Source organism: Stenotrophomonas sp. YJH_SMC_12-1, from assembly GCF_059370935.1.
Genome location: NZ_JCAFUD010000001.1, coordinates 224,684 through 280,559, shown reverse-complemented (window position 1 = coordinate 280,559; position 55,876 = coordinate 224,684). Strand labels below are relative to the sequence as shown.

Below are 55,876 nucleotides of genomic sequence, written 5' to 3'. Positions count from 1 at the left end.
CCGGGTAGGCGCGCTTGAGTTCCTTGACGATGACCTTTTCCGCGTCCGCATCCACTTCGCTGGCGTAGTCCATCCGGCCCTTCTGCACCACGTTCAGTGCCTCGAGCTTGTTGATGTTGCGCAACAGGACGTTGCCGGCGAGGCGGGCGGCCTTGACCATGACGGTGACGGCGGGTTTCTGCATGGCGTGGGCTCCCGGAAAGGCAGAAGAGATGGACTGGCGGGGGAAAAGAGCGGGTCCGGCGCAGTGGCCGGCCGCACAGTTTACCATTGGTCATCGTCCAGCTCGACCTTTTCCCTGTTCATGTCCCAGTTTCCCGCCGCCACCCGCCTCCGATTCGTCCTGGTCGGTACCCAGCACCCCGGCAACATGGGGGCTGCCGCCCGCGCCCTGAAGACCATGGGCCTGGCCCGCCTGGTGCTGGTCGCCCCCGAAAAGCCGCTGGACGAGGAGGCCTTCCGCCGCTCGGCCGGTGCCGAAGACGTGCTGGGGGACGCTCCGGTGGTGGCCACCCTGGCCGAGGCCGTGGCTGACTGCCGCCTGGTACTGGGTTGCACGGCCCGTGCCCGCCGCGTCCAGCTGGAGGAATACCTGCCGGCCGACGCTGCCGCCCGTGCGGTGGCCAAGGCGAGCGAAGGTGCCGAGGTCGCACTGGTATTCGGCCGCGAGCGCACCGGCCTGACCAACGAGGAGCTGCAGCTCTGCCACGCCGCAGTGCACATCCCGTCAGACCCGGAGTTCAGCTCGCTCAACCTGGCCGCCGCCGTGCAGGTGCTGGCGTACGAAATGCGCATGCAGCTGCTGGGCGCGCAGCCGGCCGCCGACGCCGAGCCGGGCTTCCGCGAACAGGCCGCCAGCCATGAGCAGATGGAGAGCTTCTTCGCCCAGCTCGGCGACACTCTGGACGAGATCGATTTCCACAAGGGCCGCGCGCCGGAATCGGCGATGCGCAAGCTGCGCCGCCTGTTCCTGCGCAGCGAGCCGAGCGAGCAGGAAGTGCGCCTGTTGCGCGGCATCCTCGCCGACACCCAGCGCATGGCGCGTCTGGCCCAGGCCGGCAGCAAGGACAGCTGACGACGTTCTCATTTTTTCGGGTAGTCTGTCTGGATACCCAGGGGGGGATGACGTCTGTGTCGGCTCTGCGAAAGGCAATGCAGGGGGGACTGCTGAGCCTGGCCATGGTCCTGCTGGCCGGAGCCGTGCATGCAGCACCGGATCCGGTGCTGGTGCTGGGCCGGATCAGCGATGACCCCCAGGCTCACTACGAGCAGCTGCAACCCCTGCTGGACTACGTGGTGGCGCGCATGCATGACGTTGGCATCCAGGAGGGGCGGGTACTGATGGCCCGCGACCCGCAGCAGATGGCCAGCTATCTGCGGCGGGGACGGGTCGACTGGGTCACGGAAACCTCCGGTACGGCGGTGGCACTGGGCCAGCGCAGTGGTGCGCGGCCGCTGCTGTTGACCGAGCGCAACGGGGTGCGCGAATACCAGACGGTGTTCTTCGTGCGCAGCGACAGTCCCATCCAGCGGGTGCAGGATCTGCGCGGCCATCGCCTGGCCCTGCAGAACACGGCATCCACCAGCGCCTACCTGGTGCCGGTGATGACTCTGCTGAACCATGGCCTGTCGCCGCAGATCCTGGCCGGGGTCTGGGACGTGCCAGGGCGTGACAGCGTGGGGTATGTGTTCGCGCGCAGCGAGTTGAACATCGCGACGTACGTGCACAAGGGGATGGCGGATGTGGGGGCGGTGAGCAGCGTGGACTGGAACGACGAGCGGCGGGTGCCGGCTGCATTCCGGCGCGATTTCCGCGAACTGCTGCGCACCGAACCCTACCCGCGTGCGGTGGAGATGGTCCGCGCCGACCTCGATGCCCGGGTGCGCGACCGCCTGCAGGAAGTCCTGCTACAGGCCGCCAGCGACCCGCAGGCACAGGGTGCGTTGCATCGGTTTTTTGGCACTTCCGGTTTCCACCGTGTCGATGCGCATGCGCAGCAGCGGTTGGATGAATTGAAACAAGGATTGACGCGCGTGCGGATGGAAGTGGAATGAAGTGGCTCGGCTCGGGGATGCAGGCCCGGTTCCTGCTGGCGATGGGCGGAGCGATGGTCGTGGTGGTCGCCATCCTGGCCGTGCTGCTGGGGCGCCAGACGGCGATGCAGAGCGAGGTGCGCACCCTCAGCGGTGGCGTCATCCATGAATTGTTCGACCGCAGCGTGCGCAGCCGCGGCGAGGCGATGGCACGCGAGTTGTCCGATGCGCTGGCCAACCCGCTGTATTACCGCGACCTGGACCAGGTCGGCGTGCTGGTGCGCAGCACGGCGCGACAGCCGGTGGTGCGCTATGTACTGGTGTTCGACGAGCGCGGCCGGCTGGTGCACGACGGCTCGGTCGAGGTCCCGGGATTCGGCCAGCCGATGGCCGATCCCCTGGCGCCCAAGGCTGCGGCGGCGCAGGCCTTGCTGGTGCAGGAATCGCCGAAGGTGCTGGACAACACGATGCCGATCATGGTCGGCAACCAGCGCATCGGCGGCGTCCGCGTCGGCATGGCGCTGGACGAAGTGCAGCAACGCGAACAGGCGGCCAACGCCACCCTTGGCGAGCGCCTGCAACTGGTCGGCAGCCGCCACCTGGGTTGGTTGTTGCTGATGCTGGGGTTGCTGGTGGTGATCGGCGTGGTGGTGATCCTGTACGTGCAGCGCACGCTGGTCGCGCCGATCCGCGATCTGGCCGCGGCCGCGCGCCGCATCGAGGCCGGTGACTACCAGACGCCCCTGGCCGAGAACACCCGTGACGACGAAGTGGGTGAGCTGGTGCGCGGCTTCGCCCGCATGCGCGATGCGATCGCCCGCCATGACCGTGAAGTGCGGCGCATGGCCTATACCGATGCGCTGACCGGGCTGACCAACCGGCTGGCATTCCGCGAAGCGCTGGACCATCGGCTGATGGCGGCGCGTGCCGCCAATCACCGGTTGGGCCTGCTGTTCGCCGACATCGACGATTTCAAGCGGGTCAACGACACGCTTGGCCATGAGGCCGGTGACGAGGCGTTGCTGCAGTTCGCACAGCGCATCGGCCGCGCCGTTGCGGAGGCAGGCGGCGACGAGGCCCTGCTGGCCCGCTTCGGCGGTGACGAGTTCGTGATCCTGGTGGGCGACGGTGATGTGGCCGCCAACGCGCGGCTGCTGGCCGAAGTGCTGGTGCGCGAGCTGGGCAGGCCGCTGGTGGTGCAGGGCAGGGAGCTGTTCCTGGGCACCTCGATCGGCGTGACCCTGTTCCCCGACGATGCGGCCGATGCGACCACCCTGTTGAAAAACGGCGACATCGCCATGTACCAGGCGAAGATGGCCGGCAAGAACTGCTATCGCTACTACAGCCGGGCGATGGACCACGCGGTCGAACGTCGCGTGCATATGGAACAGGAGCTGCGCGGGGCCTGGGAGCGCGGCGAACTGCGCCTGGCCTACCAGCCGATCTTCCGCATGCGCGACCGCCGCATGGTCGGCGTCGAAGTGCTGCTGCGCTGGCAGCATCCGACCCTGGGCACGATTCCGCCATCGGTGTTCATCGAGGTGGCCGAGCAGAGCGGCCTGATCGAGATCATCGGGCCGAAAGTACTGCGTGCGGCCTGCATGGAGGCCTCGCAATGGCCACGTGGCGTGGCAGGCGACGACCTGTTCGTATCGGTCAACGTGTCACCGCGGCAGCTGCGCGGCGGCGAACTGCCGGCGCTGGTCGCGCAATGCCTGCATGAGTCCGGGCTGCCTGCGTCGCGCCTGCATCTGGAGCTGACCGAGACCGCGGTGATCGGTGACGAGATGGTCGCGGCGCAGCTGCTGGACAAGCTGCACCGCACCGGCGTGAAGGTCTGGCTGGATGATTTCGGGACCGGCTTCTCTGGGCTCAGTCATCTGCGCCAGGTGCCGGTGGACGGCGTGAAGATCGACAAGAGCTTCGTGGCCGACATGCAGCGTGATCCCGACGACCTCGCATTGACCACGGCGATCATCGCCATGGCCCACGCGCTGGGCATCACGGTGGTGGCCGAGGGCATCGAGCAGCAGGCGCAGTTCGAACTGCTGGCGCAGCGCGGCTGCGATCTGGGGCAGGGCTACTGGCTGAGCCACCCGGTCACCGCCACCGAAGTGGTGCGGATGATCGAATCGGGCGTTTGACCGATTGACGTTGTAGCGGGGTCAGATCCCTTTTCCGCAGGAAAAGGGATCTGACCCCGCTACGGAATTACACCGGGCGCTTGCTCGGGTCGCCGGGCAGTTCGCGCACCAGCTTCGGGACCAGATAGCCGGACAGGCGCGCGGTCAACCCGGCAATCAATGCCTTGGCCTGGGTGTCGTCCACTTCGAAGTGGGCCACGCCCTCGACCCGGTCCAGCTGGTGCAGGTAGTAGGGCAGCACGCCGGCGGCGAAGCTGCGCTCGCTCAGGTCCTGCAGGGCCTGCACGCTGTCGTTGACCCCGCGCAGCAGCACCGCCTGGTTCAACAGCTGGGCGCCGATGCCGCGCAGGCGGGCCATCGCCGTGTCCACGCTGGCATCGAATTCATTGGCATGGTTGGCGTGGACCACGACCGCCAGCGGCCACGGCAGGCTGCCCAGCCAGGAGACCAGTTCATCGTCCACGCGCTCGGGCAGCACGATCGGCAGGCGGCTGTGGATGCGCAGGCGGCGGATATGCGGGATCGCGCGCAGGGCGTCGGTCAGCTCGACCAGCTTGTGCGTGGCCAGCGACAGCGGGTCACCGCCGGACAGGATCACCTCGTCGATGTCCGGGTCGGCGGCGATGGCGGCTACGGCCTCCTGCCAGCCACCCTTGGCGGCGTTCTCCGCGCCATAGTCGAAGTGGCGGCGGAAGCAGTAGCGACAGTTGATCGCGCAGCTGCCGGTGGCGACCAGCAGGGCGCGGCCACGGTACTTCTGGATGACGCCGGTGGCCTTCTTGGCCGCACCATCACCCACCGCATCGAAGCTGAACCCGGGCGCCGGGCGCATTTCCTCGTCGATCGGCAGCACCTGCCGCAGCAGCGGATCGGCCGGATCGCCCTTGCGCATGCGGGCCACGAACCCCTCCGGCACGCGCAGCGCGAACTGGGCCATGGCCGCTTCAGAGACGCCCAGTGCCGCCGGATCCAGCTGCAGCCGGGCCAGCAGCGCCTGCGGGTCGCGCAGTGCCTGGCGCCAGAGCTGCTGCCAGCGCGCGGGCGCGCCTGGCGACTGGGGCCGGGGGAAGGCGGAAAGCTGCATGGAGAGGGGGCCTGCGGTTATCATGGGGGCAGAAAAACAGTCGCCCACCGGCACCCGGTGGGCTTTCCATTCTAACGGCTCGCCGCACCCGCGGCGTTTTTGCCACTCAGGAGTTTACGCATGGCCAGCTACGGCATGAACGACGTCAAGAACGGGATGAAGATCCTGGTCAACAACCAACCGGCCGTCATCATCGACACCGAATACGTCAAGCCGGGCAAGGGCCAGGCCTTCACCCGCGTGAAGTACCGCCTGATCAAGGACGGCCGTACCCAGGAAGTGACCATGAAGTCGACCGACTCGCTGGATGCAGCCGACGTCGTCGATACCGACATGAACTTCATGTACAGCGACGGCGAGTACTGGCACTTCATGGACCCGGAATCCTTCGAGCAGGTCCAGGCCACCAAGGCCGGCATGGGCGGCGCCGAGAAGTGGCTGAAGGGCGAGGAGTCCTGCGTGGTCACCCTGTGGAACGGTGAGCCGATCTTCGTGCAGCCGCCGAACTTCGTCGAGCTGAAGATCACCGAAACCGATCCGGGCGTCCGTGGCGACACCTCGGGCGGCGGCGGCAAGCCGGCCACCCTGGAAACCGGCGCCGTGGTCCGCGTGCCGCTGTTCGTGAACCAGGACGAAGTGATCCGCGTCGACACCCGTTCGGGCGAATACTCCGCACGCGTCAAGTAATCCGGCGCAGCCGGATTACGGTAGTGCCGGCCGCTGGCCGGATACGCGCCATCGCATTCGCGCTGGCGCTCCCATGATCTGCTTCGGCAGATCATGGGCCCCCGCTTCACGGGTTTCCAGACCCCGCCGCTTCGCGGCAGCCCCTGACTCAGGGGCGTGTCCCCCAGAAGTATCTCGCCGCCCCCCAGCCAGTGAGCCCGCATGAGCGATAGCCCGCACCTCCCCGAAGCCTGCGACCTGCTCATCGAAGCCGGTTACGTCGTTCCGATCGAGCCGCATGCGGTGGTGCTGGAAGACCATGCCGTTGCCGTGCGTGGCAGCGAGATCGTGGCCATCCTGCCGCGTGCCGAGGCGCGCGCACGGTTCCGTGCCACCCAGGTGGTCAGCCGCCCCGAGGCCGCGCTGATGCCGGGCCTGGTCAACGCGCACACGCACAACCCGATGACCCTGCTGCGCGGCGTCGCCGACGACCTGCCGTTGATGACCTGGCTGCAGCAGCACATCTGGCCGGTGGAAGCGGCGGTGATCGGCCCCGAATTCGTCGCCGACGGCACCACCCTGGCCATCGCCGAGATGCTGCGCGGCGGCACCACCTGCGCCAACGAGAACTACTTCTTCGGCGATGTGCAGGCCGCCGTCTACAAGAAGCATGGTTTCCGCGCGCTGGTCGGCGCGGTCATCATCGATTTCCCCACCGCCTGGGCCAAGACCGACGACGAGTACTTCGCCAAGGCCGGTGAACTGCATGACCAGTGGCGCACCGATCCGCTGATCGGCACCGCGTTCGCGCCGCATGCGCCGTATACGGTCAACGATGCCAACTTCGAGCGGGTGCGGATGCTGTCCGACCAGCTCGACATGCAGGTGCACCTGCACACCCACGAGACCGCGCAGGAGATCAACGATTCGATCAAGCTGCACGGCCAGCGCCCGCTGGCGCGGCTGGATCGCCTCGGCCTGGTCAACGACCGCCTGATCGCGGTGCACATGACCCAGCTGACCGATGCGGAAATCCACCTGTGCGCCGAGCGTGGCGTCAGCGTGGTGCATTGCCCGGAATCGAACCTGAAGCTCGCCTCCGGTTTCTGCCCGGCCTGCGCCCTGCAGCGCGCCGGCGTGAACCTGGCGATCGGCACCGACGGCTGCGCCAGCAACAACGACCTGGACATGTTCAGCGAGAACCGCACCGCGGCGATCCTGGCCAAGGCCGTGGCCGATGACGCCACCGCGCTGGACGCGGCGACCACGCTGCGCGCGTCCACCCTTGGCGGTGCCCGCGCGCTGGGCTTCGGCGAGCGCATCGGTTCGATCGAAGTTGGCAAGCAGGCCGACCTGGTCTGCGTCGACCTGTCCGCACTGGAAACCCAGCCGCTGCACAACGTGCTGTCGCAGCTGGTGTACGCCACCGGCCGCCAGCAGGTCAGCGACGTCTGGATCGCCGGCAAGCCGAAGCTGGTGCAGCGCGAGCTGGTCGGCATGGACCTGCCGGGCATCATCGCCAACGCGCGCCAGTGGCGCGAGCGCATCCGTCATATCCGCGCCTGAACCCCGGCGCCGCAAGGACTCCCTCATGACTGCCCCCCACGCTTCCTCCAATTTCGATCAGGCCGAGCTGGACAAGTTCGCCGCGCTGGCCAACCGCTGGTGGGACGCTGACGGCCCGCAGAAGCCGCTGCATGCGCTGAACCCGGTGCGCCTGAAATACGTGGCCGACCGCGTGCCACTGCGCGGCGCACGCGTACTCGACATCGGTTGCGGTGGCGGCCTGTTGAGCGAAGCGCTGGCCCAGGCCGGCGCCGACGTCACCGCCATCGACCTGGCCCCGGAGCTGGTCAAGGTCGCGCGCCTGCATGCGCTGGAAAGCGGCGCCAATGTCGATTACCGGGTGCAGGCCGCCGAGGACCTGGCCGCCGAGCAGCCGGGCAGCTTCGATGTGGTGACCTGCATGGAAATGCTGGAGCACGTGCCAGACCCGGGCGCGATCATCGAGGCCTGCAAGCGCCTGCTGAAGCCCGGCGGCCATCTGTTCCTGTCGACCATCAACCGCACCGCTGCCGCGTTCGCGGTGGCGATTGTCGGTGCCGAGTACGTGGCGCGGCTGCTGCCCAAGGGCACGCACCACTACCAGGAATTCATCAAGCCGGCCGAGCTGGCGCGCTGGTTGCGCGAGGCCGACATGCAGCTGGTGGACGTCAGCGGCATGGCCTACGAGCCGTGGCGCAACCACGCCCGCCTGAGCAGCCGCACCGACATCAACTACCTGGCCTACGCGGTCAAGCCGGCATGACCTCCGCCCGCTTCCCGCGTGCGGTGCTGTTCGACCTGGACGGCACGTTGCTGGACAGCGCGCCGGACTTCGTCGCCACCTGCAACGCGATGCTGGCCGAACGTGGTCGTGCACCCATCGATCCGGCCGCACTGCGCCCGGTGGTGTCGAAGGGCTCGCGGGCGATGGTCTCGGCCGCGTTCCCGGACCTGGATGCCGCTGCGCGCGATGCACTGATCCCGGAATTCCTGCAGCGCTATGAAGCGTTGATCGGCCAGCACGCAGTGCTGTTCGACGGCGTGGCCGGCATGCTCGCCGCGCTGGATGAGGCCGGTACGGTGTGGGGCATCGTCACCAACAAACCCGAGTACCTGGCGCGCCTGATCCTGCCGCAGCACGGCTGGCAGCAGCGCTGCGCGGTGCTGGTCGGCGGTGACAGCCTGGCCGAACGCAAGCCGCACCCGCTGCCGCTGCTGCACGCTGCGCAGGCCATTGGCATTGCCGCCGAAGACTGCGTGTACGTGGGTGACGACGAGCGCGACATCATCGCCGCACGCGCTGCCGCCATGCCGTCGGTGGCGGCGCTGTGGGGCTACCGCCTGCACAGCAACGACCCGCTGGCCTGGCAGGCCGACGTGCTGGTCGAGAACGCCGAACTTCTGCAACTGGCCAGTCTCTGGCCGACCCGGCCGGCAGCCCCGGCCCAGCCGTAAGGAATCACGTAGTGAGCAGTACCGCGCTGGACAGTTTCCTCGACAAGTGGCGCAGCCGTTGGCCGGAATGGTCGGTGGCCGCCCCGTTCGTGGCCGAATCGCAACGCGAGCTTGCCGTGGCGTGGTTTGCGCTGCTGCAGGAGTTCGACGACATGCTCAATACCGGCGGCGATCCGCTGCCGGCCGATGCCAAGCTGGCATGGTGGGGCGAGGAGCTGCGCAGCTGGGCCGGGCATCGTTCGCGCCATCCACTGGGCCGTCTGCTGGAGCCGGTGCGTGCGCCGTGGGTGCAGTTGGCCGAGGCGCTGCCGGATCTGGTTGAAGCACGCACCGTCGCGCTGGACGCCGCCAGTGCCGAGCGTGCGCTGGCCAACTACGCTGAAGCCGTGGCCGCGGTCGAGGCGGCCTTGTTCGCGGACAAGCCGCGCACCGGTGCCGGCCGTGCGGTGCAGCTGCAGACCCTGGCCCAGCGCCTGCAGGATGCCGGCGTGGCCGGTGTACCGCGCAGCCTGCTGGACGGTGATGCCAGCACGGCTGCACAGCGCTGGGCGCAGCATCTGTTGAAGGGTTGGGGCAGCCGCGTGCCCGGCCCGCGCCCGCGCCGTGTGTGGTCCAGCCTGGCGCGCGCCCGCGTTGCCGCGCAGGCCGCAGGCAAGCCGATTGAAGCGACCCCGGTGCGCACCTTGTTGCGCGTGTGGTGGGCCGCGCGCGGTTGATCGATCGGCGCTGTTGACTGCTTCTGGTGGGTGCGGACCTTGGTCCGCACGCTCTGTGAGGTTGTGCCGACCAAGGTTGGCACCCACCAAAGCGCATTGCGCGCGTTACTTGCGTTCCAGTACCAGTAGCGGATCGATACGGGTATCGAACCAGTTCATGCCCCAGTGCAGGTGCGGGCCGGTGGCGCGGCCGGTGGCGCCGACCGCGGCGATCACCTGGCCTTGTTCCACACGGTCGCCAACTTTTACGTCGATGCGCGACAGGTGCAGGAAGTTGGAGCTGACCCCGAAACCGTGGTCGAGCAGCAGCGTACCGCCGGTCAGGTACAGGTCCGGCCCGGCGAATGTGACGATGCCGGCGGCCGGTGCCTTCACCGGCGTGCCGGTCGGTACCGCGATGTCCATGCCGGAATGACCGGCACCGGGCTGCCCGTTGTAGACGCGCGCATTGCCGAAGCGGCCACTGATACGGCCCTGCACCGGCCAGATGAAGGTCTGGGTGAAGTCGGTGCGGTCGTCATCGCGGGCACGTGCCGCGGTCACCTGCGCCTGTTCGCGCTTGATCCGCTCGGCAATCGCCGGCGGCGGGTTCACCGTCTTCGGCGGCACGCCGTTGACCCGCTCGGTGGGCCAGTCGCGCGGGGTCACCGCAATGGTCGCGGTCTCGCTGCCACCATCAGGGCGTTGCACCTGCACGCGCAGCGGACCCTTCTCGTCGCGGCCGATGCCGAACACCACGCTGCCATAGCCGCTCACCCGCAGTTGGCGGCCGGCGTACTGCACGCGGCTGCCGGCGGGTACCTTGCCGATCACCAGTGCGCCCTGCGACGCGCTGGCCGGGAACACCACGCGGCTGTCGATCAGGCTGCCGATGGCATCCTGCGCGTGAGCCGACGGTACGCTGAGCATGGGCGCCGCCAGCAGCAGCGCCCCGGTAAATAGAGCCGCGCGCATCAGCGGTCGTAGGTCATGCGCTGGCCGGCGGGCTCGCCCACCAGTTTGCTGCCGTCCCACACCAGCTGACCATTGACCCAGGTGGAGGCCACGCGCGAACGGAAGGTCGTGCCTTCGAACGGCGACCAGCCGCACTTGGACAGCACGTCCTCGCGCTTGACGGTGAACGGCACGTCTTCCACCAGCACCAGATCGGCGAAGTAGCCTTCGCGCAGGAAGCCGCGCTCTTCCACGTCGAACAACTGTGCCGGCGCGTGTGCGAATTTCTGCACCACCTGCTCGCGGGTCAGCTTGCCTTCGTGCACGCGCTCCAGCGCGGCCACCAGCGCGTACTGCACCAGCGGCAGGCCCGACGGTGCCTGCGCGTACGGCTTCTGCTTCTCTTCCCAGGTGTGCGGCGCGTGGTCGGTGGCCAGCACGTCCAGCACGTCGTCGGCCAGCGCAGCGGTGATCGCCTCGCGGTCGGACACTTCCTTGATCGCCGGGTTGCACTTGATCAGGTTGCCCTTGGTCGCGTAATCCGGGCGCGCGAAGTGCAGGAAGTGCACGCAGGTCTCGGCAGTGATCTGCTTGCGGCTGCCGTCGGCGCGGATCAGCGGGCCCTTCTCGAACAGCGCCAGCTCATCGGCGGTGGAGATGTGCAGCACATGCAGGCGGGTGCCGTGCTTGCGCGCCAGCGACATCGCCAGGCGGGTCGACTTGATGCAGGCCTCGCGCGAACGGATGTCCGGATGCATGTCAGGGGTCAGCGCATCGCCGTACTTTTCCTGGAAGGCCTTCAGGTTGGCATCGATCATCGGCGTGTCTTCGCAGTGCGTGATGATCGGGGTCGGGCATTCGCGGAAGATCGCATCCAGCGTTTCCGGGTTGTCCACCAGCATGTTGCCGGTCGAAGCACCCATGAACACCTTCACGCCCGGGGCCTTCTTCGGGTCCAGCGCACGGATCGCGTCGAGGTTGTCATTGCTGGCGCCGTGGTAGAAGCCATAGTTGGCCCAAGCGCGGCCGCGCGCGAGCTCGTACTTGGCTTCGAGGATGGTCGAATCCAGCGTCGGCGGGTTGGTGTTGGGCATGTCCATGAAGCTGGTCAGGCCACCGGCCACGGCCGCGGCCGATTCGCTGGCGATGTCGCCCTTGTGGGTCAGGCCCGGTTCGCGGAAGTGCACCTGGTCATCGATCATGCCGGGCAGCAGCCAGCGTCCGGCCGCATCCACCACCTGCTCGCCGTCGCGCGGCGCCAGCCCGCTGCCGATCTGCGCGATGCGGCCGTTCTCGATGCGCAGGTCGCCGTCGAAGGTGCGGCCTTCGTTGACCATCCGGGCGTTGGTGATGAGGGTGGAGGACATGTCAGTGTTTTCCTGTGCAACGGCAAGAGGGGGCGTTGGGAGACTCGGGCACGGGGTCGAAGCCGCCGGGATGGAACGGGTGGCAGCGACCGAGCCGGCGTGCTGCCAGCCAGCTGCCGCGCAGCGGGCCGTGCCGCGAGATGGCTTGCATCGCGTATTCAGAACAGCTCGGCACGAAACGGCAGCGTGGCCCCAGCAAGGGGCTGATGAAGCGCTTGTAGAAGCGCAGCAGGGCAATGAGCAGGCGCGAGATCACCCAGTCATCTTATGCCAGTTGGCATGAAGGCCGCATTTGTGCAGGATGGGCCGTTGGTCGCATGTCGCCGATGGCCTGCGACCGGTACCAGCACCTGCGGGTGCTGGCCAGGTTCCGTACCGCGCAAGGCGGTCCGTGTTCGTCGGACTGCCTCCAAGGGCGCCTTGACTCCAGGACTGAATGGAGCAGGGTGCCGAGGTTGCTGCTGCGGGTCGGGTAGGCTATAAAGGCCCGCTTTCCCGGGCCCCGGGGAATCCAAGGAAGAGCGTTTCGTGGCTGCTAAAAAAACTGCAAAGAAGGCCGCAACGGCCGCCAAGAAAACCGCCAAGCCTGTTGTGAAGAAGTTGGCGGCAAAGCCCGTTGCCAGGAAACCGGCCAGCAAGCCGGCGACCAAGGCAGCGTCCTCGCAACCGGCGGCCAGGAAGGCCACCGCAAAGAAAACGCCGGTCAAGGCAACCAAGCCGGTGGCGAAGAAGGCTGCTGCGCCCGCCAAGGCCAAGCCTGCCGCTGCCAGCAAGAAGGCGCCGGTGGTGAAGAAGGCCGCCAGCAAGGCTGCGCCGGTGAAGAAGGCTGCCGCCAAGCCAGTGGCGAAGAAGGCAGCAACCAAGCCGGCGCCGAAGGCGGTGGTGAAGAAGGCTGCGGTCAAGCCGGTTGCCAAGCCCGCAGCAAAGAAGGTCGCTGCGGCCAAGCCGGTCGCCACACCTGCCGCTGTAAAGAAGGTTGCCAAGAATGTTGCCGCGCCGGCCGTAAAGCCGACCCCGGCCCCAGTAGTGAAGTCCGCACCGAAGCCTGCTGCCAAGCCGGCTCCGGCCAAGCCTGTCCCGGCCAAGACCGTGGCAGTGGCAGCAGCCCAACCGGCCTCCAAGCCGGCCCCGGCCGCCGCTCCTGCCGCCTCGAAGGCCCCGCAATCCAAGAATCCCGTGCCCGTTTCGAAATCGCCTGCCAAAACCGCCGTGAAATCCGATTCCGCCCCGAAGACCGTGTCGCGCCCTGTCGGCAAGGTTGCCGTGGCCGTCGCCGCCCGCTCGGCGGCACCGGCCCCGCGCAGCAAGTACAAGGTGGTCGAGTACAAGACCGACGAGGCCACCGGCCGCCCGATCCTGCCGGCTGGCTACAAGCCGTCCTCGGAAGAGGAATACATGAGCCCGCTGCAGCAGGAATACTTCCGCCAGCGCCTGCAGAACTGGCGCGCGGACCTGGTGGAAGAGTCCAAGCAGACCATCGAGAACCTGCGCGAGGAAGTGCGTGACATCGGCGACGAAGCCGAGCGTGCGACCCGCGAGACCGAGAACTCGCTGGAACTGCGTACCCGCGACCGCTATCGCAAGCTGATCGGCAAGATCGACAGCACCCTGAAGCGCCTGGAAGCGGGCGACTACGGTTACTGCGTCGACACCGGCGAGGAAATCGGCCTGGAACGCCTGGAAGCGCGCCTCACCGCCGAACGCACCATCGACGCCCAGGAGCGTTGGGAGCACCTGCAGAAGCAGCAGGGCGACTGATTCCCGCTCGTTGTATGGTCATGCAGAAAACCCGGCTTCGGCCGGGTTTTTTGTTGGGGTGGTTGACTGGGTAGAACGGCGCCTTCCGCGTATCAGAGGGAGCCTGCGGGTGGGTCCGGGCAGGACACGCTGCAAGTACATCCCTGTAAGCTCGGCCGCGGCATCCATGCCGCGGACGGTCCTGCCCGGACCCACCCGCAGGCTCTCAACGGTTTCCTGCGTGCGCGGCCGATGTAGGGCCGAGCCCACGTTCGGCTCAGGCCGAAGCTGGAGGGCAAGGAAGAGGAAAAGCAAAAGCAGAAAGCAAAAGCAGCCAAGCATGGCTTGACTCTACCAAGAGCGGTCATGCGTGCGCTCGCGGCTGTTGAGTCCGCCTTGTAGCGAGCCGAGCACCGCAGGGGAATCAGGGGCGAAGAGGCGCCGCTGTTTGAGCGCAGCGAGTTCGGCGCCGTCCCCTGATTCACCGAGGAGCACGGGGCACCGGCGCGCAGCGCCGGCTCGCGGATGGCGGAGCGTTTCTTTGGTTACTTTCTTTTCGCGAAAAGAAAGTAACACCCCGCCGCGGTCGCGGAAAAGGGCCGCCGGGCATGGCCCGGCGCTACCAATGCGTCGGCGCACGTAAAGCGGCTGTCGCGGAAACGACGAGCCGACGCTACTGCAGATCACGCAAATTCAGTTTCCGCAGCGTCGGGTTCTTCCACGCGGTGATCCCGGCCACGCTCAGCACCGCAAACCCACCCAGCACCACTGCAGGCACCAGCCCCAGCAGACGGGCCATCGTGCCGGCATAGAACGCGCCCAGCTCGTTGGACGAACTGATGAAGATGCCGTTGATCGACGACACCCGTCCGCGCATTTCTTCCGGCGTGGCCAACTGCAGGATGGTCGAGCGGATCACCACCGAGACGCCATCGAAGGCCCCATAGAACAGCAGGATCAGCGCCGACAGCCAGAAGTGCTGCGACAGGCCGAAGCCGATCACGCACAGGCCGAACCCCGCCACCGCGAACAGCAACACGCGGCCGGCATTGCGGTGCAGCGGGTGGCGGGCCAGCCACAGGCCCACGAACACCGAACCGAGCGCCGGCATCGCGCGCAGGATGCCGAGGCCCTCCGGACCGTGGTGCAGGATTTCGTGCAGGAAGGCCGGCAGCATCGCCACCACGCCGCCCAGCAGCACCGAGAACATGTCCAGCGCCATCGCGCCGACCATGATCCGGTTGCCGACCACGAATCGCGCGCCTTCGGCGATGCTCTTGAAGATCGGCGCGGCCGGACCGGTGTGCACCGGCTCCTCCACTTTCAGCGTGGCCAGGCAGGCCATCGCCACCAGCGCAAAGGCCGTAGCCACCGCGTAGGACAGGCCCTTGCCGCCGAAGCCGACCAGCACGCCGCCCAGCGCCGGGCCGGCCACCATGCCGGCCTGGAATACCACGGCGCCGAGGCCAGCGCCACGCGCGAACTGGTCACGGGCCAGCACGCGGGCGAACAGTGCGTTGTAGATTGGCGACAGGAAGGCGCGGACCATGCCGGTCAGGGCGATGGCCGCATAGATCGGCCACACGCCCTCGAACGGCAGCCAACCCGTCGCAACGCTGGTCAGCACCAGCGCCGTGGCGATCAGCCCGGAACAGGCGACCATGCCCAGCCGACGGCGCGGCAGGTGGTCGACCAGATAGCCGGCGAACGGCGCCACGCAGAAGAACGGCAGCACCTCGGCCAGGCCGACCAGGCCCAGCGAGAACGGATTGCGGGTGACTTCGTAGATGTGCCAGCCGACGGTGACCGCCACCACCTGGTAAGACAGCATCGCGAAGATGCGGTAGGCCAGCAGCTTGGCGAAACCGGGCCGGGACAGCAGGCCCAGCGCGGTGTCTTCGGCTGTGGCAGGCTCGCTCACGACGGGTCGCGCTGCAGCTGGGCCTGCGCGGTCTCGCGGATGAAGGCCAGCATCGCCGCCACGCCGTTGCTGCGGGTGGGGGAGAGGTGACGGGCCAGGCCGATGTCCTGGATGTAGCTGGGCTCGGTGTCCAGGATTTCCTGTGCCGAGCGCCCGGAGTACACGCGCAGGGCCAGGAAGATCAGGCCGGAAACGATGGCCGAATCACTGATGGCATGGAAGCGCAGCGACTGCGCGTTGCCTTCCGGCACGATCCAGACCATCGACTGGCAGCCGAGCAGGCGGTGCTCTTCGGTCTTCCATTCGTCCGGGAAGGCGGGCAGCTTGCGGCCGAGGTCGATCAGGTACTGGTAGCGCTCGGACCAGTCGCCGAAGAAGCCGAATTCCTCGGCGATGGCGGTCTGGGCCTCGGCGGCGGTAGGTTCAAGCGGGAACGGGGAGTCGGTCACAACAGTCTCTACAGTGGGGGCGTGGCCGGCGGGCCGGCCACGGGGCAGGGCAGGTCAGCCGCGCTTGCGCGACCAGCGCACGCCCTGCGGGGTGTCTTCCAGCACGATGCCTTCGGCGGCCAGCTGGTCGCGGATGGCATCGGAACGGGCGAAATCACGCGCCTTCTTGGCCGCAGCACGCTCGTCGATCAGGCCCTGGATGCGGGCATCGTCGCCGTCATCGCCCGCAGCGGTACCGAACCACTGCGCCGGATCGGCCTGCAGCAGGCCCAGCGCCAGGCCGGCGCCGAGCAGCTCGCCCTTCAGCCGTGCCTGTTCGGCCGGGTCGGTGGCGCGGCGTGCATCGGCGGCGATGCGGGCCACTTCGGCCAGCGCCTGCGGGGTGTTCAGGTCGTCATCCAGGGTCGCCTCGACGCTGGCCGGGATCACCGCGCTGGCTTCGATCGACGCCAGCTCGCGCAGCGTGCCGTACAGGCGGTCCAGGGTGCGCACCGACTGCTCGATCAGGCCATCGGACCAGTCCAGCGGCTGCCGGTAATGGGCCGACAGCAGGGCCAGACGCAGCGCTTCCGGCGGATGCTGGCGCACCAGGTCGTGTACGCGCTCGATGTTGCCCAGCGACTTGCTCATCTTGGCGCCGCCGAAGTTGAGCATGCCGTTGTGCAGCCAGTAGCGGGCAAAGATCCTGCCGCCATGCGCGCATTCGCTCTGCGCGATCTCGTTCTCGTGGTGCGGGAACTGCAGGTCGACACCGCCGGCATGGATGTCGATGGTCTCGCCCAGATGGGCGGCCGCCATCGCCGAGCATTCGATGTGCCAGCCGGGGCGGCCGCGGCCCCAGGGCGATTCCCAGCCGGGCAGGTCGTCGCTGGACGGCTTCCACAGCACGAAATCGCCCGGATCACGCTTGTAGGGGGCGACATCGACGCGGGCGCCGGCCAGCATCTCTTCCGGATCGCGTCGCGAGAGCTTGCCGTAGCCGTCGAAGCTGGCCACCGCGAACAGCACGTGGCCTTCGGCGGCATAGGCATGACCATTGGCGATCAGCTGCTCGATCATGGTGATGATCTGCGGCATGTGCGCAGTCACTTCCGGCTCGATGTCCGGCGGCACCACGCCCAGCGCGGCCATGTCTTCACGGTAGGCGGCGGCGAACCTGTCGGTGATGGTGCTGATCGGCACCCCCTGCTCGCGTGCAGCGGTGTTGATCTTGTCGTCCACGTCGGTGATGTTGCGCGCGTAGCGCAGGCCACCGAAACGCCGCCGCAGCAGATCGGCCAGCACCCCGAACACCACCGGGCCACGGGCGTTGCCGATGTGCACGTAGTTGTAGACCGTGGGGCCGCACACATACAGGGTCGGACAGGCCGGATCGAGCGGGGTGAACGGTTCGAGCTGGCGAGTCAGGTTGTTGTGCAGGCGCAGGGTCATGGGGCTGTGGCTGGGGGACAAGCCCGTGATTTTAGAACGTGTCGGCCCGCTTTGGGGCGCCGATTGCCACCGGTGGACGCCGGCTCCCCCCAAGGTGGGGTGGGCAGGAGCGGCGTGGACGGGTAATGTTCAGCCCCTTGCGCTCGTCACTGCCTACACTATTGCCGTGTCCTTGCTCCCGTCGCCACTGAAATCCACCGCGTTGCTGACCCTGGCCTGCCTGTCGGCGACGGCCGCCGTGGCCCAGGCGCAGGAAGCCGAGCCGCGCAACCGGGTGGTGATCGTCGAGAACGTGAAGTTCGACTATGCGCAGGTGCTGAACGTCGAGCCGGTGTTCCAGACCCTGCGCGCGACCCGCACCGAGGAGCATTGCGAGCCGATCTCGACCCGCACCCTGGCCCCGGTCAACGTCACCGGTGAAGAGCCGGTCGAGGACAAGGGCCGGATCAGCCGCTTCTGGGACTCGGTGCGCTCGATGTTCAAGCGCAGCGATGAAGAGGTCTCCGAGGAGACCGCCGCCGAGACGCCCGCCCCGGCACCGGCCAACAACGGCCCGATGCTGACCCGCGACTGCCGCATCGTGCCGGTCGGGCGTGAATTCCGCCGGCCGATCGCCTATGACGTGGATTACGTCTACAAGGGCACCAAGTACCGGTCGCGCCTGCCGGAAGACCCCGGCAACCGGCTGAAGATCCGGGTTTCGATCACCCCTTGGGTCGGCCCCGAGCAGGGCGCCGCCGGTAATCCCTGATTCTGCGACCCCGGCCCCTTGCGTCGGCCCCGGCCGCATGCAAAGATTGGCGGCCATGAAGCTCACCGACTTCCAGCACGACAGCAGCGCAGCCCGACAGGCGTCGGGCATGACCTCGCGTGCGCGTCGACCGGAACCCCACATCCTCGCTGGGTAACCGGAGCTTTCTGCTGTTCGTCCGAAAAAAACCCAGCCCGCCGGCTGGGTTTTTTCGTTTCCGCGCTTAAAAAATGCATGTGCTGAAAGCTGCAACTGCAACCTTTTCGATCCACCTTTGCTTCCTGCTTTTCCCTTCCACCGCGTCGAACCCGGCGCCGCCACGCAAGGAAAGATGATGTCCCCCAAGCACTTCCTGAACACCCAGGACTGGAGCCGCAGCGATCTTGACGCGCTGCTGACCCAGGCCGCGCTGTTCAAGCGCAACAAGCTCGGCGACCAGCTCAAGGGCAAGTCGATCGCGCTGGTGTTCTTCAACCCCTCCATGCGCACCCGCACCAGCTTTGAACTGGGCGCGTTCCAGCTCGGCGCCCACGCGGTGGTGCTGCAACCGGGCAAGGATGCGTGGCCGATCGAGTTCAACCTCGGCACGGTGATGGACGGCGATACCGAAGAACACATTGCGGAAGTGGCCAAGGTGCTGGGCCGTTACTGCGACATCATCGCCGTGCGTGCGTTCCCCAAGTTCATCGACTGGGCCTACGACCGCCAGGACATCGTCCTCAACAGCTTCGCCAAGTATTCGCCGGTGCCGGTCATCAACATGGAGACCATCACCCACCCGTGCCAGGAGCTGGCCCACGTCATGGCCCTGCAGGAGCACTTCGGCACCCAGGATCTGCGTGGCAAGAAGTATGTGCTGACCTGGACCTACCACCCCAAGCCGCTGAACACCGCCGTGGCCAACTCGGCACTGACCATCGCCACCCGCATGGGCATGGACGTGACCCTGCTGTGCCCGACCGCCGACTACATCCTCGACGATCGCTACATGGGCTGGGCCGAGCAGAACGTGGCCGAGAGCGGCGGTTCGCTGAAGATCAGCCATGACATCGACAGCGCCTACGCCGGCGCCGACGTGGTCTACGCCAAGAGCTGGGGCGCGCTGCCGTTCTTCGGCAACTGGGAGCCGGAGAAGCCGATCCGCGACCAGTTCAAGCACTTCATCGTGGACGAGCGGAAGATGGCACTGACCAACAACGGTGTGTTCAGCCACTGCCTGCCGCTGCGCCGGAACGTGAAGGCCACCGACGCGGTGATGGATTCGCCGCAGTGCATCGCCATCAACGAAGCCGAGAACCGCCTGCACGTGCAGAAGGCGATCATGGCGGCCGTTGCCGGGCGCTAGATCGAACAAGGGGTAGAGCCGACCGTTGGTCGGCTGCTCCCGCAGCGGCGCACCCATCATTCCAGCCGACCAACGGTCGGCTCTACCGAATTCCCATCCCCCAAGTGGACCTGACTCCCATGAGCAACAAAGACGTCGTTCTCGCCTTCTCCGGCGGCCTGGATACCAGCTTCTGCGTGCCGTACCTGCAGGAGCGCGGCTACAACGTGCACACCGTGTTCGCCGACACCGGCGGCGTGGATGATGAAGAGCGCGATTTCATCGAAAAGCGCGCCGCCGAACTGGGCGTGGCCAGCCACGTCACCGTCAACGGTGGCCCGGCCATCTGGGAAGGCTTCGTCAAGCCGTTCGTGTGGGCCGGCGAAGGCTACCAGGGCCAGTACCCGCTGCTGGTCTCGGACCGCTACCTGATCGTCGATGCCGCGCTGAAGCGTGCCGCCGAACTGGGCACCAACATCATCGCCCACGGCTGCACCGGCATGGGCAACGACCAGGTCCGCTTCGACCTGGCCGTGAAGGCGCTGGGTGACTACCAGATCATCGCGCCGATCCGCGAGATCCAGAAGGAACACACCCAGACCCGCGCCTACGAGCAGAAGTACCTGGAAGAGCGCGGCTTCGGCGTGCGCGCCAAGCAGCAGGCCTACACCATCAACGAGAACCTGCTGGGCCTGACCATGTCCGGCGGCGAGATCGACCGTTGGGAAGCCCCGGGCGAGGGCGCCCGTGGCTGGTGCGCACCGCGCAGCGAGTGGCCGGAGCAGGCGATGACCGTCACCCTGAAGTTCGTTGAAGGCGAAGCCGTTGAACTGAACGGCAAGGCGCTGCCGGGCGACCAGATCCTGGCCCAGCTCAACAAGCTGTTCGCCCCGTACGGCGTCGGTCGCGGCGTGTACACCGGCGACACCGTGATCGGCCTGAAGGGCCGCATCGTGTTCGAGGCCCCGGGCCTGGTTTCGCTGCTGGCCGCACACCGCGCGCTGGAAGATGCGGTGCTGACCAAGCAGCAGAACCGCTTCAAGCCGGACGTGGCGCGCAAGTGGGTGGAGCTGGTGTACGAAGGCTTCTACCACGATCCGCTGAAGACCGACATCGAAGCCTTCCTGAAGTCCTCGCAGGCCAAGGTGAACGGTGAAGTGGTGCTGGAAACGCGCGGTGGCCGCGTCGATGCAGTGGCGGTGAAGTCGCCGCACCTGCTCAACACCAAGGGTGCCACCTACGCGCAGTCGGCCGACTGGGGCGTGGAAGAGGCGGAGGGCTTCATCAAGCTGTTCGGCATGAGCTCCACTGTCTATGCGCAGGTCAATCGTGGTTGACCTGTGACGGGGTGCCGGCCGCTGGCCGGCGCCTCGCAACGTCGATGGAGGGTAGTGCCGGCCGCTGGCCGGCTCGTGGCACGGCTGGATCATTGCGGAGCCGGCCAGCGGCCGGCACTACCGATTTCGAACCCTACGGATATTCAGACACATGCTTGAACAGACGCTCGATCACCTGCAGGCCCTGGTGTCTTTCGACACCCGCAACCCGCCGCGTGCGATCACCACCGGTGGCATCTTCGATTACCTGCGCGCGAACCTGCCCGGCTTCAACGTCGAGGTGATCGACCATGGCGCGGGCGCGGTCAGCCTGTACGCCGTGCGTGGTACGCCGAAGTACCTGTTCAACGTGCACCTGGATACGGTGCCGGACTCGCCGCACTGGAGTGCCGACCCGCATGTGATGCGGCGCCTGGACGACCGGGTGATCGGCCTGGGCGTGTGTGACATCAAGGGCGCGGCCGCTGCACTGGTGGCTGCGGCCAATGCCAGCGATGGTGATGCCGCGTTCCTGTTCTCCAGCGATGAAGAAGCCAACGATCCGCGCTGCATCGCCGCGTTCCTGGCCCGCGGCATTCCGTACGAAGCGGTGCTGGTGGCCGAGCCGACCATGAGCGAAGCGGTGCTGGCGCATCGCGGCATCAGCTCGGTGCTGATGCAGTTCGCCGGTCGTGCAGGGCACGCCTCGGGCAAGCAGGATGCGGCTGCCAGCGCGCTGCACCAAACGATGCGCTGGGGCAATCGCGCGCTGGACCATGTGGAATCGCTGGCTTCGGCGCGCTTCGGTGGGCTGACGGGCCTGCGCTTCAACATCGGCCGCGTCGAAGGCGGGATCAAGGCCAACATGATCGCGCCCGCTGCCGAAGTGCGCTTCGGCTTCCGGCCGCTGCCGTCGATGAACATCGACGCGTTGCTGGCCACCTTCGCCGGTTTCGCCGAGCCGGAAGCGGCGGTATTCACCGAAACCTTCCGTGGCCCCAGCCTGCCGGCCGGCGACATCGCCGAAGCCGAGAACCGCCGCCTGCTGGCACGTGACGTAGCCGATGCGCTGGAACTGCCGATCGGCAACGCAGTGGACTTCTGGACCGAGGCCTCGCTGTTCTCGGCCGGCGGTTACACCACGCTGGTGTTCGGCCCGGGTGACATCGCCCAGGCCCACACCGCCGATGAGTTCGTGACGCTGGAGCAGTTGCAGCGCTACACCGACGCCGTGCACCGCATCATCGCCGCCGGCGCCTGATTCTTCCCTTTCCGACGAAACCGAAATGTCTCCTGCCCTCCAGCCCCATCGCCAGACCCGCCAGACCATCGTGCGCCTGCTTTCCAGCATGGCCAGCGCGAAGGAGATCAGCCAGTACCTCAAGCGCTTCTCGCAGCTGGATGCCAAGCGCTTCGCCGTGGTCAAGGTCGGCGGCGCGGTGCTGCGCGACGACCTCGACGCGCTGACCTCTTCGCTGTCGTTCCTGCAGGAAGTCGGGCTGACCCCGATCGTGCTGCACGGCGCCGGCCCGCAGCTGGATGCCGAACTGTCGGCCGCCGGCATCGAGAAGCAGACCGTGAACGGCCTGCGCGTGACCTCGCCGGAAGCGCTGGCAATCGTGCGCCGGGTGTTCCAGCAGTCCAACCTGCGGCTGGTCGAGGCGCTGCAGCAGAACGGCGCGCGCGCCACCTCGATCACCGGCGGCGTGTTCGAAGCCGAGTACCTGGATGTGGATACCTACGGCCTGGTCGGCGAGGTGAAGAAGGTCAACCTGGCACCGATCGAGGCCAGCCTGCGCGCCGGCTCGATCCCGGTCATCACCAGCCTGGGCGAGACCGCCGGCGGCCAGATCCTCAACGTCAACGCCGACTTCGCCGCCAACGAGCTGGTGCAGGAACTGCAGCCGTACAAGATCATCTTCCTGACCGGCACGGGCGGCCTGCTGGACGAGGCGGGCAACGTGATCGATTCGATCAACCTGTCCACCGAGTACGACCACCTGATCGCGCAGCCGTGGATCCACGGCGGCATGAAGGTGAAGATCGAACAGATCAAGGATCTGCTCGACCGCCTGCCGCTGGAATCGTCGGTGTCGATCACGCGCCCGGCCGACCTGGCCAAGGAACTGTTCACCCACAAGGGTTCGGGCACGCTGGTGCGCAAGGGTGAAAAGGTGCTGCGCGCCACCGCCTGGAACGAACTGGACCTGCCGCGCCTGAAGGGCCTGATCGAATCCAGCTTCGGCCGCGCGCTGGTGCCGGACTATTTCGAGAAGACCAAGCTGTTGCGTGCCTACGTCAGCGAGAACTACCGCACCGCGGTCATCCTCACCGACGAGGCAGAGGGCGTGTACCTGGACAAGTTCGCCGTGCTCGACGACGCGCAGGGCGAGGGCCTGGGCCGTGCGGTCTGGAACGTGATGCTGGAAGAGACGCCGCAGCTGTTCTGGCGCTCGCGCCATGGCAACCCGATCAATCACTTCTACTACGCCGAATCCGACGGCTGCTACAAGCAGGACCACTGGAAGGTATTCTGGTTCGGTGCCGATGGCATCGACCGGATCAAGACCTATGTCGATCATTGCGCGCAGCGCACCCCGAGCCTGCAGGGCTGAGCAATGAGCAACCTCGATGCCTGGAACACGGTTCCCACCCTGCGCGGCCAGCACGTAACCCTGCAGCCGCTGCAGATGGAACACGTGCCCGGCCTGCGCGATGCGCTTGAAGGCAGCGGCCTGGACCAGCTCTGGTACACCCAGGTGCCGTCGCCGGAACAGGCCGAGACCTATGTGCGGGCCGCGCTGCAGGCGCAGAGCGAAGGCAAGGTGCTGCCGTTCGTGATCCGTGATGCGGCTGGCGGAATCGTTGGCAGTACCCGTTTCTATGACATGGATGCCGGTGTGCCGAAACTCAGCCTCGGCTACACCTGGTATGCGCCGCGCGTGCAGCGTACCGGTGCCAACACCGAAGCCAAGCTGTTGCTGCTGCAGCACGCCTTCGAAACGCTGGGCTGCATCAGCGTGGTGCTGGAAACCAGCTGGTTCAACGCCACCTCGCGCACTGCCATCGCCCGCCTCGGCGCCAAGCAGGATGGCGTGCTGCGCAACCACAAGCGGCATGCCGACGGCACGCCGCGCGACACCGTCATCTTCTCCATCATCGACGCGGAATGGCAGGGCGTGAGGCGCCACCTGCAGTACCGCCTGGACAGCCACGCATGAACGATTCGACCTTCACCCTTGGCATCGTCGGTGCCCGCGGCCATACCGGCGCCGAGCTGATCAAGCTGGTGGCCGCCCATCCGCGGCTGGAACTGGCTTTCGTCTCCTCGCGCGAGCGCGCCGGGCAGCGCCTGTCCGACCATCACCCGGAATTCCAGGGCGATCTGCAGTACGAAAACCTGGACGCCGATGCAGTGGCGGCCAAGGGCGTGGACGCGGTGATCCTGGCCCTGCCGAACGGCCTGGCCGCACCGTTCGTGGCCGCGCTTGAAGCCGCGAAGCCGGACACCGTCATCGTCGACCTCTCGGCCGACTATCGTTTCGATAACAGCTGGTACTACGGCCTGCCGGAACTGACCCGCGGCCGCTACAACGGCCAGAAGCACATCAGCAACCCGGGCTGCTATGCCACGGCGATGCAGCTGGCGGTGCATCCGCTGCTGGACCTGCTGGCCGGTCCGCCGCAGTGCTTCGGTGTCTCCGGCTACTCCGGCGCCGGTACCACGCCGTCGGACAAGAACAACGTCGAACTGCTGGCCGACAACCTGATGCCCTACGCGCTGACCAACCACGTGCACGAGCGCGAGGTGTCGGTGCAGCTGGGTGTGGCTGTTGAATTCATGCCACATGTCGCGCCGCATTTCCGGGGCATCACGCTTACCGCCAACCTGTGGCTGAACCGCGTGCAGACCCGCGAACAGATCGCCGAGCGCTTCCAGCAGGCCTATGCCGGCGAACCCCTGATCGACGTGGTGGATGAAGCGCCGTGGGTCAGCCGCATCGCCGGCCGACACGGTGCCCAGGTCGGTGGCTTCACCCTGGCCCCGGGCGGCAAGCGGGTCGTCGTGGTGGCGACCCTGGACAACCTGCTCAAGGGCGCGGCCACCCAGGCCATGCAGAACCTCAACCTCGCGCTGGGCATCGACGAACTGATGTCCATCCCGCACTGAACACGCCTTCCGGAGCCCCCATGGCAGACCTTCTTTGGCAGAAGCCCGGCGTCGCTGTCGACGCCCAGATCCAGACCTTCCTCGCCGGCGACGACGTGATCCTCGACCGCGAGTTCTTCCTGCACGACATCGCCGCCAGCGCCGCGCACGCGCAGGGCCTGCAGCACATCGGCATCCTCAGTGCCGACGAGCTGGACGGCCTGCTGCGCGAACTGGAGGTGCTGGCGCAGGACTTCCGCGAAGGCCGCTTCGTGCTCGATACCCAGTATGAGGATGGCCACTCGGCGATCGAAGCGCGCCTGACCGAACGCCTCGGCGATGCCGGCCGCAAGATCCACACCGGCCGCAGCCGCAACGACCAGATCCTGGTCGCCACCCGCCTCTGGCTGAAGGAGAAGCTGCAGCGCGTGGCACAGCTCAGCGCCGAAGTGGCCAAGGTCGCGCTGGACCGCGCACAGGCCGAGAAGGACCTGCCGATTCCCGGCTACACCCACATCCAGCGCGCCGTAGTGTCCTCGGCCGGCATGTGGTGGGCGGGCTGGGCCGAGGCCTTCATCGACAATGCCATCCGCGCGCGTGACACCCATGCGCTGGTCGATGCCAATCCGCTGGGCACGGCTGCCGGCTACGGCGTGAACCTGCCGCTGGACCGCGAACACACCACGGCCGCGCTCGGTTTCGCGCGCATGCAGATCTCGCCGATCTACGCACAGCTGTCGCGCGGCAAGTTCGAGCTGGCCGCGCTGGAAGCGCTCGGCGGTGCCACGCTGGACCTGCGCCGCATCGCCTGGGACCTGTCGCTGTTCACCAGCGCCGAGTTCGGCTTCGTCGCGCTGCCGGCGCAGTACACCACCGGCAGTTCGATCATGCCCAACAAGCGCAACCCGGACGTGATCGAGCTGATGCGTGCGACCCACGCCAGCGTCGCCGCAGCGCGCACCGAGATCGAGCAGCTGCTGTCGCTGCCGTCGGGCTACCACCGCGACCTGCAGTCGTCCAAGGGTGCCATCTTCCACGGCTTCGGCCGTGGCCTGGCCGCGCTGGAGCTGCTGCCGGCGCTGCTGGCCAATCTGGAATGGCGTGACGACAAGCTGCGTGCGGCCATCGATTCGGGCATGTATGCCACCGACGTGGCGGTGGAAGCGGCCGTGGCCGGCGTGCCGTTCCGTGAGGCCTACAAGGCCGCTGCGGCCGGTGCCGACAGTGCAGGGCAGGGGCGTACCCCGGAAGGCAGCCTCGCCGCGCGCGTGTCGCCGGGTTCGGCCGCCGACCTGCGCCTGGACGAACTGCGCGCGCGCTGGCAGGCGCTGTCCTGATGGCGGGCACTGTCTACCTGGTGATGGCGATGCGCCGGCCGGACTTCAACGATGCAGCAGTGCAGCCGCACCGCGATTTCCTCGATGCGTTGCAGGCGCAGGGCAAGCTGCAGCTGACCGGTGGTTTCGCCGACGGCAGTGGTGGCGCCTATGTGCTGTGCAACGTGGACAGCCTGGCGCAGGCGCAGGCCATCGTTGCCACCGATCCGCTGGTGACGATGCAGGCCTCCGAGCTGACCGTGCACGAATGGAACACCCGCTGAGACACTGACCGATGATCCAGCACGCTGCCAACGTCGCCTCGCCGTTCCCCGAACAAGCGCTGCCGCCATGGCGGCGTGCGGTGCTGAAGGTCGGCAGCAGCCTGCTGGCAGCCGATGGCGGCGGCCTGTCACCACGCCACGCGCTGGGCCTGGCCCAGTTCGTCTCGGCCAATGTCCTGGCCGGGCGCGAGGTGGTGATCGTGTCTTCCGGCGCGGTCGCTGCCGGGCGCGCGATCCTGCCGCGGGCCGATGAGCCTGGCGCGGCGATGGCGGCGCGGCAGGCGCTGGCTGCGCTCGGCCAGGCCCAGCTGATCGGGCTCTGGCAGCGCTTCTTCGAGCGCCCGGTGGCGCAGGTGCTGCTGACCCATGACGACCTGCGCAACCGCCGCCGCTACCTCAACGCACGCGCCACGCTCAACGAACTGCTGCGGCTGGGCGCGTTGCCGGTGGTCAACGAGAACGACACCGTGTCGGTGGACGAGCTCAAGCTTGGCGACAACGACAACCTGGCGGCGACGGTGGCGGCACTGGTCGATGCCGATGCGCTGTTCATCGCCACCGATATCGATGGCCTGTACAGCGCCGACCCGCGCGCCGTGGCCGATGCGCGGCCGCTGCATGAGGTGCCGGAACTGAGTGACGAGGTGCTGGCGATGGCCGGCGGCGCCGGCTCGGGCGCCGGTACCGGCGGCATGCGGACCAAGCTGGAAGCGGCGGCGAAGGCGGGTCGTCTCGGCATCGAAACCTATCTGTTCAATGGCCGCAGCGGTGACGTGGTGCGCGCGCTGGCCCAGGACCGCCTGTTCGGTACCCGTATCCACGCCGCGCGCAGCCGTGAGGCGGCCCGCAAGCACTGGCTGCGGCACGCGCCGCTGGTCGAGGGTGCGATCGTGATCGATGCCGGCGCGGCGCAGGCGATGCGCGAGAAGGGCGCCTCGCTGCTTCCCGGCGGCATCACCGGCGCGGAGGGCATGTTCCGCCGTGGCGACATGGTGCAGGTGTGCTGGAACGCGCCACAGGGCCGCGTCTGCGTGGCGCGCGGCGTCAGCCAGTACGCGGCCGATGATGTGCGCCGGATCGCCGGCCGCCATTCGCGCGACATCGAGGCCGTGCTGGGCTACAACTACGGTGGCAGCGTCGTCCATCGCGACGATCTGGTGCTGCCATGACCGGTTTGAAGGACTCCCCGATGAGTGAAATCGAAGCGCAGGCGCGTGCCTGCCGTGACGCGGCCCAGATCGTTGCCGGCCTCGACAGTGCGGCGCGCCGCACGCTGCTGCTGGCAATGGCCCAGGCACTGGAAGTGAATGCCGGGCTGATCCTGGCCGGTAATGCGCGCGACCTTGCCGCTGCGCGCGAGAAAGGCATTGGCAGTGCCATGCTCGACCGCCTGGCGCTGGACCCGGCACGCCTGTTCGCGATGGCCGAAGCCGTGCGAGAGATCGCCGCGCTGCCCGATCCCGTCGGCCAGATCACCCGCGACGATGTGCGTCCAAACGGCATCCGCGTGCAGAAGGTGCGCGTGCCGCTGGGCGTGATCGCGATGATCTACGAGGCGCGCCCGAACGTGACCGCCGAAGCGGCCGCGCTGTGCCTGAAGGCGGGCAATGGCGTGATCCTGCGCGGTGGTTCCGAAGCGATCCACTCCAACACCGCCATCGCCCAGGCGCTGGCCGGCGCCCTGCAGGCCAATGGTGTACCGGCGGCGGCAGTGACCGTGCTGACCGACCTGCGCCGCGAAGCAATGCTGGAGCTGCTGCAGCTGCATGAACTGATCGATCTGGCGATTCCGCGCGGCGGCGAAGGCCTGATCCGCTTCGTTGCCGAGCATGCGCGGGTGCCGGTGATCAAGCACTACAAGGGTGTCTGCCACCTGTTCGTGGATGCCAGCGCCGACCTCGGCAAAGCCATCGACCTTCTGGTGGACGGCAAGTGCAGCCGTCCGTCGGCCTGCAACTCGCTGGAAACCCTGCTGGTGCATCGTGATGTGGCCGAAGCCTTCCTGCCGCGCGTGGCGCAGGCGCTCGGTGAGCGTGGCGTGGAGCTGCGCGCCGACACGAACGCGCAGCCGCTGCTGCAGGGCAGCACCGCCGCCAGCGAAGACGACTACGCTGCCGAGTTCCTCGACCTGGTGCTGGCCGTGCGCGTGGTTGATGACCTCGAGGCGGCCATCGCGCACATCCGTGCCTATACCTCCGACCATACCGAAGTGATCGCCACCGAAGACGCCGGCCATGCCGAGCGCTTCGTCACTGCGCTGCGCTCGGCGGTGGTGATGGTCAATGCCTCGTCGCGCTTCTCCGACGGTGGCCAGCTGGGCCTGGGCAGCGAGATCGGCATTTCCACCACGCGCCTGCATGCGTACGGCCCAATGGGCCTGGAAGCACTCACCGTCGAACGATTTGTCGTGCGCGGTGAAGGGCAGACGCGCAAGTAGATCCACGCGATGCGCGGATGCTCTTCGCGTTAGACCCCGGTGCCGACCAAGGTCGGCGCCCACCAGGCCCAAGCGCCGACCCGGGTCGGCGACTACCGGGGCGTCACACCACCTCGCGGCGGATACCGATCGGCCGCGCGTGATCGTCCATGTGCAGCGTGGCGGCCTTGCAGCCCAGCAGGCGCTCGGCAAGGCCGGTGCTGGCACCCAGATCGGCCGCGACTTCATTGAGGCTGGCCAGCGGTCGCGGCAGGCGTCGCTCGTGGCCACGGAAGCGCGCGCGGTTGTACTCGGCCCAGCCGATCAGCAGCACGCTGGCACACAGCAGCATCAGCGGCAGTGCCACCAGCACATAGGGGTCGAACTGGCTTTGCCGTTGGTACAGCTGCTGCCAGGCCAGCTGGCCGCCGATCAGCCACGAGAACAGGGTCACCAACGGTGCCCACAGGTAGAAGTAGAACCCCCAGAACGCGAGGGTGACGAAGCCCCAGGCGGTGCGCTGGAAGCGTGGTTGGCGATGCGGCTTGCGGATCATCCGCGAGTCGAAGCGGTTGGACGGGCGTTGTGCGTTCATCGGATCCCCCGATCGGGACTGGTCCAGGTGGCGCGCTTGCTGCGACGGCGCAGCAGGGTCTTCGGCAACGCCACCAGGGTGGTGGAAAGACTGATCAGCCAGTACGCCATCGGGTACCAGATGACCCAGAAGTAGTTGCGTCCAATCTGTGTTTCGTAACGACGGTCGATGATCAGGCTGCTGGCGAACTGCATCAGGCAGACCAGGGCCAGGATCACGCCATGCCATTGCGGCAGCAGGCTGGCGATGTACAGCTGCGGCGGCATGTCGATGAGCTTGCCCAGCACCCACAGCACCACGATGAACAGCATGGTGTAGGCCCAGATCACGCTCAGCACGTACTCCAGCAGTACGCCCCACATGCGCCGTTCCTTCCAGTGCAGCAGTGAACGCGCATGCCGCAGCATCACTTCCACGCCACCCTGCGCCCAGCGCAGCCGTTGCCGCCACAGACCCTTCAGCGTTTCCGGCATCAGGATGAAGCACAGCGCGTTGGGTTCGTAGCGGATGTCCCAATGCGCACGCTGCAGGCGCCAGCTGATGTCGATGTCTTCGGTCACCATGTCGTCCGACCACCAGCCGACCTGGTGCAGGGCGGTGCGGCGAAAGCCGGCGATCACTCCGGAGATGGTGAAGATGCGCCCGTACACGCGCTGCGCGCGCTTGATCATGCCGATGATCGAGGAGAATTCGGCCACCTGCAGGCGTCCAAGCAGGGTGGAACGGTTGCGGATGCGCGGATTGCCGGTGACCGCACCGACGCGGTTGCCGCTGACCAGGTGCCAGACCATCCAGTGCAGGGCGTGTTCCTCCAGCATGGCATCGCCATCGATGCACACCAGGTACTCCGAGCGGGCCGCCAGCGCACCCATGCGCAGCGCGTTGGCCTTGCCGAGGTTGCGGTCCAGGTGCAGCACGCGCAGCCGCGGATGCTTCGCCGCCAGCACGTCGAGCCGGGCGCCGGTGTCATCACTGCTGCCATCGTCGATGGCGATCACCTCGTAGTCGGCCGGATAGCGCTGTGCCAGCGCCGCGCCGAGTGTGTCGTCGAGGTTCGCGGACTCGTTGTGGCAGGGAATCAACAGGCTCGCGAACGGTGGATCGACCATCAGCGGCGGGTCGTTGCGTGGGCGCGAATGGCGTTCGCGCCGGAAGTAGTAATACAGGCCGCCCGACATCCAGAAGAACGCCATCACCATCGGGTAGTAGAAGGCGAACTGGAACAGGACCTGCAGCAGCGGGTGCATGTCCATGTCACTTCTCCGGGTACGGGAAGTTGCCGGCGGACATCGCCGCGCGGGCATCATGGGTGGAAGGCTGGCCGGCGATGAAGTCATCCGGGTACCAGGCGAAGTGGTGCACGCCCTGCGCCTGCAGCTGGCGGATCTGCGCGCGCAGCCGCTCGGCGGGAATCGGTTGCCCGCTGCGCCAATCGACGGTCTGCAGTTCGAACAGGGTGTGCTGCAACTGGGGATCGTGCGCACGCACCGCGGCCAGCAGCTGGTCGAGCCAGCGTTCCGGATGCCTGCTGCCTTCCATCCACGGCATCGCCATCAGTGCGGTCTGGTCGTAGGCCTTGTTGAACAGGTCCAGGCGCTGCGCGAACCAGGCTTCGCTCTGCGGACGCAGTACCGGCTCCGCGTACAGGTTGCGCACCGTGGCCAGCTTCGGCCGCCAACGCTGCGCACTGTCGCGCAGGGCCAGGGTGAAGTCGATCAGCGCCCGGGTGCGAGCGCTGCCATCGTCGCCGGCCGCCAGCGTCGGCAGTTCTGTGTCGCGCAGGTAGCCATCATCATGGAAGAGCAGGCCTTCGAAGTACGAGTTGACGGCCAGATCCTCGTAGATGTCGAGCATGATCTGGCGTGCCTTCGGATTGGTGAAGTCCAGCCGGTACATGCCGTCGGCATCGCCGTTGTGGATCGCCAGTGCCTTGCGCTGCACGGGGTCGGGCAGCTCGAAGCCGAGCACCGGCAGCCATGCGTAGACCTTCACCCCCGCGCGCGACTTCAGCTGCCAGGCGACCCGGCTGAACAGGTCCGCGCGCATCGGCATGTGCCGGTTGGGGAAGTACAGTGCATCGGCGGTGTTGTTGCCGTCCGGATCGGCGAACGCCTGCAGGTAGACGTGGGTGGGCGAGATGCGCTTGACCCGCTCGATCAGCGCATCGAGGTTGCGCCCCTGCTGGGCCGGGTCCGGGTCGTACACATCATCCAGGTCGACCTGCAACGCGCGGATGCCGTCGAGCGCAACGTCGCGCCGCAGCTCGTAGGCAAGGCCCTCCACGGTCGGGTTGTCGCTGACCAGGAAGCGCGCCAGCCCATGCAGGTCGCTGGCCACTGGCGTGCTGCGGCCTTCCAGATCGAAGGACACCGGCATGCCCAGCTGTTCGGCGATGTCGTTGCTCAACTGGTTGTAGGCGGCGTACGGCCAGACGATGGCGCGCGGGCGCACGCCCAGGTGCTGCTGGATGCGCTGCACGCTGCGGCCGAGATCGGCGCGCAGGCGCTGCTCGTACTGCGCCTCGCTCTCGTAGCTGCGCGTGGCCGGCCGGTAGATGCGGGTGACCACCGCTGGCGTCGAATTGCCCTGCGGATTGGCAAGCACTCCGTGGTGCAGGTCGTCGGTATGGCTGGCCACTTCGATCAGGCCGCTGTCGTGCATCTGCTTCAGCTGCGCCCAGGTAACGAAGTCATCGTGGCCGAACGGCCGGTAGCCATAGTCGATCGTGCGCCCGGGTGCCATGTCCACGTAATCGGTGATCACTGCCACCAGCGCCGGGTAGCGGTACGCCTGCAGCAGCGGGAACGCCTTGTCGTAGACGCTGCGCAGGCCATCATCGAAGGTCAGCAGTACCGGTTTCGGTGGCAGCGTGGCGCGTCCCTGGGAGGCGTCGATCACCTGCGACAGCGACACCGGGTGGTAGCCGTGTGCCCCCAGCCAATCCAGGTGCGCAGCGAAGTTCTGCGTGCTCACCGCGTAGGTATCGGCGTCGCCCTTGGCCGCGACCCGGTCGCGGATGTCGTGGTAGCTGAGGATCAGCAGGCCGTTGTCAGTGGCATCGAGATGCAGGGCCTGCTGCGCGAACGCCGGCGGCGTGGCGGCCAGCAGCAGGAGCACGATCAGTCGCAGGATGCGGGCCATGTCACTCTCCCCAGCGCAGTGCGGCTTCGAAGCCGATATGACGCTCGCGGTGGCCGTCGTAGACCGGCCGCGACCAGCGCACGCCGTACTCGAACACGCGGCCCTGGCCCAGCTGCCATTCGTGCATGTAGGACACCGAAGGGACCAGAGCGCTGCCGAAGCCGTCCTGCCAGTAGTCACCCAGCGAGACCGTCAGGCGGTGCCGGAAGTGGCGCTCGTAGTGCCGCCACAGCTGCTGGTCGATGCGCAGCCCGATCTCGACCATGCGGTCGCGCTTCGGGTTGAAGTAGGGCGCGTCGTCGCGGCTGCCCCGGCTGGTGTAGGCACTGGCCAGGCCGTCGATCAACCAGCGCGGGCGGGTCAGCAGGCGCTGTTCGATGCTGGTGCTGAACAGCTCGCGGTGGTTGCCGTCGTCGTAGCGGAAGCGGCTGGCGCCGAACATCCAGTGGGTCAGCTCGCTGCGCCGGTAGTCGACCTGCGCGCTCACGCTGTCAGCGCTGATGCCCGCCACGCGCGCCTGCATCGAGGCTTCCGGGTCATTGCGTGCGGCCACCAGCCCGGCATGCCAGTAATCGTTGAACTGCCAACCCACGCCGATGCGCAGGCCGGTATCGCCAATGTGGTCGTTGGCGCGCAGTACCGCCGCTTCCGCATCCAGCTGGCCAAAGCGGTAGCGTACGCCCGCGCCCAGCCACAGCGGGTCGATGCGCTGGTCCTGGAAGTCGACCGAGCGCCTGTCGGCGAAGGCGAACAACCGCCAGCGGTCGTCGAGTACCGGTGTCTGCACTTCGACCCCGTAGTGACGGTCGTTGTTGCCCAGCGGCGAGGTGCCGCCACCGCCGGCGCTGCGACCAATGTCGGTCCATGCCTTCAGCTGCCAACCGCGATGCGCCCGCCAGGCCTGGTCCATGCGTTCGACGGCGGGTTGGGTCGGGTAGCGTGCGACAAGATCGTCGTGCAGTGGCCTTGCCAGGTCATCGCGCTGCAGGGCGACGTAGGCCTCCTCCATGCCCAGCCGCGGCTCGATGTCGCGGGGGTCCAGCGCATGTGCCATCTGCTGGCGCTGCAGTGCCATGCGTGGCCATCCGCGCATCATGTACACGCTGCCCAGCGCGCTCTGCAGGCCGCCGTTGCCCGGTGCGATGTCGACCATCGACTCCAGGTCGTGCTGTGCGGTGCGCAGGTCGCCGCTGTAGGCGCGTACCATCGCCAGATTCAGGTCGGCCTCGTAACGTGACCAGTTCGCGTACGGTGACTTGCCGTTGCTCCAGCGCCACGCCGGCTCCTTGTCACGCCAGGCCTGCAGCAGGTCGATCGCCTTTTCCTGCTGCTCGCTCTCCAGGTAGGCATAGGCCAGTTCCGAATGCGAGGCATCGCGTGTCGGGTCGCCGGCCACTGCCGCCTGCAGCACCGGTATGGCTTCTTCCGGATGCAGGGTGCCCATCAGCGAATCGCCGACCGCAGGCAGCACATAGTCGGGCAGGGCATGGCCTTCGGCCTGCAGTGCGCGGGCTTCCTCGCGCACCTGCGCATGGCGGCCCAGCCGGTTGAGCAGGATCAGCCGGTCCATGCGGACGCGAAGCGGCGCCTGCGCGGGCGGGGTGCCTTCGCTGCCCAGGTAGCGCTGCATGCGCGCCAGGGTCGATTCGGCTTCTTCCAGGCGGCTGTCTTCGCTGCTGCTGTAGGCCAGGCTCCACACCACCAGCTTGGCCAGGTAGTCGCCTTCAATGCGCTGCTTCTGTGCAGCGTCGAACAGCTGCGGGCGCTGCTGGTACAGCTCCCAGGCGCGCCAGGCGTTGCCGATGTCGCCCAGGGTCAGTACGCGCAGCTTGAACAGCAGGTCGTCGCTGGGTTGCTCTTGGCTGGCGCGCTCGATCGCGCCGAGGGCATCCAGCCAGCGGGCCTGGTCGCGGTAGCGGCCGATCTCGGCCAGGGCCGCCTCGCGGTCAGGCGGGGCAGCGCTGCTGGCCCAGGCCAGGGTGGTACAGGCAAGGCCGACGCTGAGCGCCAGCCGGCGGTGGACAACCATTGGGGACCCCCTTGGCTTCCGAACCAGACAACCTGAGAAATGTGACGCACATCACATGCCAGCTTTTGGCGTGGCCGTGGCCCGCGTCACTCCCTTCGTGCATTCCCGTCCAGCAAGGACGGATACAAACCCGGACAGCGACCTGCAATGTCTTGTCTGAAACGAGAGTCCCCCGCACACCGAATGGCGGCCTGGGCGGCGCTGCCGCCCCCATGCCCGATGCCGGCACGCGGCAAGGATGGGCATTCGTGGGCACTATCCGCCCGGAATTGTCAGCCCGGTGTCAAAATGCGCAGACGGGCTGACGAGCGGTAGGTAGGGCCGGTTGCGAGGCCCTGCGCGGCTTACCAGAGGTCTTCCAGCTTGCGCGGCTTGCAGGCCACCCAGGAGGCGCACAGCATCAGGGTGGCGCAGCCGAACAGGAAGCTGAACGGGAGCGTCCAGCCGTTGCTGACCGTATGCAGCCAGCCGACCAGGAACGGCCCCAGGCAGCTGAAGCTGTAACCCACGCCCTGCATGAAGCCGGACAGTGCCGCCGAGCCGGTGGGGGTGCGCGTGCGCAGGTTGATCAGGGTCAGCGCCAGCGGGAAGGTGGATGGACCGACGCCGAGCAGGCACGCCCACAGCAGGGGGGCCTTCATCGGTGCCAGCAGCAGGCCGGTGAAGGCGATCACGAACGAGAAGAAACCGATCAGCACCAGCGGGAACGGGTTCTGCATGCGAACTGCCATGGACGGAATGACCAGCGACGGCAGCAGCCCGAGCGCCGAGAACACCGCCACCATCACGCCACCAAAGGCCGGTGTGCCGCCGGCCTCGACCACGATGCGTGGCAGCCAGGTGAACATCGAATAGGTCATCAGCGAAGTCATGCCGAACATCAGCGTCATGCTCCAGCCCAGTGAGGTGCGCCAGACTTTCCCATGCGGCTGTGCGGCCGGTTCGGTGGCATCTGCCTGCGGCTTCGGTGCGCGCCTGGCCAGAACCAGCCACGGCAATGCTGCGGCCAGTGCCAGCAGTGCCCACATGCCCAGCGACACGCGCCAGCCTGCGGCGTTGGCCACCGGCACCGCCAGCAGCGCCGGCAGCATCGTGCCCAGCTGCAGCACGCTGATGTAGAGCGTGCTCATGGTGCCGACCTTGTTGGCGAAATAGCGCTTCACCAGCGGCGGCACCACCACGTTGCCGATGCCCATGCCGGCCAGTGCCACCACCGAACCCAACAGCAGCGTGCCGACGTTGCCGGCGCTGGAACGCAGCAGCAGGCCGGCCATCGCCATCACCATCGCCAGCAGCGTGGTGCGCTCCAGGCCCAGGCGCCGCGCCAGCGCCGGCGTGGCCACGCCGAACAGTGCGAACGACGCGGTCGGCAGCATGCCCAGCACGCCGGTCATGGTGGTACCGAAACCGAACTGCTGGCCGAGCACGTCCAGCAGCGGGGTGATCGAGGTGACCGCGGTGCGCAGGTTGATCGCTGCCAGCAGGATCGCGGCGAATGCGAGGACGCGGCCGTGCAGCAGCGACGGCGAATCGGAAGTGGAGGAACTCATCGGTGGTCCTTGCAGGTGTCGCACGCCGGGGCAGTGGCATGCAGCGCCGGCATCGGTCTACGCCGAAGCGGCAGGTGGGGGAGGGCTGCTGGCGGGCCGGCAGCGCGGCCATTGTACGTGCGGGCTCCGGCAAGGTCCCGTCATGCGGGCGGCCAGGTGCCTGATACAAAAAAACCCGGAGGACAGTGATGTCTTCCAGGCTTCTTGGTGACCACCGAAGTGGTCGGGGAGACAGGATTCGAACCTGCGACCTCTACGTCCCGAACGTAGCGCTCTACCAGACTGAGCTACACCCCGAAGGGAGCCGCCTATTCTAGCGATTCACCCCGATGGCGGCAAGGGGGGAATGCTGTTTTCTTCACACTGCCGAAGCAGTGCCACTTCAGGGAACAAAAAAGCCTGGACGACTTCACCAGGCTTCAATGCGACCACGTGAGTGGTCGGGGAGACAGGATTCGAACCTGCGACCTCTACGTCCCGAACGTAGCGCTCTACCAGACTGAGCTACACCCCGAAGGAGCCGCCTAAGATACCGTGTGAAGGCCAAGGCGGCAAGCCTTTTTGCAGCTCAGCGACGATTTTCCTTCTCGATGCGGTTCTGCTCGCGGGCTTCGAACCACATGCCGTTGAGGATGGCCACCGTCGAGGCGAGGCCGGCACCGAGAATCCAGGCGAAATACCACATGATCAGTCTCCTTCATTCCGGGTAGGTGCCGACCGTTGGTCGGCACACGTGCAAGCAATCAGTACGCGTTCGGGTTGTTGCCCATCTCTTCGGTGGTGGTCTTGCCCTTCAGCACGCGGTACACCCAGGTGGTGTAGGCGAGGATGATCGGCAGGAACACCGCCGTGGCCAGCAGCATGATCCACAGGGTCAGGTGGCTGGACGAGGCGTCCCACACGGTCAGGCTGGAGGTGGGCTGGCTCGAGGACGGCAGCAGGAACGGGAAGATCGCAAAGCCGACGGTCAGGATGATGCCGGCGATGGCGGCCCCCGAGGCGATGAAGGCCGAGCCGCCGCGACGGGCCCGCAGCAGTACCGCACTGGCCAGCAGGCCGGCCAGGCCCAGCAGCGGCGCCAGGATCGTGGCCGGCATGGCGCTGTAGTTGCGCATCCAGCCACCGGCGGCGCCGAGTTCGGCGGTCTTCAGCAGCGGATTGGTGGCGCCGTCGGTGACCACCTGCGAGGTGATCTGGTAACCCGGCAGGCCGAAGGCCACCCAGGCACCGCCCACCGCGAACAGCACGAAGGCGATGATCGCGGCGATGCTGCCGAAACGGGCCGCACGTTCGGCCACCGGGCCGTCGGTCTTCAGCACCAGCATGGCGGCACCGTGGGCGACCAGCATCGACACGCTGAGCAGGCCGGCCAGCAGCGCGAAGGGCATCAGCAGGCCGAAGAACGAGCCGGTGTAGAAGATGCGCATGCTGTCATCGAAGTGGAACGGCACGCCCAGCACCACGTTGCCCACCGCCACGCCCATGATCAGCGCCGGGATGAAGCCACCGATGAACAGCGCCCAGTCCCAGGTGTTGCGCCAGCGCTCGCTGGGCATCTTGCTGCGGAACTTGAAGCCGACCGGTCGCAGGATCAGCGCGAACAGGATCACGAACATCGCCAGGTAGAACCCGGAGAAGCTGACCGCGTAGAGCGGCGGCCATGCGGCGAAGATCGCGCCGCCGCCCAGGATCAGCCACACTTGGTTGCCTTCCCATACCGGACCGATGGTATTGATCACCAGCCGGCGCTCAGCGTCGTTGCGGGCGACGAAGGGCAGCAGGGTGCCCACGCCCAGGTCGAAACCATCCATCACGGCGAAACCGATCAGCAGGATGCCGAGCAGCAGCCACCAGATCACGCGCAGCGTGGTGTAGTCCAGAAGAATGAAATCCATCTTGGTTCTCCTGCCTCAGGCCTGGCCGGCGGCCGGCGCCGAGGCATTGTGGGAAGCATGCGGCTGGGGCGACTGCAGTGACGGCAGCACCTCGTCCGGACCCTTGCGGATCGCCTTGAGCATCAGCTTGATCTCGACCACGATCAGCGCGGTGTAGATGGCAGTGAAGCCGGCCAGGGTCAGCACGATTTCATGCAGGGCCAGCCCCGATGCTGCATAGAAGGTCGGCAGCACGCCATCGACCGCCCACGGCTGGCGACCATACTCGGCCACGAACCAGCCGCATTCGATCGCGATCCACGGTGCCGGCAGCGTCCACAGGGCCAGCTTGAGGAACCAGCGCTTGTCCTGGAAATTGTTGCGGCAGGAGTAGTAGAAGGCCAGGGCGAAGAAAGCGATGAGGTAGAAGCCGAGGCCGGCCATCACGCGGAAGGTCCAGAACAACGGCATCACGCGCGGCACCGTGTCCATCGCCGCCTGCGAGATCTCCTGCGGGGTGGCGTTGAGGATGTCATCGCGATAGCGCTTGAGCAGCAGGCCGTGGCCCAGGTCCTGCCAGTGGCGGTCGAACATCTCGCGCGCTTCAACGTCGTTCTTGTTGGCGCGCAGGCGTTCCAATGCACCGTAGGCCAGCTGGCCGCCACGCACGCGGTGTTCGGCGCGCTCGACCAGTTCCAGGATGCCGGGAATCGGCTGGTTCAACGAGCGGGTGGCGATCAGGCCCATCAGGTAGGGGATCTTCACCGCGTAGTCGTTCTGGTGAGTCTCCTGGTTGGGGATGCCGAAGGCGGTGAAGTCGGCCGGCGCACGCTCGGTCTCCCACATCGCCTCGATCGCGGCCAGCTTCATCTTCTGGTGTTCGCTGGCGGCGTAACCGCTCTCGTCACCCAGCACGACCACCGACAGCGATGACAGCAGGCCGAACGCCGCGGCCACCGCAAACGAACGACGGGCCAGGTCCTTGTGCTTGTTGCGCAGCAGGAACAGGGCGCTGATCGCCATCACGAACACCGCACCGGTCACGTAGCCGGCGCTGACGGTGTGCACGAACTTGGCCTGCGCCACCGGGTTGAACACCACCGCCATGAAGTCGACCACTTCCATGCGCATGGTTTCCGGGTTGAACACCGCACCGGTCGGGTTCTGCATCCAGCCATTGGCCACCAGGATCCAGATCGCCGACAGGTTGGTCCCCAGCGCCATCAGCCAGGTCACCATCAGGTGCTTGACCTTGCTCAGGCGGTTCCAGCCGAAGAAGAACAGGCCGACGAAGGTCGCTTCCAGGAAGAACGCCATCAGGCCTTCGATCGCCAGTGGCGCACCGAAGATGTCACCCACGTAGTGGCTGTAGTAGGACCAGTTCATGCCGAACTGGAATTCCATGACGATGCCGGTGGCAACGCCCATGGCGAAGTTGATGCCGAACAGGACGCCCCAGAACAGGGTCATCCTGCGCCAGATCTCCTTGCCGGTCATCACGTACACGCTCTCCATGATGGCCACCATGAAGGACAGGCCGAGGGTGAGCGGTACGAATAGGAAGTGGTACATCGCGGTCAGCGCGAATTGCAGCCGCGACAGTTCTACGACTGTCTGATCAATCATGGCCTGGCTACCTCGTTGGATAGTGCCGTTGCAGGTGGCGGGAAGGGTGGTCTACGACGTGAATGATGTGACCGACTACTTCAAACAGCCTTGATCCAGATCAATGTATGAACAGGTGCCCCGGCTGATCGTATGCCAACCTGATGAAGACTGCGACCGCCGGCCGCAGGGGCGGGCTATTGCCTGCGCCTACAATGCCGTGTCTCCCCCGTTGCCCGTGAAGACCTCTTGAGCGCTGCCGAAACGACCCCTGACGGCCTGTCCCCGGAAGCTGAAACCGCCCGCCAGCGGCGTGTGCGCACGGCCTGGCTGGCCGACCTGGCACGCTCCGCCCGGGGCCGCCAGCGCCTGGCCGCGCTGTGCATCAGCCTGTCCGGCGCGCTGTTGATCGGCCAGGCTGCCGCCATCGCCTGGCTGGTGCAGCAGGTGCTGGTGGAGCGCGCGCCGCTGGCCTCTGGCCTGCCGGTGCTGGCGGGATTGGCGGTGATCCTGGTGCTGCGCACCCTGCTGGGCAGCGCCACCCAGGCCGCCGCCGGTGACGTGGCCGACGCCGCCCGGCTGGCATTGCGCGAACGCGTGTTCGCGCGCCTGCTGGGCCAGGGCCCGCTCTGGCTGCGGCAGCGCCGCACCGGTGAACTGGGCGAACTGATGCTGCATCACGGTGATGCGATCGAGAGCTATTACAGCGGCTTCCTGCCGGTGCGCACCGAAGTGGTGGTGGTGCCGCTGCTGATCCTGGCCGCTGTCGCCTGGGTGGACTGGGTGGTGGCGCTGATCCTGCTGTTCACCGCGCCGCTGGTGCCGTTCTTCATGATGCTGGTGGGCTGGGGTGCTGAAGCCGCCGGGCGCGCGCAGCTGGGCGAGCTGGCGCGCATGAGCGGCCACTTCGCCGACCGCATCAAGGGCCTGGGCCTGCTGCGCCTGTATGGCCGCGGCGAAGCCGAACTGGCCGGCATCGAGGCCGCCGCCGAAGGCGTGCGCGTGCGCACCCTGAAGGTGCTGCGCATCGCCTTCCTGTCGTCCACCGTGCTGGAATTCTTCGCCTCGGTGAGCGTGGCGATGGTGGCGCTGTACCTGGGCCTGAGCTATCTGGGCATGATGTCGCTGCATGCAGCGGTGCCGACGCTGGGTGCGGGCCTGTTCTGCCTGCTGCTGGCGCCGGAGTTCTATGCGCCGCTGCGACGGCTGGCTGCGCACTACCATGATCGCGCCAATGCACTGGCCGCCGCCGCCGAAGTGGAACGCCTGCTGCAGTCGCTGCCGGACGAGCAGGGCCTGATCGAGAACGAGGTTGCGCCGCTGGCGGTGGAGCCGGCCGAGGCCGCCTTGCCGCCACTGCAGGCGCAAGGACTGGTACTGCGCCCGTTGGGGGCGCCGCAGGATGTGCTGCGGGATCTGGACCTGCTGCTGGAGCCGGGCCAGCGCCTGGCCCTGGTCGGTCCCAGCGGGTCCGGCAAAAGCACGCTGCTGGAGGCGCTGGCCGGTTGGTTGCCGCCGCGTGCCGGCAAGCTGCAGCTGCGCCCCGGCGTGCAGGTGGCCTATGCCAGCCAGCGACCGTACCTGTTCCACGGCAGCATCGCCGACAACCTGCGCCTGGCCGATCCCGGCGCCAGCGATGCGCGCCTGCGCGCGGTGGCCGAGGCCTCGCAGGTACTGCAGTTCGCACAGCGCCTGCCGCAGGGGCTGGATACGGTGATCGGCGAACGCGGCTTCGGCCTGTCCGGTGGCGAAGCGCGCCGCATCGGCCTGGCCCGCCTGCTGCTGCGCGACCCGCAGGTGCTGCTGCTGGACGAACCCACCGCGTTCCTCGATGCCGATACCGAGGCGGCGCTGCTGCGCAGTCTGGCCGCGTATGCACGCGGGCGCAGCGTAGTGGTCGCCACCCACAGCCCGGCGGTGATCGCCTGGGCCGATCGTTGCCTGCTGTTGCCGGAAGGCCGCCTGGTCGAGCCGGCACAGGCGGTGCGCGCATGAGCCGTTCGCCTGATTCGCTGCGCGCGATATTCCTGCGGCACCGGCCGCGCCTGTTGCTGACCCTGCTGCTGCTGTGGACCACGATGCTGGCCGGCACGGCGCTGCTGGGCCTGTCCGGTGGTTTCCTCACGGCGGCCGCGCTGGCCGGTGCGGCCGGCCTCGGCCAGGGCTTCAACTTCTTCTCACCCTCGGCCGGCATCCGTGGCCTGACCATGGCGCGCATCGTGTCGCGCTACTTCGAAAAGCTGGTCGGCCACGATGCCACGCTGCGCATCGCCCGCGACCTGCGCGTGTGGTTCTTCCGCCGTGCGCTGCCACTGGCGCCGGCACGATTGGGCGCCACGCGCACCGGCGAGCTGCTGGCGCGGCTGCTGGGGGACATCGGCGAAGTGGATGGGCTGCTGGTGCGTGCGATCGGGCCGCTGGTGGCGCTGGGCGCGCTGTCGCTGGTGGCGGTTGCCTCGGCAGCGCTGATCCTGCCCTCGGCGGCGGTACTGCTGGCGGTGCTGGCGCTGCTGATCGCCTTCGGCGTGCCGTGGCTGGGCGTGCGTGGCCATGACGACGAAGAGGCCGATCGTGCCGCGCACCGCGCGGCGTTGCGCACCGCTGCATTCGAAGGGCTGGAGGGGGCCGGTGACCTGGCTGCGCTGCATGCCGATGCGGCTTGGCAGCTGAAGGTACGCGTGGCCGCCAAGCAGCTGGCCTCGCGTGATCGTCGTCGGCGTTGGCGCCTGATCGCGGCCTCGACCCTGCACGGCCTGGTGGCGGGGCTGGGCCTGGTGGCGATGCTGGCGTTGGCCCTGCACGCCACCGAACAGCAGCACATCGCGCCGGAAATGGCCGCGGGCCTCGTCTTCCTGACCGTGGCGCTGATCGAACTTTGGGCCGGCATGGGCCTGGCCTGGCAGTCGCTGCAGTCCGGGCGCGTTGCTGCTGACCGCCTGCAGGCCAGCGTCGAACAACCGCCGACGGTGGAGGATCCGCAGACGCCGCAGCCGGTACCCCAGGCGGCGCACGTGCATTGGGATGACGTGCACTTCCAGTGGCCAGGTGCCGCGCGGCCGGTGTTGTCCGGCCTGCAGCTGACCCTGGCGCCGGGCGAACGCATCGCGATCCGTGGCGACAGCGGCAGTGGCAAGACCACGCTGTCCAGCCTGCTGCTGCGGTTGTGGGATCCGCAACAGGGGCGAATCACCTATGGCGGACGCGACCTGCGCGACGTCGCCCAGGCCGAGTGGCACCGCCAGCTGGCCTGGCTTCCGCAGAACGCACCGGTGTTTGCCGGTACCGTGGCCGAGAACCTGCGGCTGGGGGATCCCGACGCCCGTGATGCCGCGTTGTGGGCGGTCCTGCGTCGCGTGCGCCTGGGGGACTGGGCCGAGCGCAACGGTGGCCTGCAGGCCTGGGTGGGCGAGAACGGCGCGACGATGTCGGCCGGCCAGGCGCGGCGGTTGGCACTGGCGCGCGCGCTGCTGCGCAATGCGCCGATCCTGCTGCTGGACGAACCCACCGAAGGCCTGGACGTGGATACCGCACGTGCGCTGTTGCAGGACCTTTCCGGGTTGCTGGACGGGCGCAGCCTGCTGATGATCACCCACGACGACCTGCCCGAAGGCGTGGTTGATGCGCAGTACCGGTTGCGCGACGGGGCTCTGGTACGCGAAGCGTGAACCGGTAGTGCCGGCCGCTGGCCGGCAACCTCATGGCGCTTGATACGGACACGGAATTGCCGGCCAGCGGCCGGCACTACCGATTGCGAGGGTTACCGCGAGAACTCGCGCAGCATCACCGCGATCGAGGCCACGTTGGCCAGCACGCACAACCAGAACACCCCCTGGAATGCGGCCTTGCGGTGCTTGTGTCGGAACAGCGCCTGGCCCAGCAGCGCGCCCGGCCAGCCACCGGCAAAGGCCAGCAGTTGCAGGGTGCGTTCGGGAATGCGCCATTGCTTTCGCTGCGCCGCGCGCTTGTCCTGGCCGTACAGCGCGAACGACACCGCGCTGGCCAGCATGCACCAGCCACCCAGCCACAGCGGCAGCACACCGCTGACCATCAGCGCGATCAACGCGCCAAACGCGGCGAGCGCCAGGTTGCGCCGCCACGCCACTTACAGCGCGTCGAGGAAGCCGCGCACGGCCGGACCGAAACGCTCGAAATCGACGAGGAAGGCATCATGGCCCTGTGGCGATTCCAGGCCGATGAAGCGCGCATCGGCACCGCCGGCACGCAGGCCGTCGGCGACCTGTTGCTGCTGCTGCACCGGGAACAGGATGTCGGTGTTGGCACCGATGGCCAGTGCCTTCTCCACCCGGATCTTCGCCAGCCCGGCCAGCACGTCGCCGTCGGCGTACTCGGCCAGGTCGAACCAGTCCATCGAACGGCTCAGGTACAGATAGCAGTTGGGATCGAAGAAACGCACGAAGCGCCGTGCGTGGCCTTCCAGATAGCTTTCCACCTGGAATTCCAGCCCGAACGGATCGTCGTCGGCCTGGTCCGAATCCAGCCGCACGCGGCCGAAGCGGCCATCCCATTCCAGTGCCGAGCGGTAGGTAATCACGCCCAGCTTGCGCGCCATGCGCATGCCGGACTCGGGGTACTCGGCATCGTCGTAGTGGCCGCCATTCCAGCGCGGGTCGAGACGGATGGCCTCGCGCTGCAGCGAGCGGATCGCGATCGAGAACGGCAGCGCCTGCGCACTGCCGGAAATGTTGACGTGGCTGCGCGCGATGCCCGGGTGCAGCATCAGCACGGCCAGCGCGGTCATCCCGCCCATGGAATTGCCGACCACGCAGGCCAGCTGCGCGATGCCCAGCGCACGCACGACTTCGATCGCGGCGCGAGCGCCGTCTTCGATCGACAGCTCGGGGAAGTCCAGGCGGTAGGGCTCACCGCTGGCCGGGTTGATCGAGGCGGGGCCGGTCGATCCCTTGCAGCTGCCCAGCGAATTCACGCAGACCACGAACCAGCGGCGGGTATCGATGGGTTTGCCGGGGCCAACCATCGCTTCCCACCAGCCCGGCGCCGGATTGGCCTCGTTGGCCGCCGCATGCGCATCCGGCGACAGGCCGGTCACGATCAGGATCGCATTGCTGGCGTCAGCGGCCAGCGTGCCCCAGGTCTCGTAGGCCAAGCGTGCGCCGTGCAGGGCGCCACCGCGCTTGAACGGGAACGGCGAGGGCAGGGCGTGGAAGCGGGTGCCGGGCGGGATGAATTCGGTCATGCAGTCATTCTAGCGGGGCTGCATGTGGAGCTGGCGACACGCTGGTTTCCATGGATGGATGGACGCGGACCGGACCGTCGCATCCACGCATGGGCTCGGCTCTACAGGTCAAGGGAAGCGCAGCTCCACAACACCGTCGTGGGGCAGGCTTACCTTCACCGGAACGCTCTGCAGGTCGTCCTCGCTGCGGTTGGCGCTGCCGCTGCGCGAGATGCGTGCCACCACTTCCACTTCGCGATGGGCCGACAGCGGTGCGGTCGGCATCGGGCTGTCACCGTCGCCCAGCCCGACCGTGTCCGGGAATCCGCTCAGCGGCAGCTTGCGAGCGGCCACCGGCATCGGCGGGCCGCCGACGGCACGGGCCAGCACGAACACCTGGGTGCTGGCTGGCCACTCGGCGTTCTTCAGTGCCGGCAGCTGCACGCGCACCTGCAGCAGCGCCGGTGGCGCCGCAGCGCCAGCATCGGGCGCCTGGCCAGCGGCCTCGCGCGCGATGGCGATCTGTGCCTGCAGCGCCTGCGCGGCGCCCGGCTCCAGTCGTGGCAGCAGGCCGCTCCACACATCCGCGGCCTCGGCGTTCTTTCCGCGCTGGCGCAGGGCGATGCCCAGCAGCCAGCTGGCGCGCTCGGCATCGGGAGCCTGTGCGCGCGCCTGCTGCAACCAGGCCATTGCGGTGTCATCGAACTGCTTGCCGGCATCAGCCTGCGCGCGCGCCTGCGCGGCTTCCACCAGCACGCCCGGATCTTCCGGTGCCAATGCGGCGGCCCTCGCGAAGGCATCCGCCGCGGCTGCGGCGTTGCCCAGTTCGGCCTGCGACCGGCCCAGCAGCGCCCAGCCATCGGCCCGCTGTGGGTCACGCTTCAGTGCATCCTGCAGGGCCTGCACGCCATCGCGCAGGGTGGCTACCGAAGGCGTCGGTTGCATCTGTGCGGCACGTGGATCACCGACCAGCAGGTACAGGCAGGCACCGGCCACGCCCAGCGCGAGCACGCCGACCACGAAACCGCGCCGACCGCGCTGGCGCAGTGGCCACAGCACCAGCGCTGCCATCAGCGCGGCGACCAGCCCGGCCAGCATCGGCAGCCAATGGTTCACCATTCGTCTCCTTCATCGGCCTTGCCGGCCGGCGCCGCGCCGACGGTGCGTCCACGTCGGCGGACGATGCCCAGCACTACCAGTGCACCGGCGCCGAGCACCAGCAGGGGGCCACCCCACAGCAGCCAGGTGCCCGGCTGCAACGGTGGTTGATAGAGCACGAACTCACCGTAGCGCGCGACCAGGAACTGCTTGATCTGTGCGTCGTCGTGCCCCTGCTGCATCAGCTGCAGCACCTCGCGGCGCAGGTCCTGGGCGATCTGCGCGTTCGAATCGGCCAGCGACTGGTTCTGGCACTGCACGCAGCGCAGCTGCGCGGCCAGGTCATGGAAGCGGCGTTCCTCGGCGTCATCGCGGAACTGCAGCGGCTGCGGATCGTGCAGCGGCTGCTGGGCCAGCGCGGCCAGCGGCAGCGTCAGAAGCAGCAACGCCAGCAGCCAGCGCATGGGCTCAGGGCGCCGTATGCAGGGTGTTGCCGGCACTGCCCTGGGCCTTCTCGATCTTCTGCAGCGCCGGGATCAGCTTCTCGTCGACCACGCGCTGGGTCATCGCACCGCTGTACTTCCAGCGCACGATGCCGCTGCCATCGACCAGGAAGGTTTCCGGTGCGGCGGTCACGCCCCAGTCGATCGCGGTGCGGCCCTCGACATCGCTGAGCACGACCATGAACGGGTTGCCCAGCTGTTCCAGCCAGTGCAGCGCGTCGGTCGGGTCGTCCTTCCAGTTGTAGCCGATCACGCGCACACGCTTGCTTTCCGCGAAGCGGGTCAGCACCGGGTGTTCTTCGCGGCAGGCCGCGCACCAGCTGCCCCACACGTTCAGCAGGTAGGGCGCGCCGCGCAGGTCGTCGCTGTGCACGATCATTTCCGGGTCGTGCAGCACCGGCAGCGCGAATGCCGGCGCCGGTTTGTCGATCAGTGCCGACGGCAGTACGTCGCGCTGCGGATCGCCTGATTTCATCACCCCGTAGATCATCAGCCCGAGCAGGCCGAAGAAGAACAGCACGCCGATCACGATGGCTACCGGCGGCAGCGGGCGGGAGGGACGCGGGGTGGGGGACTCGGACATGGGAACTCCTACGGACGACGGAAACGGCGATCGGCGGCGGTGATGAATCCGCCCAGGGCCATCAACAGCGCGCCCAGCCAGATCCAGCGCACGTACGGCTTGATGTGCACCCGGACCGCCCATGCATTGTTGCCCAGCGGCTCGCCCAATGCCACGTAGACGTCACCATTGAAGCGTGCATCGATGCCGGCCTCGGTCATCACCTGGCCGCCGCTGGCGTACTGGCGCTTCTCCGGGTGCAGCAGGGCCAGCTCGCGGCCGTCGCGGAACACGCGCAGGTGGCCGCGGTCGGCGATGAAGTTGGGGCCTTCGCGATGGTCCACGCCTTCGAAGCGCACTTCGTGGCGACCGACCACCAGCTGCTGGCCCGGTGCCAGCGCCACTTCGCGCTGCACGTTCAGCGCCTCCACCAGCAGCGCGCCGGCCACGAACACGGCAATGCCGGCGTGGGCGACGATCATGCCGAGCATTTCGGCGGTGAAGCGACCATTGCCGCGCAGGCGCTGCCAGACGAAGCGTGCGGTGCCGAGCGCGACCCAGGCCGCAGCGGCCACGCCGATGCCGGCCTTCCAGCCGTTCTGCGGCGCCTGCCACCAGGCCAGCGCGCCCAGCAGCAGCGCCAGGCCCAGCCACGGTGCCAGCAGCGCGAAGGCGCGCGAGGGCTGGTCACGCTGCCATTTCACCAGCGGGCCAAACGGCAGCAGCAGGATCATCGGTGCCATCAGCAGCAGGAACAGGCTGCCGAAGTAGGGCGGGCCGACCGAGATCTTGCCCAGCGACAGCGCATCGGCCAGCAGCGGGTACAGCGTGCCGAGCAGCACCATCGCGCAGGCGGTGGCCAGCAGCAGGTTGTTGGCCAGCAGCAGGGTCTCGCGCGAGGTGGCGGTGAAGCCACGGCGTGGGTCCTCGGCATCCACGCTCAGCTGGCTGGCACGCAGCGCGTACAGCAGCAGGCTGCCACCGACCAGCACCGACAGGAACACCAGGATGAACAAGCCGCGCGAGGGATCGGCGGCGAACGAATGCACGCTGGTCAGCACGCCGGAGCGCACCAGGAACGTGCCCAGCAGCGACAGCGCGAAGGCGGCGATCGCCAGCAGCAGGGTCCAGCTGCCGAAGGTGCCGCGCTTTTCAGTGACGGCCTGCGAATGGATCAATGCCGCACCGACCAGCCACGGCATGAAGCTGGCGTTCTCCACCGGGTCCCAGAACCACCAGCCGCCCCAGCCCAGCTCGTAATAGGCCCACCAGCTGCCCAGCGCGATGCCCAGGGTCAAAAAGCCCCAGGCGACGTTGGTCCATGGCCGCGTCCAGCGCAGCCAGCGTGCGTCCACGCGGCCTTCCAGCAGTGCGGCAACCGCGAAGGCGAACGGCACCGCGAAGCCGACATAGCCCAGGTACAGCATGGGCGGATGGATGATCAGCCCCGGGTCCTGCAGCAGCGGATTGAGGTCGCGGCCTTCCAGCGGTGCCGGGTTCAGGCGCAGGAACGGGTTGGAGGTGAAGATCAGGAAGGCGAGGAAGCCGACGCTGACCACGCCCATCACCGCCAGCACGCGCGCCTGCACCGGTGCCGGCAAGTGCCGCGAGAACAGCGCCACCGCGCCGGTCCACAGCGCCAGCACCAGCGCCCACATCAGCAGCGAGCCCTCGTGCGCGCCCCAGACCGCCGAGTAGCGGTAGACCATCGGCAGCAGCGTATTGGAGTTCTCGGCCACGTAGCGCACCGAGAAGTCCTGCTGCACGAACGCGGCGGTCAGTACCACGAACGCGCCGGCGACCAGCAGCAGCTGCGCGAACGCGGCAGGTCGTGCCACGGCCATCCACGCCGTATTGTTGCGCTGCGCACCGACCAGCGGCAGGCCGGCCTGCAGCAGCGAGGCCAGCAACGCGCACAGCAGCAGGATCTGACCCAGTTCGGGCAGCACTCAGCGCACCTCGGGTGCCGTCACCGGCACGTCGTGCTTGCGATGGGCATCGCCCATCTTGTCGGCCACTTCCTTCGGCACGTACTTCTCATCGTGCTTGGCCAGCACCTCGTCGGCGACGAAGGTGCCGTCCTGCAGGCGGCCGCTGGCGACCACCGCCGTGCCTTCGGCGAACATGTCCGGCAGGATCCGCGACGTGGTCACCGCCAGCTGCGCGTCGCCGTCGGTCACCTCGAAGCGCGCCTCCAGCGAGCCGACCGGTCGGTTGAAGGAACCTTTCACCACCATGCCACCGAGGCGGAAGCGCGACTGTGCATCGACATCGCCGCGCAGCACTTCCGACGGCGTGTACAGGTAGGCGATGTTGCGCTCCAGTGCCATCGCCACCAGTGCGGTGGCCAGGCCGGAGGCGAGCAGGGCCAGCAGCACCCACACCAGGCGGCGGCGCTGTACCGGGGTCATCGTTCCAGCTCCGTCGACAACGGCGTCGCTGCGTCCTGCCTGCCGGCGCGGGTCTGCTGGCGCTGCTGGCGGGCCAGTGCCAGCCGGCGCGCCACGCGCAGGCGCAGCCACGAACCGATGGCATCGGCGCCGAGCACCAGCACGAACACCGCGTAGGCACCGATCACATAGGGCAGGTGGGTCATGGCTGGGCCTCCCGGGCCGGGCGTCCGGCATCGACGCGGCCGCCGACCCAGGCCTTGCCGGCCTCGCGGTCGAGATTGTCGGCGCGGGCCTTGGCCAGCACCGAACCGGCGAACCAGAACTTGGTGCCGATCACCATCCACCACAGCGGCGCGATCATCGCGCTGCTGATTGCCGATTCACCGAATACGTTGATCGACTGGCGCTGGTGCAGGCCGCCCCACCAGTCCACCGAGTAGCGGATCACCGGCAGCAGGCTGACACCGACAATGGCCAGCAGGCCAGCGGCGCGCGCGGCGCTGCGGCGGTCCTCGATGGCGTGGTACAGGCCGATCACGCCCAGGTACAGGAACAGCAGTACCAGTTCGCTGGTCATGCGCGGGTCCCAGTCCCACCAGGTGCCCCAGGTGCCCTTGCCCCAGATGCTGCCGGTCAACAGGGTGATCAGGGTGAAGCCGGCGCCCATCGGCGCGCAGGCCATGGCCAGGATCTCGCAGACCTTGATCCGCCAGACCAGTGCGATGGCCGCATACAGCGCCATCAGCGCGAAGACGAACAGGCTCATCCAGGCACTGGGCACGTGGATGTAGAGGATGCGGAAGCTGTCCAGCTGCTTGGCTTCCGGTGGCACCACCAGCAGCGCCTGCCACATGCCGACCAGCAGCACCGGCACCGCCGCGAGGTAGAACACCCGCGACCAGCGGGCAGCGAAACGGTCGAACGTGGGGGGCGAACCGAGTTGGTGGAACCAGCGGACAATCGGATTCATGCGTGGCGGCTATCCAGCAGGGGTGGATTGGCTCTCAGCTCGGTCAACTCAGAGAAATACGTATTGCAGCGGCAGTGGCCAGCGGCGCCAGCACCAGCGCGACCAGCAGGCCGGCGCCCAGCATCAGCAGCGCACCGACCGGATCCTGTCCGCGTCCGGCTGCCGCCAGGCTGCCTGCGCCGAACACCAGCACCGGCACGTACAGCGGCAACGACAGCAGCGCCACGAGAATACCAGAGCGTCGGATGCCTACGGTCAGCGCGGCGACCACGCCACCGATCAGGCTCAGCAACGGCGTGCCCAGCAGCAACGATGCCAGCAACATCGGCAGCTGGTCATGCGGCAGATGCAGCATTTCGGCCAGCAGCGGGCTGACCACGATCAGCGGCAGCGCAGTGGTGGCCCAATGCAGCAGCACGCGCACCAGCACCAACCAGGCCAGCGGCACCGGCGCCAGCAGCCATTGTTCCAGCGAGCCATCCTCGGCGTCGGAGCGGAACAGCGAATCCAGCGACAGCTGTCCGGCCAGCAGCACGGCCAGCCACAGCACTGCACCGGCGGTGGCGGCCAACAGCTGTGGTTCGCGGCCCTGGGCCAGGGCGAACAGCACCACCACCAGCACCGCGAACAGCAGCGGTTGCAGCGCATCGCCGCGGCGGCGCCAGAGCAGGCGCAGGTCGCGCCTGAGCAGGGCGCCTGCGGTCTGCCACAGGCCCGGTTCGGTGCCCGGCGCGATCACGCGGCACCGCCGAGGTCGAGCTGGCGGGTGCGCACCGGCGGTGCGGCATAGGCACCGTGGGTGGTGACCAGCGCAGCGCCACCGGCGCGCAGGTGCGCCGAAATCATCCGGTTGACCAGGGTGATGCCCTCCAGGTCGAGGTTGGCATAGGGTTCGTCCAGCAGCCACAACGGTGCCGGCGACAGCCAGATGCGCGCCAGTGCCAGCCGCCGCTTCTGTCCGGCCGACAGATGCCGTACCAGGGTGTCCTCATAACCGGCCAGGCCGACGATGGCCAGCGCGTTGCCGGGCATCTGCCGCGCACGCCGTCCGTGCAGGCCGCACAGGAAATGCAGGTTTTCCAGCGTGCCGAGGTCCGGTTTCAGCGCTGGCAGGTGGCTGAGGTAGGCGACATAGCGCGCGCGCTCGGCATTGCTGGCCGGCTTGCCGTCGATCCGCACCTGGCCGGCACCGGGCCGGGCCAGGCCGGCCAGCACGCGCAGCAGGGTGGTCTTGCCGGCGCCATTGCCGCCCTGCACCAGCAGGGCTTCGCCGGCGTCCACATGGAAGTCCAGCGGGCCGAACACCGGCTCGTCATTGCGGGAGAAGCTCAGGCCGCTGGCAGCCAGCAATGCAGGGGTGTTCAAGGGGCAAAGGTCTTCATGCCGGAGTGCGGCGGCAATTGTAGCGGTGAATGCCGATGGCTGTGCCGGCCGCTGGCCAGCAATTTCGCTATCTGCCAGCCGAGGTTGCCGGCCGGCGGCCGGCACTACCGACGCGCGGATTGCGTAAACTCGCAGGTCTGTTCCCCCACAGCCCAGGCCGATGCAACCCACCACCAAGCTGCCCAAGGTCGGTACCACGATCTTCACTGTGATGTCCCAGCTCGCCGCCGAACACGGCGCGGTCAACCTGGGCCAGGGTTTCCCGGACTTTTCGGCGCCGCAGCGCCTGATCGACGAGACCGCCAGGGCGATGGCCGCCGGGCTGAACCAGTACCCGCCGATGACCGGCGTGGCGCCGCTGCGCCAGGCCATCGCACAGAAGGTGCTGGACTGCTACGGCGCGCAGGTCGATGCGGACAGCGAGATCACCGTCACCAGCGGTGGCACCGAGGCCATCTTCAACGCCATCCACGCCGTGGTGCGTGCCGGCGAGGAAGTGATCGTGCTGGACCCGGCGTATGACTGCTACGAACCGGCGATCGACCTGGCCGGTGCCAGGGCCGTACATGTGTCGCTCGATCCGCAGACGTTCGCGGTCGATTGGGACCGCGTGCGCGCAGCGATCACCCCGCGCACCCGCATGCTGATCGTCAACACCCCGCACAATCCGTCCGGCGCGATGCTGTCGGCGCAGGACATGCAGGCGCTGGCCGAACTGCTGCGCGGCACGCAGATCTACCTGATCTCCGATGAGGTGTACGAACACATCATCTACGACGGCCGTCGCCATGAATCGGCGCTGCGCTACCCGGAACTGCGCGAGCGCGCGTTCGTCATCTCCAGCTTCGGCAAGACCTACCACTGCACCGGCTGGAAGATCGGCTATGCGATCGCCCCGCCGGCGCTGACCGCCGAGTTCCGCAAGGTGCACCAGTACAACACCTTCACCAGCTTCGGCCCGGCGCAGCATGGCTTCGCCGCGATGATCCGCGACGAACCCGAACACCACCTGGAACTGGGCGCGTTCTACCAGGCCAAGCGCGACCGCTTCCGTGAGCAGCTGGCCGGTACCCGCCTGAAGGCGCTGCCGGTGCCGGGCGGCTACTTCCAGCTGGTCGACTATTCGGCGATCAGCGACCTGCCGGACCATGAGTTCGTGAAGTGGCTGACCATCGAGAAGGGCGTCACCGCCATTCCGCTGTCGCCGTTCTATGAGACTCCGCCGGCCGGCCAGCGCCTGGTGCGCCTGTGCTTTGCCAAGAACGAAGCGACCATGGACGCGGCGATCGAACGCCTGCGCCTGCTGTGATGTCAGTGGGGCCGGGTTCGGATCGGAAGAGATTCTTCGAGCTGCTTGAGTCGGAGTTCTTTCCGCGTCTGCTGCAGGAGGGATTCGTTCGCAAAGGGCTGACCTTCCGCAGGATTCGCACTCCGCTGATTCATGTAGTCGAATGTCAGGCCGGTTCCAGCGGGCAGTGGTGCTATTTGGAGATGGGGGCGCATCTGGATTTCTTGCCTCAGCACGGTGGCGGTGAGTATTCGCCAGCGACGATTGACGAATCCGGCTGTGTTTTCAGAGAGCGGCTTGCCGGGGACGGTGCAAGTACAGGCGGTGGCTGGGTCTATGGGGCTTCTGAGCAGGAGAGCACCACCTCAGTGAAAGCGCTTTGTTCCGCATGGGAGAGCGCCGGTAGCCACTTTTTCGCGGCTCACCAGGCTTTCCCGGACGACTATCAGGTCATGTTGGACGGGGCAAATCTTGAGCGAGCTCGGGCCATTGAGCTGCTCACCCTCGCGCGTGTGGCGGCCAATCTGCGGCGTAAGGAGCAGGCGTTGGCGCTGGCTCACTTGGGGTTGGAGCGGGCAGCTCCGGCTGCAAGCTCGCTCAGGGCGCAGTTGCGCCGGTTCATCGAAAGCGAAGGGTGATGTCGAATTCCATGATCGCGTCATTGCCACCTACTGCTTCTTCAACATCAGTGAATCCATGACAATGAATGACCTGCGCATTTCCCTCGTCCAGGGCGACACCCGCTGGCATGACCCGGCCGGCAACCGCGCCTACTACGGTGCGTTGCTGGCACCACTGGCGGGCAGCACCGACCTGGTGATCCTGCCGGAGACCTTCACCAGTGGCTTCTCCAACGACGCCATCGCCCAGGCCGAAGGCATGGACGGGCCGACCGTGGCCTGGGTGCGCGAACAGGCCAAGGTCTTGAACGCGGCAGTGATCGGCAGCGTGCAGCTGCGCGAGGGCAACGGCGTCTACAACCGCCTGCTGTTCGCAACGCCAGAGGGCGGCCTGCAGTACTACGACAAGCGGCACCTGTTCCGTTACGGCGGTGAGCACGAGCGCTATGCCGCCGGCCGTGAGCGCCTGAGCGTGGAATGGAAGGGCTGGCGGATCAATCCGCAGGTCTGCTACGACCTGCGCTTCCCGGTGTTCTGCCGCAACCGCTACAACGTCGAACGCCCGCAGCAGCTGGATTTCGACCTGCAGATCTTCGTCGCCAACTGGCCGTCGGCGCGCGCCTATGCATGGAAGACCCTGCTGCGTGCGCGTGCGATCGAGAACCTGTGCTTCGTGGCGGCGGTGAACCGCGTCGGCGTGGACGGCAACCAGCTGCACTACGCCGGCGACAGCGCGGTGATCGACTTCCTCGGCCAGCCGCAGGTGGAGATCCGCGAACGCGAACAGGTGGTGACCACCACCATCTCGGCCGAGGCGCTGGCCGCACACCGCGCGCGTTTCCCGGCGATGCTCGATGCCGATGCCTTCCACCTGGACGAACAGGCCTGAGCGACGGCCTGAACACTGCTGCACCAGCGCGTGCGCCTGCATCCAACGTGCACGCGCGCGCTGCTAGATTCGCCGGCAGTCCGACCGAACTGGAAGTCCTGCCATGAACAAGCCCTTCGCCCTGCTGCTTGCCCTGTCTGCCGCATCGCTGGCCCCGGCCGCGCACGCCGCTGGCAACCTCGACTGCGAGCTGCGCTACAACCTCTCTGGCTGGTCGCTGATCTACAAGACTGCATCCGGCAATGGCACGGTCACCTGCAGCAATGGCGCCAGCATGCCGGTGCGCATCCAGATGAAGGGCGGCGGCCTGACCGTGGGCAAGTCGAAGATCACCAACGGACGTGGCAGCTTCACCGGCGCAGTCAGCGTCAACGAGCTGCTGGGTACTTACGCCTCGGTGGGCGCGCATGCCGGTGCGGTGAAGTCCAGCAACGCGCAGGTGATGACCAAGGGCGACATCTCGCTGGCCCTGTCCGGTACCGGCAAGGGCTGGGATCTGGGCGTGGACGGCACCGCGTTCACCCTCAGCCGGCGCTGAGGCGCGACGGCGCGGCAGTTCCCCAGCTGATGCGGATGTAGTGCTGTTCGGAATCGCTCAACAACCGTTCGACACCGAAACCATTCTTCAGCAGCTGTGCGACCACATCTTCGACGAGCTGCTCGCTGGCCATCACCTGGCTGAAGCCGAACACGATGTAGCGGCGGCCATTTTCCGAGCCGATCTGGATGGCGTTGTCGAGATCGCGGTAGAACAGTTCGATCGGGCGCTTGGCGGCATCGACGTTGGCGCGGGCCTGTTCGGCGGTGATGGTGATCATGGGCATCTGCCTTGTGTGGGAGCGCGACGATAGCCAGCAACCGGATGTGAATTCCGGGCGTGGTGCACAACACCTCGTGTTTGCAGCAATTCCTAACCCGGGGTGTGAACATTGGGACAGGCACGAAATGTGCTGCGCGATGGTGGGCATCCTGCATCGACGTGAAGTCATCAGGAAGGGATGGGTGGCAGCCCCAGCGCAGGCGTGCAATGTCCCCGCCCACAAGGGATCCCGCCGTGATCCGGGGGCTGTGTGCGCGCAGCGATTAACGTTTCCTTGATCCCGCAGTAACCCTGCAGTGAATAACAGGGACATCCCAGCGATT

Annotated in this window: 54 protein-coding genes and 2 tRNA genes (1 of these 56 only partly in view); 26 read left to right on the top strand and 30 right to left on the bottom strand. The window is 67.5% G+C overall.

Annotated features, from left to right (window positions below):
• On the bottom strand, positions 1-184 hold the start of the coding sequence (locus AC5P8Y_RS01315) for an inositol monophosphatase family protein (RefSeq protein WP_005410386.1). Its footprint begins 644 nt before the window's first position; 184 of the gene's 828 nt are visible here — the first part of the coding sequence; the start codon lies at positions 182-184; its stop codon lies beyond the left edge, outside the window.
• A gap of 120 nt (positions 185-304) precedes the next feature.
• Between AC5P8Y_RS01315 and AC5P8Y_RS01310 the strand changes: the two genes are divergently transcribed.
• Genes AC5P8Y_RS01310 through AC5P8Y_RS01300 form a run of 3 tightly spaced genes read left to right on the top strand, consistent with a single transcriptional unit; the run spans position 305 to position 4,178 of the window.
• Positions 305-1,075: an RNA methyltransferase gene (locus tag AC5P8Y_RS01310; RefSeq protein ID WP_111108395.1), complete on the top strand. Its 771-nt coding sequence runs from the start codon at positions 305-307 to the stop codon at positions 1,073-1,075.
• A gap of 47 nt (positions 1,076-1,122) precedes the next feature.
• Entirely contained in the window at positions 1,123-2,055 is a 933-nt protein-coding gene (locus tag AC5P8Y_RS01305; RefSeq protein WP_049430193.1) for a phosphate/phosphite/phosphonate ABC transporter substrate-binding protein, read from the top strand.
• On the top strand, positions 2,052-4,178 hold the full coding sequence (locus AC5P8Y_RS01300) for a putative bifunctional diguanylate cyclase/phosphodiesterase (RefSeq protein WP_049430192.1): 2,127 nt from the start codon (positions 2,052-2,054) through the stop codon (positions 4,176-4,178). The genes AC5P8Y_RS01305 and AC5P8Y_RS01300 overlap by 4 nt, the downstream gene beginning before the upstream one ends.
• A gap of 67 nt (positions 4,179-4,245) precedes the next feature.
• Here AC5P8Y_RS01300 and epmB read toward each other — a convergent pair whose 3' ends face one another.
• Complete coding sequence (epmB, locus tag AC5P8Y_RS01295; RefSeq protein ID WP_164227249.1) at positions 4,246-5,262, bottom strand: EF-P beta-lysylation protein EpmB; 1,017 nt, start codon at positions 5,260-5,262, stop codon at positions 4,246-4,248.
• A 120-nt stretch (positions 5,263-5,382) separates the two neighbouring features.
• Here epmB and efp point away from each other — a divergent pair, with 120 nt between their 5' ends.
• The 5 genes from efp to AC5P8Y_RS01270 all read left to right on the top strand — a co-directional run bounded on the left by efp (position 5,383) and on the right by AC5P8Y_RS01270 (position 9,644).
• A complete protein-coding gene (gene efp, locus AC5P8Y_RS01290) occupies positions 5,383-5,949 on the top strand; it encodes an elongation factor P (RefSeq protein WP_005410381.1) in 567 nt (188 codons plus the stop codon).
• Positions 5,950-6,150: 201 nt separating this feature from the next.
• Entirely contained in the window at positions 6,151-7,494 is a 1,344-nt protein-coding gene (locus tag AC5P8Y_RS01285; protein WP_005410380.1) for a TRZ/ATZ family hydrolase, read from the top strand.
• Positions 7,495-7,519: 25 nt separating this feature from the next.
• A complete protein-coding gene (gene ubiG, locus AC5P8Y_RS01280; RefSeq protein WP_049430186.1) occupies positions 7,520-8,236 on the top strand; it encodes a bifunctional 2-polyprenyl-6-hydroxyphenol methylase/3-demethylubiquinol 3-O-methyltransferase UbiG in 717 nt (238 codons plus the stop codon).
• Positions 8,233-8,928 (top strand): phosphoglycolate phosphatase, encoded by a 696-nt coding sequence (locus AC5P8Y_RS01275; RefSeq protein WP_111187916.1) that lies wholly within the window; start codon positions 8,233-8,235, stop codon positions 8,926-8,928. The genes ubiG and AC5P8Y_RS01275 overlap by 4 nt, the downstream gene beginning before the upstream one ends.
• Positions 8,929-8,939: 11 nt before the next feature.
• A complete protein-coding gene (locus AC5P8Y_RS01270) occupies positions 8,940-9,644 on the top strand; it encodes a squalene/phytoene synthase family protein (RefSeq protein WP_033834682.1) in 705 nt (234 codons plus the stop codon).
• Positions 9,645-9,749: 105 nt separating this feature from the next.
• Here the strand turns inward: AC5P8Y_RS01270 and AC5P8Y_RS01265 are convergent, their stop codons facing one another.
• Genes AC5P8Y_RS01265 through yidD form a run of 3 tightly spaced genes read right to left on the bottom strand, consistent with a single transcriptional unit; the run spans position 9,750 to position 12,200 of the window.
• Positions 9,750-10,598, bottom strand: coding sequence for a M23 family metallopeptidase (locus tag AC5P8Y_RS01265; protein WP_049404643.1), 849 nt, complete (start codon positions 10,596-10,598; stop codon positions 9,750-9,752).
• A complete protein-coding gene (locus AC5P8Y_RS01260; RefSeq protein ID WP_012480835.1) occupies positions 10,598-11,944 on the bottom strand; it encodes a dihydroorotase in 1,347 nt (448 codons plus the stop codon). The genes AC5P8Y_RS01265 and AC5P8Y_RS01260 overlap by 1 nt, the downstream gene beginning before the upstream one ends.
• Position 11,945: 1 nt before the next feature.
• Positions 11,946-12,200, bottom strand: coding sequence for a membrane protein insertion efficiency factor YidD (gene yidD / locus AC5P8Y_RS01255; protein ID WP_080240779.1), 255 nt, complete (start codon positions 12,198-12,200; stop codon positions 11,946-11,948).
• A 272-nt stretch (positions 12,201-12,472) separates the two neighbouring features.
• Between yidD and dksA the strand changes: the two genes are divergently transcribed.
• The gene (gene dksA / locus AC5P8Y_RS01250; protein WP_005414015.1) at positions 12,473-13,702 is read left to right on the top strand and encodes an RNA polymerase-binding protein DksA; all 1,230 of its coding nucleotides are present in this window, start codon (positions 12,473-12,475) and stop codon (positions 13,700-13,702) included.
• Positions 13,703-14,354: 652 nt separating this feature from the next.
• Here dksA and AC5P8Y_RS01245 read toward each other — a convergent pair.
• The 3 genes from AC5P8Y_RS01245 to cysS are packed head-to-tail and all read right to left on the bottom strand — an operon-like array spanning position 14,355 to position 17,482.
• Entirely contained in the window at positions 14,355-15,602 is a 1,248-nt protein-coding gene (locus AC5P8Y_RS01245; protein ID WP_049404644.1) for an MFS transporter, read from the bottom strand.
• Positions 15,599-16,051, bottom strand: a complete 453-nt coding sequence (locus AC5P8Y_RS01240; RefSeq protein ID WP_005410372.1) for a SufE family protein — start codon at positions 16,049-16,051, stop codon at positions 15,599-15,601. Before AC5P8Y_RS01240 ends, AC5P8Y_RS01245 begins: the two co-directional genes overlap by 4 nt.
• Positions 16,052-16,105: 54 nt before the next feature.
• The gene (gene cysS / locus AC5P8Y_RS01235) at positions 16,106-17,482 is read right to left on the bottom strand and encodes a cysteine--tRNA ligase (protein ID WP_005410371.1); all 1,377 of its coding nucleotides are present in this window, start codon (positions 17,480-17,482) and stop codon (positions 16,106-16,108) included.
• Between the two features lie 187 nt (positions 17,483-17,669).
• Here cysS and AC5P8Y_RS01230 point away from each other — a divergent pair, with 187 nt between their 5' ends.
• From AC5P8Y_RS01230 to AC5P8Y_RS01180, 11 genes are all read left to right on the top strand, one after another.
• Positions 17,670-18,233, top strand: coding sequence for a glycine zipper 2TM domain-containing protein (locus tag AC5P8Y_RS01230; RefSeq protein WP_024958440.1), 564 nt, complete (start codon positions 17,670-17,672; stop codon positions 18,231-18,233).
• A 334-nt stretch (positions 18,234-18,567) separates the two neighbouring features.
• Positions 18,568-19,578: an N-acetylornithine carbamoyltransferase gene (locus tag AC5P8Y_RS01225; RefSeq protein WP_005410369.1), complete on the top strand. Its 1,011-nt coding sequence runs from the start codon at positions 18,568-18,570 to the stop codon at positions 19,576-19,578.
• 119 nt (positions 19,579-19,697) lie between these two features.
• The gene (locus AC5P8Y_RS01220) at positions 19,698-20,894 is read left to right on the top strand and encodes an argininosuccinate synthase (RefSeq protein WP_111108399.1); all 1,197 of its coding nucleotides are present in this window, start codon (positions 19,698-19,700) and stop codon (positions 20,892-20,894) included.
• Between the two features lie 151 nt (positions 20,895-21,045).
• The gene (locus AC5P8Y_RS01215; RefSeq protein ID WP_111108400.1) at positions 21,046-22,134 is read left to right on the top strand and encodes an acetylornithine deacetylase; all 1,089 of its coding nucleotides are present in this window, start codon (positions 21,046-21,048) and stop codon (positions 22,132-22,134) included.
• Between the two features lie 25 nt (positions 22,135-22,159).
• A complete protein-coding gene (locus tag AC5P8Y_RS01210; protein WP_005410366.1) occupies positions 22,160-23,488 on the top strand; it encodes an acetylglutamate kinase in 1,329 nt (442 codons plus the stop codon).
• Between the two features lie 3 nt (positions 23,489-23,491).
• Positions 23,492-24,094 carry a GNAT family N-acetyltransferase gene (locus AC5P8Y_RS01205; protein WP_049453465.1) on the top strand — a complete coding sequence of 201 codons (603 nt, stop codon included), beginning with the start codon at positions 23,492-23,494 and terminating at the stop codon, positions 24,092-24,094.
• Complete coding sequence (gene argC / locus AC5P8Y_RS01200) at positions 24,091-25,044, top strand: N-acetyl-gamma-glutamyl-phosphate reductase (RefSeq protein ID WP_111108401.1); 954 nt, start codon at positions 24,091-24,093, stop codon at positions 25,042-25,044. The genes AC5P8Y_RS01205 and argC overlap by 4 nt, the downstream gene beginning before the upstream one ends.
• A gap of 20 nt (positions 25,045-25,064) precedes the next feature.
• A complete protein-coding gene (argH, locus tag AC5P8Y_RS01195; RefSeq protein ID WP_005414004.1) occupies positions 25,065-26,360 on the top strand; it encodes an argininosuccinate lyase in 1,296 nt (431 codons plus the stop codon).
• Positions 26,360-26,623, top strand: a complete 264-nt coding sequence (locus AC5P8Y_RS01190; RefSeq protein ID WP_005414003.1) for a YciI family protein — start codon at positions 26,360-26,362, stop codon at positions 26,621-26,623. Before argH ends, AC5P8Y_RS01190 begins: the two co-directional genes overlap by 1 nt.
• Before the next feature lie 11 nt (positions 26,624-26,634).
• Positions 26,635-27,792: a glutamate 5-kinase gene (gene proB / locus AC5P8Y_RS01185; RefSeq protein WP_111187915.1), complete on the top strand. Its 1,158-nt coding sequence runs from the start codon at positions 26,635-26,637 to the stop codon at positions 27,790-27,792.
• Positions 27,789-29,060 (top strand): glutamate-5-semialdehyde dehydrogenase, encoded by a 1,272-nt coding sequence (locus AC5P8Y_RS01180; RefSeq protein ID WP_111187914.1) that lies wholly within the window; start codon positions 27,789-27,791, stop codon positions 29,058-29,060. The genes proB and AC5P8Y_RS01180 overlap by 4 nt, the downstream gene beginning before the upstream one ends.
• Positions 29,061-29,163: 103 nt before the next feature.
• Here AC5P8Y_RS01180 and pgaD read toward each other — a convergent pair whose 3' ends face one another.
• The 10 genes from pgaD to AC5P8Y_RS01130 form a co-directional block, all read right to left on the bottom strand.
• On the bottom strand, positions 29,164-29,634 hold the full coding sequence (pgaD, locus tag AC5P8Y_RS01175) for a poly-beta-1,6-N-acetyl-D-glucosamine biosynthesis protein PgaD (RefSeq protein ID WP_012480823.1): 471 nt from the start codon (positions 29,632-29,634) through the stop codon (positions 29,164-29,166).
• Entirely contained in the window at positions 29,631-30,887 is a 1,257-nt protein-coding gene (gene pgaC, locus AC5P8Y_RS01170; protein WP_005414000.1) for a poly-beta-1,6-N-acetyl-D-glucosamine synthase, read from the bottom strand. Before pgaC ends, pgaD begins: the two co-directional genes overlap by 4 nt.
• A gap of 1 nt (position 30,888) precedes the next feature.
• Positions 30,889-32,775, bottom strand: coding sequence for a poly-beta-1,6-N-acetyl-D-glucosamine N-deacetylase PgaB (gene pgaB / locus AC5P8Y_RS01165; RefSeq protein ID WP_005413999.1), 1,887 nt, complete (start codon positions 32,773-32,775; stop codon positions 30,889-30,891).
• 1 nt (position 32,776) lies between these two features.
• Positions 32,777-34,804 carry a poly-beta-1,6 N-acetyl-D-glucosamine export porin PgaA gene (pgaA, locus tag AC5P8Y_RS01160; RefSeq protein WP_111187913.1) on the bottom strand — a complete coding sequence of 676 codons (2,028 nt, stop codon included), beginning with the start codon at positions 34,802-34,804 and terminating at the stop codon, positions 32,777-32,779.
• Positions 34,805-35,148: 344 nt separating this feature from the next.
• On the bottom strand, positions 35,149-36,354 hold the full coding sequence (locus tag AC5P8Y_RS01155; protein WP_049404659.1) for a CynX/NimT family MFS transporter: 1,206 nt from the start codon (positions 36,352-36,354) through the stop codon (positions 35,149-35,151).
• A gap of 220 nt (positions 36,355-36,574) precedes the next feature.
• A tRNA-Pro gene (locus AC5P8Y_RS01150) sits at positions 36,575-36,651 on the bottom strand.
• Positions 36,652-36,791: 140 nt separating this feature from the next.
• Positions 36,792-36,868, bottom strand: a tRNA-Pro gene (locus tag AC5P8Y_RS01145).
• A 54-nt stretch (positions 36,869-36,922) separates the two neighbouring features.
• The gene (gene cydX, locus AC5P8Y_RS01140; RefSeq protein ID WP_005410354.1) at positions 36,923-37,039 is read right to left on the bottom strand and encodes a cytochrome bd-I oxidase subunit CydX; all 117 of its coding nucleotides are present in this window, start codon (positions 37,037-37,039) and stop codon (positions 36,923-36,925) included.
• Between the two features lie 58 nt (positions 37,040-37,097).
• Positions 37,098-38,249, bottom strand: a complete 1,152-nt coding sequence (gene cydB, locus AC5P8Y_RS01135) for a cytochrome d ubiquinol oxidase subunit II (RefSeq protein ID WP_033832953.1) — start codon at positions 38,247-38,249, stop codon at positions 37,098-37,100.
• Positions 38,250-38,264: 15 nt separating this feature from the next.
• Positions 38,265-39,854, bottom strand: a complete 1,590-nt coding sequence (locus AC5P8Y_RS01130) for a cytochrome ubiquinol oxidase subunit I (RefSeq protein WP_005410352.1) — start codon at positions 39,852-39,854, stop codon at positions 38,265-38,267.
• Positions 39,855-40,082: 228 nt separating this feature from the next.
• Here AC5P8Y_RS01130 and cydD point away from each other — a divergent pair, with 228 nt between their 5' ends.
• Together cydD and cydC are read left to right on the top strand one after the other, a co-directional pair.
• A complete protein-coding gene (cydD, locus tag AC5P8Y_RS01125) occupies positions 40,083-41,828 on the top strand; it encodes a thiol reductant ABC exporter subunit CydD (RefSeq protein WP_197605032.1) in 1,746 nt (581 codons plus the stop codon).
• Positions 41,825-43,498 carry a thiol reductant ABC exporter subunit CydC gene (gene cydC, locus AC5P8Y_RS01120; protein WP_111187911.1) on the top strand — a complete coding sequence of 558 codons (1,674 nt, stop codon included), beginning with the start codon at positions 41,825-41,827 and terminating at the stop codon, positions 43,496-43,498. Before cydD ends, cydC begins: the two co-directional genes overlap by 4 nt.
• Before the next feature lie 92 nt (positions 43,499-43,590).
• On the opposite strand, the gene AC5P8Y_RS01115 is transcribed toward cydC, so the two are convergent.
• The 11 genes from AC5P8Y_RS01115 to ccmA all read right to left on the bottom strand — a co-directional run bounded on the left by AC5P8Y_RS01115 (position 43,591) and on the right by ccmA (position 51,858).
• Positions 43,591-43,935 carry a DUF1294 domain-containing protein gene (locus AC5P8Y_RS01115; protein WP_049402647.1) on the bottom strand — a complete coding sequence of 115 codons (345 nt, stop codon included), beginning with the start codon at positions 43,933-43,935 and terminating at the stop codon, positions 43,591-43,593.
• On the bottom strand, positions 43,936-45,048 hold the full coding sequence (metX, locus tag AC5P8Y_RS01110; protein ID WP_111187910.1) for a homoserine O-acetyltransferase MetX: 1,113 nt from the start codon (positions 45,046-45,048) through the stop codon (positions 43,936-43,938).
• A 108-nt stretch (positions 45,049-45,156) separates the two neighbouring features.
• Positions 45,157-46,146: a tetratricopeptide repeat protein gene (locus tag AC5P8Y_RS01105; protein ID WP_111187909.1), complete on the bottom strand. Its 990-nt coding sequence runs from the start codon at positions 46,144-46,146 to the stop codon at positions 45,157-45,159.
• Positions 46,140-46,589, bottom strand: a complete 450-nt coding sequence (locus tag AC5P8Y_RS01100; protein WP_049405998.1) for a cytochrome c-type biogenesis protein — start codon at positions 46,587-46,589, stop codon at positions 46,140-46,142. Before AC5P8Y_RS01100 ends, AC5P8Y_RS01105 begins: the two co-directional genes overlap by 7 nt.
• A gap of 4 nt (positions 46,590-46,593) precedes the next feature.
• Positions 46,594-47,211, bottom strand: coding sequence for a DsbE family thiol:disulfide interchange protein (locus AC5P8Y_RS01095; RefSeq protein ID WP_014647766.1), 618 nt, complete (start codon positions 47,209-47,211; stop codon positions 46,594-46,596).
• Positions 47,212-47,219: 8 nt separating this feature from the next.
• Positions 47,220-49,139: a heme lyase CcmF/NrfE family subunit gene (locus tag AC5P8Y_RS01090; RefSeq protein WP_049406001.1), complete on the bottom strand. Its 1,920-nt coding sequence runs from the start codon at positions 49,137-49,139 to the stop codon at positions 47,220-47,222.
• Positions 49,140-49,601 carry a cytochrome c maturation protein CcmE gene (ccmE, locus tag AC5P8Y_RS01085; RefSeq protein ID WP_014647764.1) on the bottom strand — a complete coding sequence of 154 codons (462 nt, stop codon included), beginning with the start codon at positions 49,599-49,601 and terminating at the stop codon, positions 49,140-49,142.
• Positions 49,598-49,786: a heme exporter protein CcmD gene (gene ccmD, locus AC5P8Y_RS01080; RefSeq protein ID WP_019660476.1), complete on the bottom strand. Its 189-nt coding sequence runs from the start codon at positions 49,784-49,786 to the stop codon at positions 49,598-49,600. The genes ccmE and ccmD overlap by 4 nt, the downstream gene beginning before the upstream one ends.
• Positions 49,783-50,553: a heme ABC transporter permease CcmC gene (gene ccmC / locus AC5P8Y_RS01075; RefSeq protein ID WP_032960090.1), complete on the bottom strand. Its 771-nt coding sequence runs from the start codon at positions 50,551-50,553 to the stop codon at positions 49,783-49,785. The genes ccmD and ccmC overlap by 4 nt, the downstream gene beginning before the upstream one ends.
• 43 nt (positions 50,554-50,596) lie before the next feature.
• Positions 50,597-51,292, bottom strand: coding sequence for a heme exporter protein CcmB (gene ccmB, locus AC5P8Y_RS01070; protein WP_014647762.1), 696 nt, complete (start codon positions 51,290-51,292; stop codon positions 50,597-50,599).
• The gene (ccmA, locus tag AC5P8Y_RS01065) at positions 51,289-51,858 is read right to left on the bottom strand and encodes a heme ABC exporter ATP-binding protein CcmA (protein WP_414616775.1); all 570 of its coding nucleotides are present in this window, start codon (positions 51,856-51,858) and stop codon (positions 51,289-51,291) included. Before ccmA ends, ccmB begins: the two co-directional genes overlap by 4 nt.
• A 238-nt stretch (positions 51,859-52,096) precedes the next feature.
• On the opposite strand from ccmA, the gene AC5P8Y_RS01060 reads away from it, so the two are divergent.
• From AC5P8Y_RS01060 to AC5P8Y_RS01045, 4 genes are all read left to right on the top strand, one after another.
• A complete protein-coding gene (locus tag AC5P8Y_RS01060) occupies positions 52,097-53,245 on the top strand; it encodes a pyridoxal phosphate-dependent aminotransferase (RefSeq protein ID WP_032960092.1) in 1,149 nt (382 codons plus the stop codon).
• Positions 53,245-53,862, top strand: coding sequence for a DUF4304 domain-containing protein (locus tag AC5P8Y_RS01055; protein ID WP_111187908.1), 618 nt, complete (start codon positions 53,245-53,247; stop codon positions 53,860-53,862). The genes AC5P8Y_RS01060 and AC5P8Y_RS01055 overlap by 1 nt, the downstream gene beginning before the upstream one ends.
• 64 nt (positions 53,863-53,926) lie before the next feature.
• A complete protein-coding gene (locus AC5P8Y_RS01050; protein WP_111187907.1) occupies positions 53,927-54,733 on the top strand; it encodes an amidohydrolase in 807 nt (268 codons plus the stop codon).
• Positions 54,734-54,836: 103 nt separating this feature from the next.
• On the top strand, positions 54,837-55,271 hold the full coding sequence (locus tag AC5P8Y_RS01045) for a hypothetical protein (RefSeq protein ID WP_005410336.1): 435 nt from the start codon (positions 54,837-54,839) through the stop codon (positions 55,269-55,271).
• On the opposite strand, the gene AC5P8Y_RS01040 is transcribed toward AC5P8Y_RS01045, so the two are convergent.
• The gene (locus AC5P8Y_RS01040) at positions 55,258-55,551 is read right to left on the bottom strand and encodes a hypothetical protein (protein WP_005413984.1); all 294 of its coding nucleotides are present in this window, start codon (positions 55,549-55,551) and stop codon (positions 55,258-55,260) included. The two genes, AC5P8Y_RS01045 and AC5P8Y_RS01040, sit on opposite strands and share 14 nt — an antisense overlap.
• Between the last annotated feature and the right edge of the window lie 325 nt (positions 55,552-55,876).

Coding starts and splice junctions, on each gene's coding strand:
- efp (WP_005410381.1), top strand. CDS start 5,383: ATGGCCAGCTACGGCATGAACGACGTCAAGAACGGGATGAAGATCCTG.
- AC5P8Y_RS01045 (WP_005410336.1), top strand. CDS start 54,837: ATGAACAAGCCCTTCGCCCTGCTGCTTGCCCTGTCTGCCGCATCGCTG.
- epmB (WP_164227249.1), bottom strand. CDS start 5,262: ATGCAGCTTTCCGCCTTCCCCCGGCCCCAGTCGCCAGGCGCGCCCGCG.
- ubiG (WP_049430186.1), top strand. CDS start 7,520: ATGACTGCCCCCCACGCTTCCTCCAATTTCGATCAGGCCGAGCTGGAC.
- pgaD (WP_012480823.1), bottom strand. CDS start 29,634: ATGAACGCACAACGCCCGTCCAACCGCTTCGACTCGCGGATGATCCGC.
- AC5P8Y_RS01100 (WP_049405998.1), bottom strand. CDS start 46,589: ATGCGCTGGCTGCTGGCGTTGCTGCTTCTGACGCTGCCGCTGGCCGCG.
- ccmC (WP_032960090.1), bottom strand. CDS start 50,553: ATGAATCCGATTGTCCGCTGGTTCCACCAACTCGGTTCGCCCCCCACG.
- metX (WP_111187910.1), bottom strand. CDS start 45,048: ATGACCGAATTCATCCCGCCCGGCACCCGCTTCCACGCCCTGCCCTCG.
- AC5P8Y_RS01305 (WP_049430193.1), top strand. CDS start 1,123: ATGACGTCTGTGTCGGCTCTGCGAAAGGCAATGCAGGGGGGACTGCTG.
- AC5P8Y_RS01050 (WP_111187907.1), top strand. CDS start 53,927: ATGAATGACCTGCGCATTTCCCTCGTCCAGGGCGACACCCGCTGGCAT.
- pgaC (WP_005414000.1), bottom strand. CDS start 30,887: ATGGACATGCACCCGCTGCTGCAGGTCCTGTTCCAGTTCGCCTTCTAC.
- argH (WP_005414004.1), top strand. CDS start 25,065: ATGGCAGACCTTCTTTGGCAGAAGCCCGGCGTCGCTGTCGACGCCCAG.
- argC (WP_111108401.1), top strand. CDS start 24,091: ATGAACGATTCGACCTTCACCCTTGGCATCGTCGGTGCCCGCGGCCAT.
- AC5P8Y_RS01105 (WP_111187909.1), bottom strand. CDS start 46,146: ATGGTGAACCATTGGCTGCCGATGCTGGCCGGGCTGGTCGCCGCGCTG.
- cydB (WP_033832953.1), bottom strand. CDS start 38,249: ATGGATTTCATTCTTCTGGACTACACCACGCTGCGCGTGATCTGGTGG.
- AC5P8Y_RS01205 (WP_049453465.1), top strand. CDS start 23,492: ATGAGCAACCTCGATGCCTGGAACACGGTTCCCACCCTGCGCGGCCAG.
- AC5P8Y_RS01285 (WP_005410380.1), top strand. CDS start 6,151: ATGAGCGATAGCCCGCACCTCCCCGAAGCCTGCGACCTGCTCATCGAA.
- AC5P8Y_RS01300 (WP_049430192.1), top strand. CDS start 2,052: ATGAAGTGGCTCGGCTCGGGGATGCAGGCCCGGTTCCTGCTGGCGATG.
- cydC (WP_111187911.1), top strand. CDS start 41,825: ATGAGCCGTTCGCCTGATTCGCTGCGCGCGATATTCCTGCGGCACCGG.
- AC5P8Y_RS01180 (WP_111187914.1), top strand. CDS start 27,789: ATGACCGGTTTGAAGGACTCCCCGATGAGTGAAATCGAAGCGCAGGCG.
- AC5P8Y_RS01040 (WP_005413984.1), bottom strand. CDS start 55,551: ATGATCACCATCACCGCCGAACAGGCCCGCGCCAACGTCGATGCCGCC.
- AC5P8Y_RS01220 (WP_111108399.1), top strand. CDS start 19,698: ATGAGCAACAAAGACGTCGTTCTCGCCTTCTCCGGCGGCCTGGATACC.
- pgaA (WP_111187913.1), bottom strand. CDS start 34,804: ATGGTTGTCCACCGCCGGCTGGCGCTCAGCGTCGGCCTTGCCTGTACC.
- AC5P8Y_RS01055 (WP_111187908.1), top strand. CDS start 53,245: ATGTCAGTGGGGCCGGGTTCGGATCGGAAGAGATTCTTCGAGCTGCTT.
- cysS (WP_005410371.1), bottom strand. CDS start 17,482: ATGACCCTGCGCCTGCACAACAACCTGACTCGCCAGCTCGAACCGTTC.
- AC5P8Y_RS01260 (WP_012480835.1), bottom strand. CDS start 11,944: ATGTCCTCCACCCTCATCACCAACGCCCGGATGGTCAACGAAGGCCGC.
- AC5P8Y_RS01130 (WP_005410352.1), bottom strand. CDS start 39,854: ATGATTGATCAGACAGTCGTAGAACTGTCGCGGCTGCAATTCGCGCTG.
- pgaB (WP_005413999.1), bottom strand. CDS start 32,775: ATGGCCCGCATCCTGCGACTGATCGTGCTCCTGCTGCTGGCCGCCACG.
- AC5P8Y_RS01225 (WP_005410369.1), top strand. CDS start 18,568: ATGTCCCCCAAGCACTTCCTGAACACCCAGGACTGGAGCCGCAGCGAT.
- ccmE (WP_014647764.1), bottom strand. CDS start 49,601: ATGACCCCGGTACAGCGCCGCCGCCTGGTGTGGGTGCTGCTGGCCCTG.
- AC5P8Y_RS01215 (WP_111108400.1), top strand. CDS start 21,046: ATGCTTGAACAGACGCTCGATCACCTGCAGGCCCTGGTGTCTTTCGAC.
- AC5P8Y_RS01310 (WP_111108395.1), top strand. CDS start 305: ATGTCCCAGTTTCCCGCCGCCACCCGCCTCCGATTCGTCCTGGTCGGT.
- proB (WP_111187915.1), top strand. CDS start 26,635: ATGATCCAGCACGCTGCCAACGTCGCCTCGCCGTTCCCCGAACAAGCG.
- AC5P8Y_RS01155 (WP_049404659.1), bottom strand. CDS start 36,354: ATGAGTTCCTCCACTTCCGATTCGCCGTCGCTGCTGCACGGCCGCGTC.
- AC5P8Y_RS01265 (WP_049404643.1), bottom strand. CDS start 10,598: ATGCGCGCGGCTCTATTTACCGGGGCGCTGCTGCTGGCGGCGCCCATG.
- AC5P8Y_RS01210 (WP_005410366.1), top strand. CDS start 22,160: ATGTCTCCTGCCCTCCAGCCCCATCGCCAGACCCGCCAGACCATCGTG.
- cydX (WP_005410354.1), bottom strand. CDS start 37,039: ATGTGGTATTTCGCCTGGATTCTCGGTGCCGGCCTCGCCTCGACGGTG.
- AC5P8Y_RS01190 (WP_005414003.1), top strand. CDS start 26,360: ATGGCGGGCACTGTCTACCTGGTGATGGCGATGCGCCGGCCGGACTTC.
- AC5P8Y_RS01095 (WP_014647766.1), bottom strand. CDS start 47,211: ATGTCCGAGTCCCCCACCCCGCGTCCCTCCCGCCCGCTGCCGCCGGTA.
- ccmD (WP_019660476.1), bottom strand. CDS start 49,786: ATGACCCACCTGCCCTATGTGATCGGTGCCTACGCGGTGTTCGTGCTG.
- AC5P8Y_RS01275 (WP_111187916.1), top strand. CDS start 8,233: ATGACCTCCGCCCGCTTCCCGCGTGCGGTGCTGTTCGACCTGGACGGC.
- AC5P8Y_RS01060 (WP_032960092.1), top strand. CDS start 52,097: ATGCAACCCACCACCAAGCTGCCCAAGGTCGGTACCACGATCTTCACT.